Source organism: Pseudomonas sp. HMSC063H08 (assembly GCF_001813645.1).
Lineage (GTDB): Bacteria > Pseudomonadota > Gammaproteobacteria > Pseudomonadales > Pseudomonadaceae > Pseudomonas > Pseudomonas aeruginosa.
In genome coordinates, this window is record NZ_KV813561.1 from 7483 (window position 1) to 61887 (window position 54405).

General features: G+C 67.4%; 54 protein-coding genes (1 of these 54 only partly in view). 28 read left to right on the forward strand and 26 right to left on the reverse strand.

Features of this window, described 5'->3' with window-relative positions; genetic code table 11:
* From HMPREF2924_RS25105 to HMPREF2924_RS25115, 3 genes are all read left to right on the forward strand, one after another.
* On the forward strand, positions 1-836 hold an 836-nt coding region (locus HMPREF2924_RS25105), incomplete at its 5' end, for a TOBE domain-containing protein (RefSeq protein WP_049330595.1).
* Positions 837-862: 26 nt separating this feature from the next.
* Positions 863-1744: an ABC transporter permease subunit gene (locus tag HMPREF2924_RS25110; RefSeq protein WP_003121722.1), complete on the forward strand. Its 882-nt coding sequence runs from the start codon at positions 863-865 to the stop codon at positions 1742-1744.
* On the forward strand, positions 1741-2610 hold the full coding sequence (locus HMPREF2924_RS25115) for an ABC transporter permease subunit (protein ID WP_003084307.1): 870 nt from the start codon (positions 1741-1743) through the stop codon (positions 2608-2610). The genes HMPREF2924_RS25110 and HMPREF2924_RS25115 overlap by 4 nt, the downstream gene beginning before the upstream one ends.
* 177 nt (positions 2611-2787) lie before the next feature.
* Here the strand turns inward: HMPREF2924_RS25115 and hacB are convergent, their stop codons facing one another.
* Positions 2788-5175: an N-acylhomoserine lactone acylase HacB gene (hacB, locus tag HMPREF2924_RS25120; RefSeq protein ID WP_003128864.1), complete on the reverse strand. Its 2388-nt coding sequence runs from the start codon at positions 5173-5175 to the stop codon at positions 2788-2790.
* Between the two features lie 110 nt (positions 5176-5285).
* Between hacB and HMPREF2924_RS25125 the strand changes: the two genes are divergently transcribed.
* Entirely contained in the window at positions 5286-6338 is a 1053-nt protein-coding gene (locus HMPREF2924_RS25125) for an AraC family transcriptional regulator (RefSeq protein ID WP_003128865.1), read from the forward strand.
* Here HMPREF2924_RS25125 and HMPREF2924_RS25130 read toward each other — a convergent pair.
* Positions 6317-6820, reverse strand: coding sequence for a hypothetical protein (locus HMPREF2924_RS25130; protein ID WP_023094485.1), 504 nt, complete (start codon positions 6818-6820; stop codon positions 6317-6319). The genes HMPREF2924_RS25125 and HMPREF2924_RS25130 overlap by 22 nt on opposite strands.
* A 104-nt stretch (positions 6821-6924) precedes the next feature.
* Positions 6925-7536 (reverse strand): DUF6436 domain-containing protein, encoded by a 612-nt coding sequence (locus HMPREF2924_RS25135; RefSeq protein WP_003118762.1) that lies wholly within the window; start codon positions 7534-7536, stop codon positions 6925-6927.
* A gap of 76 nt (positions 7537-7612) precedes the next feature.
* On the opposite strand from HMPREF2924_RS25135, the gene HMPREF2924_RS25140 reads away from it, so the two are divergent.
* On the forward strand, positions 7613-8554 hold the full coding sequence (locus tag HMPREF2924_RS25140; RefSeq protein WP_003084318.1) for a phospholipase BipL: 942 nt from the start codon (positions 7613-7615) through the stop codon (positions 8552-8554).
* Between the two features lie 19 nt (positions 8555-8573).
* Here HMPREF2924_RS25140 and HMPREF2924_RS25145 read toward each other — a convergent pair whose 3' ends face one another.
* The gene (locus tag HMPREF2924_RS25145; protein WP_003084320.1) at positions 8574-9326 is read right to left on the reverse strand and encodes a hypothetical protein; all 753 of its coding nucleotides are present in this window, start codon (positions 9324-9326) and stop codon (positions 8574-8576) included.
* A 48-nt stretch (positions 9327-9374) separates the two neighbouring features.
* On the opposite strand from HMPREF2924_RS25145, the gene HMPREF2924_RS25150 reads away from it, so the two are divergent.
* Positions 9375-10073 (forward strand): 2OG-Fe(II) oxygenase, encoded by a 699-nt coding sequence (locus tag HMPREF2924_RS25150; RefSeq protein WP_003128868.1) that lies wholly within the window; start codon positions 9375-9377, stop codon positions 10071-10073.
* A gap of 21 nt (positions 10074-10094) precedes the next feature.
* Here HMPREF2924_RS25150 and HMPREF2924_RS25155 read toward each other — a convergent pair whose 3' ends face one another.
* Positions 10095-10649, reverse strand: coding sequence for a DUF6160 family protein (locus HMPREF2924_RS25155; protein WP_003084327.1), 555 nt, complete (start codon positions 10647-10649; stop codon positions 10095-10097).
* Between the two features lie 265 nt (positions 10650-10914).
* On the opposite strand from HMPREF2924_RS25155, the gene HMPREF2924_RS25160 reads away from it, so the two are divergent.
* Positions 10915-11409 carry a 2-thiouracil desulfurase family protein gene (locus tag HMPREF2924_RS25160; protein ID WP_003084333.1) on the forward strand — a complete coding sequence of 165 codons (495 nt, stop codon included), beginning with the start codon at positions 10915-10917 and terminating at the stop codon, positions 11407-11409.
* A gap of 4 nt (positions 11410-11413) precedes the next feature.
* On the opposite strand, the gene HMPREF2924_RS25165 is transcribed toward HMPREF2924_RS25160, so the two are convergent.
* A complete protein-coding gene (locus tag HMPREF2924_RS25165; RefSeq protein ID WP_003084339.1) occupies positions 11414-12106 on the reverse strand; it encodes an amino acid ABC transporter permease in 693 nt (230 codons plus the stop codon).
* 71 nt (positions 12107-12177) lie between these two features.
* Positions 12178-12948, reverse strand: a complete 771-nt coding sequence (locus HMPREF2924_RS25170) for a cystine ABC transporter substrate-binding protein (RefSeq protein ID WP_003084341.1) — start codon at positions 12946-12948, stop codon at positions 12178-12180.
* Between the two features lie 292 nt (positions 12949-13240).
* Between HMPREF2924_RS25170 and HMPREF2924_RS25175 the strand changes: the two genes are divergently transcribed.
* Complete coding sequence (locus HMPREF2924_RS25175) at positions 13241-13678, forward strand: DUF4399 domain-containing protein (protein WP_003084345.1); 438 nt, start codon at positions 13241-13243, stop codon at positions 13676-13678.
* A gap of 55 nt (positions 13679-13733) precedes the next feature.
* On the opposite strand, the gene serA is transcribed toward HMPREF2924_RS25175, so the two are convergent.
* Positions 13734-14963: a phosphoglycerate dehydrogenase gene (gene serA / locus HMPREF2924_RS25180; RefSeq protein WP_003084348.1), complete on the reverse strand. Its 1230-nt coding sequence runs from the start codon at positions 14961-14963 to the stop codon at positions 13734-13736.
* A gap of 203 nt (positions 14964-15166) precedes the next feature.
* Between serA and HMPREF2924_RS25185 the strand changes: the two genes are divergently transcribed.
* From HMPREF2924_RS25185 to HMPREF2924_RS25200, 4 genes are all read left to right on the forward strand, one after another.
* Positions 15167-16561, forward strand: a complete 1395-nt coding sequence (locus tag HMPREF2924_RS25185) for an FAD-binding oxidoreductase (RefSeq protein ID WP_003084351.1) — start codon at positions 15167-15169, stop codon at positions 16559-16561.
* Positions 16562-16652: 91 nt separating this feature from the next.
* Positions 16653-17318 (forward strand): fumarylacetoacetate hydrolase family protein, encoded by a 666-nt coding sequence (locus HMPREF2924_RS25190; protein ID WP_003084353.1) that lies wholly within the window; start codon positions 16653-16655, stop codon positions 17316-17318.
* Between the two features lie 98 nt (positions 17319-17416).
* Positions 17417-18406, forward strand: coding sequence for an SdiA-regulated domain-containing protein (locus HMPREF2924_RS25195; RefSeq protein WP_003128872.1), 990 nt, complete (start codon positions 17417-17419; stop codon positions 18404-18406).
* Positions 18407-18489: 83 nt separating this feature from the next.
* Complete coding sequence (locus HMPREF2924_RS25200; RefSeq protein ID WP_003084357.1) at positions 18490-18840, forward strand: NirD/YgiW/YdeI family stress tolerance protein; 351 nt, start codon at positions 18490-18492, stop codon at positions 18838-18840.
* 80 nt (positions 18841-18920) lie between these two features.
* Here the strand turns inward: HMPREF2924_RS25200 and aphB are convergent, their stop codons facing one another.
* The 6 genes from aphB to HMPREF2924_RS25230 all read right to left on the reverse strand — a co-directional run bounded on the left by aphB (position 18921) and on the right by HMPREF2924_RS25230 (position 25637).
* Positions 18921-19955, reverse strand: coding sequence for an acetylpolyamine amidohydrolase AphB (gene aphB / locus HMPREF2924_RS25205; protein WP_003110574.1), 1035 nt, complete (start codon positions 19953-19955; stop codon positions 18921-18923).
* A 15-nt stretch (positions 19956-19970) separates the two neighbouring features.
* Positions 19971-21365: an APC family permease gene (locus HMPREF2924_RS25210; protein ID WP_003128875.1), complete on the reverse strand. Its 1395-nt coding sequence runs from the start codon at positions 21363-21365 to the stop codon at positions 19971-19973.
* Positions 21366-21785: 420 nt separating this feature from the next.
* Positions 21786-22829, reverse strand: coding sequence for an ABC transporter substrate-binding protein (locus tag HMPREF2924_RS25215; RefSeq protein WP_003084365.1), 1044 nt, complete (start codon positions 22827-22829; stop codon positions 21786-21788).
* Between the two features lie 47 nt (positions 22830-22876).
* Positions 22877-23665, reverse strand: coding sequence for an ABC transporter permease (locus tag HMPREF2924_RS25220; protein WP_003128877.1), 789 nt, complete (start codon positions 23663-23665; stop codon positions 22877-22879).
* Complete coding sequence (locus tag HMPREF2924_RS25225; RefSeq protein ID WP_003112953.1) at positions 23662-24591, reverse strand: ABC transporter permease; 930 nt, start codon at positions 24589-24591, stop codon at positions 23662-23664. The genes HMPREF2924_RS25220 and HMPREF2924_RS25225 overlap by 4 nt, the downstream gene beginning before the upstream one ends.
* Positions 24588-25637: an ABC transporter ATP-binding protein gene (locus HMPREF2924_RS25230; protein ID WP_003110578.1), complete on the reverse strand. Its 1050-nt coding sequence runs from the start codon at positions 25635-25637 to the stop codon at positions 24588-24590. The genes HMPREF2924_RS25225 and HMPREF2924_RS25230 overlap by 4 nt, the downstream gene beginning before the upstream one ends.
* Positions 25638-25964: 327 nt before the next feature.
* Between HMPREF2924_RS25230 and HMPREF2924_RS25235 the strand changes: the two genes are divergently transcribed.
* Positions 25965-26930, forward strand: a complete 966-nt coding sequence (locus HMPREF2924_RS25235; protein ID WP_004364984.1) for an SdiA-regulated domain-containing protein — start codon at positions 25965-25967, stop codon at positions 26928-26930.
* A 38-nt stretch (positions 26931-26968) separates the two neighbouring features.
* Here HMPREF2924_RS25235 and HMPREF2924_RS25240 read toward each other — a convergent pair whose 3' ends face one another.
* A complete protein-coding gene (locus HMPREF2924_RS25240) occupies positions 26969-28912 on the reverse strand; it encodes an autotransporter outer membrane beta-barrel domain-containing protein (RefSeq protein WP_003128891.1) in 1944 nt (647 codons plus the stop codon).
* Positions 28913-29201: 289 nt separating this feature from the next.
* On the opposite strand from HMPREF2924_RS25240, the gene HMPREF2924_RS36810 reads away from it, so the two are divergent.
* Entirely contained in the window at positions 29202-29927 is a 726-nt protein-coding gene (locus tag HMPREF2924_RS36810) for a CatB-related O-acetyltransferase (RefSeq protein WP_003084381.1), read from the forward strand.
* Positions 29928-29969: 42 nt separating this feature from the next.
* On the opposite strand, the gene HMPREF2924_RS25250 is transcribed toward HMPREF2924_RS36810, so the two are convergent.
* Together HMPREF2924_RS25250 and rpiA are read right to left on the reverse strand one after the other, a co-directional pair.
* Positions 29970-30302 carry a YegP family protein gene (locus HMPREF2924_RS25250; RefSeq protein WP_003110581.1) on the reverse strand — a complete coding sequence of 111 codons (333 nt, stop codon included), beginning with the start codon at positions 30300-30302 and terminating at the stop codon, positions 29970-29972.
* A 122-nt stretch (positions 30303-30424) separates the two neighbouring features.
* On the reverse strand, positions 30425-31096 hold the full coding sequence (rpiA, locus tag HMPREF2924_RS25255; protein ID WP_003128892.1) for a ribose-5-phosphate isomerase RpiA: 672 nt from the start codon (positions 31094-31096) through the stop codon (positions 30425-30427).
* Between the two features lie 234 nt (positions 31097-31330).
* Between rpiA and ilvA the strand changes: the two genes are divergently transcribed.
* The 4 genes from ilvA to HMPREF2924_RS25275 all read left to right on the forward strand — a co-directional run bounded on the left by ilvA (position 31331) and on the right by HMPREF2924_RS25275 (position 35242).
* A complete protein-coding gene (gene ilvA / locus HMPREF2924_RS25260) occupies positions 31331-32869 on the forward strand; it encodes a threonine ammonia-lyase, biosynthetic (protein WP_017001827.1) in 1539 nt (512 codons plus the stop codon).
* Positions 32870-32988: 119 nt separating this feature from the next.
* Positions 32989-33456 carry a DUF2269 domain-containing protein gene (locus tag HMPREF2924_RS25265; RefSeq protein WP_003112958.1) on the forward strand — a complete coding sequence of 156 codons (468 nt, stop codon included), beginning with the start codon at positions 32989-32991 and terminating at the stop codon, positions 33454-33456.
* A gap of 50 nt (positions 33457-33506) precedes the next feature.
* Entirely contained in the window at positions 33507-34778 is a 1272-nt protein-coding gene (locus HMPREF2924_RS25270; RefSeq protein WP_003084391.1) for an SDR family oxidoreductase, read from the forward strand.
* Positions 34775-35242 carry a DUF2269 family protein gene (locus HMPREF2924_RS25275; protein WP_003084393.1) on the forward strand — a complete coding sequence of 156 codons (468 nt, stop codon included), beginning with the start codon at positions 34775-34777 and terminating at the stop codon, positions 35240-35242. Before HMPREF2924_RS25270 ends, HMPREF2924_RS25275 begins: the two co-directional genes overlap by 4 nt.
* On the opposite strand, the gene HMPREF2924_RS25280 is transcribed toward HMPREF2924_RS25275, so the two are convergent.
* Both HMPREF2924_RS25280 and HMPREF2924_RS25285 read right to left on the reverse strand, forming a co-directional pair.
* A complete protein-coding gene (locus tag HMPREF2924_RS25280; protein ID WP_003128895.1) occupies positions 35215-36456 on the reverse strand; it encodes an MFS transporter in 1242 nt (413 codons plus the stop codon). The genes HMPREF2924_RS25275 and HMPREF2924_RS25280 overlap by 28 nt on opposite strands.
* A gap of 49 nt (positions 36457-36505) precedes the next feature.
* Positions 36506-37159, reverse strand: a complete 654-nt coding sequence (locus tag HMPREF2924_RS25285) for a histidinol-phosphatase (RefSeq protein ID WP_003084397.1) — start codon at positions 37157-37159, stop codon at positions 36506-36508.
* A gap of 203 nt (positions 37160-37362) precedes the next feature.
* On the opposite strand from HMPREF2924_RS25285, the gene HMPREF2924_RS25290 reads away from it, so the two are divergent.
* From HMPREF2924_RS25290 to HMPREF2924_RS25300, 3 genes are all read left to right on the forward strand, one after another.
* Positions 37363-37842, forward strand: a complete 480-nt coding sequence (locus tag HMPREF2924_RS25290) for an RNA pyrophosphohydrolase (protein ID WP_003084400.1) — start codon at positions 37363-37365, stop codon at positions 37840-37842.
* A gap of 22 nt (positions 37843-37864) precedes the next feature.
* Entirely contained in the window at positions 37865-40144 is a 2280-nt protein-coding gene (ptsP, locus tag HMPREF2924_RS25295) for a phosphoenolpyruvate--protein phosphotransferase (protein ID WP_003084404.1), read from the forward strand.
* A gap of 118 nt (positions 40145-40262) precedes the next feature.
* Positions 40263-41300: a sensor domain-containing diguanylate cyclase gene (locus HMPREF2924_RS25300; protein WP_003084406.1), complete on the forward strand. Its 1038-nt coding sequence runs from the start codon at positions 40263-40265 to the stop codon at positions 41298-41300.
* A gap of 3 nt (positions 41301-41303) precedes the next feature.
* Here HMPREF2924_RS25300 and HMPREF2924_RS25305 read toward each other — a convergent pair whose 3' ends face one another.
* A complete protein-coding gene (locus HMPREF2924_RS25305) occupies positions 41304-42059 on the reverse strand; it encodes an NRDE family protein (protein ID WP_003084407.1) in 756 nt (251 codons plus the stop codon).
* 121 nt (positions 42060-42180) lie between these two features.
* Here HMPREF2924_RS25305 and HMPREF2924_RS25310 point away from each other — a divergent pair, with 121 nt between their 5' ends.
* From HMPREF2924_RS25310 to HMPREF2924_RS25320, 3 genes are all read left to right on the forward strand, one after another.
* Complete coding sequence (locus HMPREF2924_RS25310) at positions 42181-42984, forward strand: sulfite exporter TauE/SafE family protein (protein ID WP_003128899.1); 804 nt, start codon at positions 42181-42183, stop codon at positions 42982-42984.
* Positions 42985-42993: 9 nt separating this feature from the next.
* On the forward strand, positions 42994-43794 hold the full coding sequence (gene lgt / locus HMPREF2924_RS25315) for a prolipoprotein diacylglyceryl transferase (protein WP_003128900.1): 801 nt from the start codon (positions 42994-42996) through the stop codon (positions 43792-43794).
* 205 nt (positions 43795-43999) lie between these two features.
* On the forward strand, positions 44000-44794 hold the full coding sequence (locus HMPREF2924_RS25320; protein ID WP_003110588.1) for a thymidylate synthase: 795 nt from the start codon (positions 44000-44002) through the stop codon (positions 44792-44794).
* A 26-nt stretch (positions 44795-44820) separates the two neighbouring features.
* On the opposite strand, the gene HMPREF2924_RS25325 is transcribed toward HMPREF2924_RS25320, so the two are convergent.
* Genes HMPREF2924_RS25325 through HMPREF2924_RS25335 form a run of 3 tightly spaced genes read right to left on the reverse strand, consistent with a single transcriptional unit; the run spans position 44821 to position 48410 of the window.
* Complete coding sequence (locus tag HMPREF2924_RS25325) at positions 44821-45618, reverse strand: FkbM family methyltransferase (RefSeq protein WP_003112965.1); 798 nt, start codon at positions 45616-45618, stop codon at positions 44821-44823.
* A gap of 34 nt (positions 45619-45652) precedes the next feature.
* A complete protein-coding gene (locus HMPREF2924_RS25330; RefSeq protein WP_003110589.1) occupies positions 45653-47032 on the reverse strand; it encodes a GTPase/DUF3482 domain-containing protein in 1380 nt (459 codons plus the stop codon).
* Positions 47025-48410, reverse strand: a complete 1386-nt coding sequence (locus HMPREF2924_RS25335; RefSeq protein WP_023094489.1) for a DUF2868 domain-containing protein — start codon at positions 48408-48410, stop codon at positions 47025-47027. The genes HMPREF2924_RS25330 and HMPREF2924_RS25335 overlap by 8 nt, the downstream gene beginning before the upstream one ends.
* Positions 48411-48601: 191 nt before the next feature.
* On the opposite strand from HMPREF2924_RS25335, the gene HMPREF2924_RS25340 reads away from it, so the two are divergent.
* On the forward strand, positions 48602-48964 hold the full coding sequence (locus HMPREF2924_RS25340) for a hypothetical protein (RefSeq protein ID WP_003084423.1): 363 nt from the start codon (positions 48602-48604) through the stop codon (positions 48962-48964).
* 36 nt (positions 48965-49000) lie between these two features.
* Here HMPREF2924_RS25340 and HMPREF2924_RS25345 read toward each other — a convergent pair whose 3' ends face one another.
* Complete coding sequence (locus HMPREF2924_RS25345; protein ID WP_070700712.1) at positions 49001-50152, reverse strand: glycerophosphodiester phosphodiesterase; 1152 nt, start codon at positions 50150-50152, stop codon at positions 49001-49003.
* A 209-nt stretch (positions 50153-50361) separates the two neighbouring features.
* Here HMPREF2924_RS25345 and HMPREF2924_RS25350 point away from each other — a divergent pair, with 209 nt between their 5' ends.
* From HMPREF2924_RS25350 to HMPREF2924_RS25360, 3 genes are all read left to right on the forward strand, one after another.
* Positions 50362-51456: a hypothetical protein gene (locus HMPREF2924_RS25350; RefSeq protein WP_003128916.1), complete on the forward strand. Its 1095-nt coding sequence runs from the start codon at positions 50362-50364 to the stop codon at positions 51454-51456.
* Positions 51453-52493 carry a hypothetical protein gene (locus HMPREF2924_RS25355; RefSeq protein WP_012613491.1) on the forward strand — a complete coding sequence of 347 codons (1041 nt, stop codon included), beginning with the start codon at positions 51453-51455 and terminating at the stop codon, positions 52491-52493. Before HMPREF2924_RS25350 ends, HMPREF2924_RS25355 begins: the two co-directional genes overlap by 4 nt.
* Positions 52494-52563: 70 nt before the next feature.
* The gene (locus HMPREF2924_RS25360) at positions 52564-53070 is read left to right on the forward strand and encodes a dihydrofolate reductase (RefSeq protein ID WP_003084430.1); all 507 of its coding nucleotides are present in this window, start codon (positions 52564-52566) and stop codon (positions 53068-53070) included.
* Between the two features lie 15 nt (positions 53071-53085).
* Here HMPREF2924_RS25360 and HMPREF2924_RS25365 read toward each other — a convergent pair whose 3' ends face one another.
* Together HMPREF2924_RS25365 and HMPREF2924_RS25370 are read right to left on the reverse strand one after the other, a co-directional pair.
* A complete protein-coding gene (locus HMPREF2924_RS25365; RefSeq protein WP_003102894.1) occupies positions 53086-53559 on the reverse strand; it encodes a metallophosphoesterase family protein in 474 nt (157 codons plus the stop codon).
* A 138-nt stretch (positions 53560-53697) separates the two neighbouring features.
* Positions 53698-54405, reverse strand: the 3' portion of a protein-coding gene (locus tag HMPREF2924_RS25370; protein WP_003084433.1) for a nucleobase:cation symporter-2 family protein. The gene runs 678 nt beyond the window's last position; only the last 708 of its 1386 coding nucleotides appear in the window; its start codon lies off the right edge, out of view; the stop codon is at positions 53698-53700.

The window sequence follows — 54405 nt, forward strand, 5'->3', positions numbered from 1 at the left end:
CGCACATGAGCGTGGCGCAGAACATCGCCTTCGGCCTCAAGCAGGACGGCCTGCCCAAGGCCGAGATCGACGAGCGCGTGGCCGAGATGCTCAAGCTGGTGCACATGACCCAGTACGCCAAGCGCAAGCCGCACCAGCTCTCCGGCGGCCAGCGCCAGCGGGTGGCCCTGGCCCGTTCGCTGGCCAAGCGGCCGAAGCTGCTGCTGCTCGACGAGCCGATGGGCGCGCTGGACAAGAAGCTGCGCTCGCAGATGCAACTGGAACTGGTGGAGATCATCGAGCGCGTCGGCGTGACCTGCGTGATGGTGACCCACGACCAGGAAGAGGCCATGACCATGGCCCAGCGCATCGCCATCATGCACCTGGGCTGCATCGAGCAGATCGGCAGCCCGATGGACATCTACGAGACCCCGGCGAGCCGCCTGGTCTGCGAGTTCATCGGCAACGTCAACCTGTTCGACGGCGTGCTGGTGGAGGACGTGCAGGACCATGCGGTGATCGCCTGCCCGCAGCTGGAGAACCCGATCTACATCGGCCACGGCATCAGCACCCGCGCCGAGGACAAGCGCATCACCTACGCGCTGCGGCCGGAGAAAGTGATGATCAGCGCGCAGAAGCCGGACAACCTGGAACACGCCGGGCACAACTGGGCCCAGGGCACCGTCTACGACATCGCCTACCTTGGCGGCCACTCGGTGTACTACATCAAGCTGGCCTCCGGGATGATCGTCCAGGCCTTCATGGCCAACGCCGAGCGCCACGTCGCCCGGCCGACCTGGGACCAGTCGGTGTACATCAGCTGGTACGACGACAGCGGCGTGGTACTGCAGTCATGAAATTCGCCAACAGCCTGAAAAAGCGCATGCCCACCGGGCGGCATGCGGTCATCGGGGTGCCGTTCCTGTGGCTCTTCCTGTTCTTCCTGCTGCCCTTCGCCATCGTGCTGAAGATCAGCCTGGCGGAAGCGGACGTGGCCATCCCGCCCTACACCGAGATCTTCGCCTACGCGGACCAGCAGTTGCAGGTGCTCCTCAACCTCGGCAACTACCTGATGCTGACCGATGACCCGCTCTACATCGATGCCTACCTCGGCTCGCTGAAGATGGCCTTCATCAGTACCCTGATCTGCCTGCTGGTGGGCTACCCGATGGCCTACGCCATCGCCCGCTCCAGCCAGTCCTCGCAGACCGTCCTGCTGCTGCTGATCATGATGCCGACCTGGACGGCGATCCTGATCCGGGTCTATGCCTGGATGGGCATCCTTTCCAACAACGGCCTGCTCAACAGCGTACTGATGGGGCTGGGGCTCATCAGCGAGCCGCTGACCATCCTCAACACCAACATCGCGGTGTACATCGGCATCGTCTATTCCTACCTGCCGTTCATGATCCTGCCGCTCTACGCCAACCTGGTGAAGCACGACCCGAGCCTGCTGGAGGCCGCTTCCGACCTGGGCGCGCGTAACTTCACCAGCTTCTGGAAGATCACCGTGCCGCTGTCGAAGAACGGCATCATCGCCGGCTGTATGCTGGTGTTCATCCCGGCGGTGGGCGAGTTCGTCATCCCGGAACTGCTCGGCGGCCCCGAGACCCTGATGATCGGCAAGGTGCTCTGGCAGGAGTTCTTCAACAACCGCGACTGGCCGGTGGCGTCCGCCCTGGCGGTGGTGATGCTGGCGATCCTGATCATCCCGATCATCCTGTTCAACAAGAACCAGGCCAAAGAACTGGAGGGCAAGGTATGAAGCGCTGGAATTTCTCCAACGTCATGCTGATCGTCGGCCTGCTCTTCATCTACCTGCCGATGCTGATCCTGGTGATCTATTCGTTCAACGCCTCCAAGCTGGTGACGGTGTGGGGCGGCTGGTCGGTGAAGTGGTACGTCGGCCTGCTGGACAACACCCAACTGGTCAGTTCGGTCGGACGCTCCCTGGAGATCGCCTTCTATACGGCATTCTCCTCGGTGCTCCTCGGCACCCTGGCGGCCTTCGTCCTCACCCGCATCCCGCGCTTCCGCGGTCGTACGCTGTTCGGCGGCATGGTCACCGCGCCGCTGGTGATGCCGGAAGTGATCACCGGTCTGTCGCTGCTGCTGTTGTTCGTGGCCATGGCGCAACTGATCGGCTGGCCGCAGGAACGGGGTATCGTGACCATCTGGATCGCCCACACCAGCTTCTGCTCGTCCTACGTGGCGGTGGTGGTGTCGGCGCGCCTGCGTGAACTCGACCTGTCGATCGAGGAAGCGGCGATGGACCTGGGCGCCAAGCCCTGGAAGGTGTTCCTGCTGATCACCATCCCGATGATCGCGCCCTCGCTGGCGGCGGGCGGCATGATGTCCTTCGCCCTGTCGCTGGACGACCTGGTACTGGCCAGCTTCGTCTCCGGACCCGGCTCGACCACCTTGCCGATGGAAGTGTTCTCGGCGGTACGCCTGGGCGTGAAGCCGGAGATCAACGCGGTGGCCAGCCTGATCCTGCTGAGCGTTTCGCTGTTCACCTTCTTCGCCTGGTACTTCACCCGCCAGGCCGAGGAGCGGCGTCGCCGGGCGATCCAGCAGGCGATGGAAGAGACCGCGACCGACTGGCAGAAAGGCTCGCCGACCCCGGCCTGAGCCCTCCGCCGAAAAGAAAAGGCCACCTGCGGGTGGCCTTTTTCATTGGCGCGTCGGTGGCAGGAAATGCCTGGCTACGCTCCGTAGGGCGACGCCCGAGGCGTTATCCGCCGATACCCCGTTGTATCCGGCGGACAACCACCATGCGGCTACTCGCCCGACCCCACGCCGGCCGGCTCAGCGCTTCGGTTCCAGCACCAGCACGCCCTTGCTGTTAGCCTTCACCTCGTTTTCCTCGTAGTGCTGCGGCAGGTAGTGGCCCTCGATGTAGGCCTCGGCCTGGTCGTCGTAGTGGCCGTCGAAGGGCACGCCGCTCTGCCCGACCGGGTTGATGCCGAGGCTGTGGGTCGGGTCGGCGAAGTCCACCAGGCGCCGGGTCGATGGACCGTAGGTGACCGCCCAGGGGGCCGGGCCGATCTTCGCCGACAGATTGTTCGGTACCTCGTGGGTGCCGGGGGCGGCGAACGGACCGACGTTGAGAAGGCGCTTGAGCAGCGCTTGCTGGCCCAGGGCGTGCTCGTGGGTCAGGGTATGCGCCTTGCCCCACAGCCAGCCGGACGGGTCGTTGCCGAGGGTGCCGCGCAGATGCGCGAGGGAGGCGTTCCAGGCGGCCCTGACGATATCCGCGCGGGTTTCCCGGCGTTCTGTGCGGCGGTCGTCCCACCAGGGCGAGTCGGCGTCGCCAGCCAGCCGAGGCAGCGCGCTGTCGATGGCGCGGGTGGCGATCAGGCTGTCGAAGAAGGCATCGCCCAGTTCGTCGTGCAAGGCGCCCTCGGCAATCTGGAACAGCAACTGGTTGAACAGCGTGGCGGCGGTCGAGTCGACCGGGTAGTCGCCCTTCCAGGCCGCCAGTTGCTCGACCAGGCGCTTGCCTTCGGCGTCGTCGACCACCTCGCGCAGGACCGGCAGCAAGGGTGCGAGCAGGCGCGGCGCGTAGCCGGTGCGATTGCCGAGTTGCAGCGCGCGGCTGTTGTCCAGGTTCCATTTGGTGCCGCGGTCGGCCAGTTGGGTATCCAGCCACTGGCCGCGGTCCGCCAGGTTGTAGTAGCCGGGAATCGGCCGGCCATTGGCCGGGACCGGCTGGAAGTTGGCGGAGACGATGTAGCCGCGCGCCGGGTTTTCCTCCTGCGGGTTGTCGGCGAACGGATAGAAGCCGGACTTGTCCGCCTCGCCCTTGCTGCCGTCGAGGATGAAGCTCGGGTTCACTCCCTCCGGCCGCTTCGGCAGGGCCGCCGAGGCCCACCAGCCGATATCGCCGGCGGCATTGGCCCAGACCAGGTTGAGTCCTGGCGAATGGATCTTCGAGGCCGCCGCGCGGGCCTTGGCCAGGGTATCGGCGCGATTCAGCTGGTAGAAGGCGTCGAGCACCGGGTTCTCGGTCTCGAGGAACGCCCACCACATGGCGATCGGGGTCTTGCCGGAGCTGGCGCCGAGCGCGTCGTTGACGATCGGACCGTGGGGCGAGCGGCGCAGGGTGAGCTTCACCGGCGCAGCGCCCTTGACCGCGATTTCCTGCTCCTCGCTCTGCAGGTCGACCCATTCGCCCTGGTACCAGACCTGGTTGGGGTTGTCCGGGTTGACCTTCTCGGCGACCAGGTCGAGGTCGTCGTTCTGGAACATCGTCAGGCTCCAGCCGAACGCACGGTTGTGGCCCAGCGAGGCGAAGGGGTTGAGCGCCTGGTGGTGGCCATAGAGTTCGAAGCCGGGCGCGCTCAGCTGGGCCTCGTACCATACCGCCGGCGCGGCGAAGCGGATATGCGGGTCGCCGGCCAGCAGGGGCTTGCCGCTGGCGGTGCGGCTGCCGGCGACGACCCAGGCGTTGCTGCCCTCGAACTGCGGCAGGCCGGCGTCCTCCAGGGCCTGCTGGCTGAGACGGGCGAGGGCGCCGAGGTTCTTCCAGTCGCCGGCGCCCAGTGCGCCGGAGGGCGTCAGCACGCCCTGCGGATGCCAGTCGAGATCGAAGATGCGCAGGTAGTCGCTGCCCAGTTCGTCGCGGATGTAGGTCAGCACCGGCTCGGTGCGGAAGGCGGCGGCGAAGCTGTAGGCCATGTAGCCGGCGATGCTCAGGGTATCTTCGGGGGTGAAGGGACGCCTGGGTATGCCCAGCAGATCGAATTCGAGCGGCGCCGGGTTGTTTTCCTGGAACTGGTTGACCCCGTCCAGGTAGGCCTCCAGCACTTTCCAGGGCTGCGACTGCTTGTCCTGGCGGGCGCTGTATTCGGCGGCGTGGTCGCGGATGCGCAGGGTGCGGAACAGACGGTCGGTATCCACCAGCTTGGGTCCGAGCACTTCGGCCAGCTCGCCGCGCGCCAGGCGCCGCAGCATTTCCATCTGGAACAGGCGGTCCTGGGCGTGCACGTAGCCGAGGGCGCGGTAGAGGTCGGTCTGGTTCTGCGCATACAGGTGCGGAACCCCGCGCTCGTCGTAGCGCACGTCGACCGGCGCCTGCAGGTGGGCCAGGGCGAGCGAGCCGTTGCGGAGCGGCTGCTTGGCATGGAGGTACCAGGCGCCGCCGGCAGCCGCGGCGGCGACCGCCACGGCGATCACGGTCAGGGTGCGTTTCATCGATCCTTTCTCCTTGTTGTAGTGCCGAGCATTCTGCGGATGCCGCCGGCCCGCGGCATTGACCGAATGCTCGGACCCTGGAAGTCTTTGGTCAATCGCGAGGAGCCGCCATGCAGGACGACCCGTCTACCAGCCCCCTGACCCATTCCGCCACGCTGCGGCGTCTGTTGTATGAAGCCCTGGACGCCCTCGGGCTCGACCCCACCCGCGTCTACCGCAGCGTCTACCGGCGTATCCCGCTGCCGCCGCCGACCCTGGGCGGCCGCCTGGTGCATGACAACGCCCCGTTGTTCTGGACCGAGCTGGCGGCGGTGACCGGCGATGCCGACATCGGCCTGCACCTGGGCGAGGCAATGAAGCCGCGCCTGCTCGATGTGGTCGGCTACCTGCTGCTGTCCGCGCGCGACCTGGAGGAGGCGCTGCGCAGCTTCGTGCGTTTCCAGCACATTCTCTCCGGCGGTTTCGCCGCGCGCCTCGAGGTCGAAGGGGAAACGGCAAGGCTGATCCTCGACATCAACTACCTGGGCTATGCCTCGCTGCGTCAGCAGATCGAATGCCTGATGCTGCTGTTCCTCAAGCTGCTGGCGCTGATCAGCGACGACGAGTTCGTCGCCGAGCGCATCGAGTTCCGCCACCGAGCCCCGCCACGGCTGGGCGAACACCGCCGGTTGTTCGGCAGGCTGCCGCTGTTCTCGCGGCCGCACGATGCCCTGGTGTTTTCCGCCGCCTTGCTGCGGCGTCCTTCGCGCAACGCCAATCCGGACATGCATGGCGTGCTGACCCGCCACGCGGAAGAACAGACCCGCGAACTCAGCGAGAACCGCTTGCTCAATCGCGTGCGCTACCTGATCGAGCTGCGCCTCGGGGAGGGCTATGGCTTGCGCCAGTGCGCGGCGGAGCTGGGCCTTGGCAGCGGTGCCTTGCAGCGTGCGCTGGCCGCTGGGGGAGCGAGTTTCCGGCAGGTTCGCGATGAGGTTCGCCGGCAGCGGGCGAGCGAGATGCTGTTGGCCGGTCGCGCCATCCGCGAGGTGGCCAAGGCTTGCGGGTTCGCCGAGCTGTCGCCGTTCTACCGGGCCTTTCGCCGCTGGCACGCCGCGTCCCCGGAGCAATACAGGGCGCGGCTGGCGAAGCGGGAAGAGGGTTACTCGACCAGCGGTACCTGACGGCCGATCTCCAGGGTGGCGATGGCGTCGAGCTGGATCTCGATCTGCAGGAAGCGCATGGCGCGCTTGGGCGAGACGTTCTTGGCGATGCGCTTGACGTACTTGTCGCGCAGTTCCAGACGGTCCTCCTGGAGGTCGTCGACACGCTCGATCAGCGTGCTCGCCTGGTCGTCGCTGACGTTGCCGCTGTTGTAGGCCTGGGCGTAGTCGAGCAGGAGCCTGAGGGTTTCCTTGCTGAGCTTGTCCGACTCGGTGCGGTAGGTGTTGTAGATTGGCCAGAACTTCTCGCCTTCCTGGTCGGTGAGGTTCATGTTGGCCTCGACGATGCGCTTGCGCTTGTAGTCGACGTCGGCCAGGTCGTTCTGGATCTGCGCCTGGTGCTCCTTCATCAGTTCCTTGCTGCTGGGCTGAGGGTCGTTCTGGGCGGCCATCAGCGGCAGGCTGACGAGGGCGAGCAGGGCGAGGGTGGGACGTAGGGACATGCAGCGACTCCTTGGTTCGGCAACGGCCCCTCGTGGGCCGACCCGGGCAGTGTAGCCGCTACGCCTTCCGGCGCCCCCTCCGGAAGGCCCGGTGTTGAGCCAGGTCAGCCTTTTTCCGGGGTCCAGGGGCAGTAGCAACCCACGGCGAGGGTATGGGTGGCATCCACCGGACGTCCCTGCAGCAGCGCTTCGAGGATCGGTTCGATGAAGCTGTTGCTGGAGGTGCATACCGCGCCCTCGCTATAGGGGCCGAAGTAGGCCAGGCGGCCGTCGCGGTCCCAGATCGCCACGGCCGGGCTGGCCGGCAACTGCTCGGAACCGGGCAGACCGGCGAGGGGGCGCAGGGCGGCCAGGTTGTCCGGCAGGCGGCCCTGGCTGCCAGGCTTCTGCAGGACATGGAACTCCACGCCCTTGCCGGCGAAGCGTTCGATCAGCTCGCCGAGGTGCTGCTGGTTGCCGACGTTGCAGGGGCAGGCCGGGTCCCAGAAATGCACCAGGCGGATCGCCCCCGGCCCGGCCAGCTCGGCCGGCAGGCGCAGGCTGTCGCCGGAGAACAGGGTGGTCTGCTCGCTGAACGGGCGGATGTAGCGGATCTCGAACCACCAGTAGGCGGCGAGCAGGCCGCCGGCCCAGAGCAGGCCGACCAGGCTGACGAGGAGCGTCTTGCGGCGGGGAGTCATGGCATTCACACGGAAAACGGGTGCCAAGCTTGCCATGTGTTCGCGCGCAGCTGAATATCCCTGGGTTTCGCCCGTGGCCCGGCCACGAATAGATTGCAGCCCGGAACCGCCGATGTCAGAAGCCTTCAACCCCGATTACCTGCGCCAGCACCTGCGACCCTTGGCCGCGGCCGAGGCGGACGCCGCCGTCCTCGCCTACCAGGCCTACTACGGCCTGGACCTGCGCTCCCGCCATCCGCGCCTGCAAGCGCGGCTCGGCAGCATGGCGGTCGACGGGCGCCGCCTGGCGGTGCAGGCCTGGCTGCTGCCGGAGGCGCGCGGCAGCCTGTTGCTGATGCATGGCTATTACGACCACATGGGACTGTATCGGCACGTAGTCGACTGGGCGCTGGGCATGGGCTTCTCGGTGCTCGCCTGCGACCTGCCGGGGCATGGCCTGTCCGAAGGCGAGCGGGCCAGCATCCGCGACTTCGCCGAATACCAGGCGGTGTTCAAGGGCCTGCTGGGCCAGGCTGCCGAACTCGACCTGGCGGCGCCCTGGCACCTCTGCGGACAAAGCACTGGTGGGGCGATCCTGCTGGACTACCTGCTGCACGGCGGCGAACGTCCCGAGCTGGGCGAGACGATTCTCCTGGCGCCGCTGGTGCGCCCGCGCGCCTGGGGCTGGTCGAAGCTCAGCTACCGCCTGCTGAGCCCCTTCGTCGACTCGATCCCGCGGCGCTTCTCGGAGAACTCCAGCGATCCGCAGTTCCTCGACTTCCTCCGCGAGCACGATCCGTTGCAGCCACGCACCCTGCCGACCGCCTGGGTCGGCGCGCTGACCCGCTGGGTGCCGCGCATCGAGCGGGCGCCTCGGCGTGCCCTGAGCCCCCTGGTGGTGCAGGGCGAGTCCGACGAGACGGTGGACTGGCGCCATGGCCTGAAGGTGCTGCGGGAGAAATTCGACGAGCCGCGGATACTGTTGCTGGAAGAGGCGCGCCATCACCTGGCGAACGAAAGCGAGGGGCTGCGGCGGCGCTATTTCGATTTCCTGAGCGACGCGCTGGGGGCCTGAGTTCCAGGCCCCGCGGCGATCAGGGGGCGACCGCCTGGTCCACCGCCAGGCCGGCTTTCAGCGCGGCCAGGGCCGCCTGGTAGTAGCTGCGGCCGGCCGGCGACTCGGCGAAGTTCACGTACTGGGTGAGTTCCGCGTCGGAGAGATCGCGGTAGACATACAGCAGGGTGTTCTCCAGGTCCGCGCCGATCTGCTGCACCAGGCGCTGGCGCTGGCCTTCCAGCAACTGGCCGGTCTGTCCGCCGCCAAGCAGGCCGGGGAGGCCCGGAAGCATCTGGCTGAGGCTGTCGGCGGCGACCCCGGCCAGGGCCAGGCTGACTTCCGCACCGGCCTCTCGGGCCGGAAGGACCTGGGCCAGGCGCTTGACCAGGGCCCGGCGTGGCTCGCTGGCGGTCTGCCGCGGCAGGCCGTTGCTGTGCTGGAGCAACTGGTCGCGGCGGGTGGCGAGCACCTCGGCGGCGACCACCTTGCGTCCCAGCGGCGACTCGAAGAAATTCAGCGGGCTGGCGCTGTCCGGCAGGTTCTCGCGCAGGCCGTTGAGGGCGCGCTGGTCGACTTCGGCCGGGGCGAAGCGGCGATTGCTGTTGTCCACCAGGGTCTGGTAGAGCGCGGGTGGCAGCTTGTCCTGGTAGCGCTTCTGCGCCGCGTCCAGGGCATCGCTGAAATGCGCGCGCTGGTCGGGCCAGCCAGCGGCCTGGTACAGGCGTTGATAAGGGTCGGCCAGGGCGGGCAGACCAACCAGCAGTAAAGCGAAGGCGAGCAAAGCGCGCATTGATACTCCTTTGGCGGCGAAAGCCTCGTCGTTCGGGTGGTGCCGTCCATGGGGCGCTATTGTCGACATGCGGCGGACCGCTTGTCGAGACACCGGGGCGGCACGCTACAATGGACAATGCACATCAACGTCAATCATCCACTCCTGCATCGCATCGTCGATGAACTGGTCGACCAGGGCTGGTCGCACCAGAGCATCTTCATGCCTGAGCGTCTGACCACCAGATTGGCCGAAGAGTGCCGCACCCGTGCGGTCGCGGGCGACCTGACCCCGGCGGCGATCGGCCGCGGCGACGGCCAGGTGATCCGCGAAGGCATCCGCGGCGACCTCACGCAATGGCTGGAGCCCGGAGAATCCGTGGCCTGCGACGAATACCTGGGGGTGATGGACAGCTTGCGCCAGGCGCTCAACGCCTCGCTGTTTCTCGGCCTCGAGGATTTCGAGTGCCACTTCGCGCTGTACCCGCCGGGCGCCTATTACCAGAAGCATGTCGATCGTTTCCGCGACGACGACGCACGCACCGTCTCCGCGGTTCTCTACCTCAACGATGCCTGGTTGCCCGAGCATGGCGGCGCGCTGCGCCTGCACCTGCCGCAGCGGCAGGTGGACATCCAGCCGACGGGCGGTAGCCTGGTGGTGTTCATGTCCGCCGGCACCGAGCACGAAGTCCTGCCCGCCAGCCGCGACCGGCTGTCGCTGACCGGCTGGTTCCGCCGGCGCAACGAATCCCTCCTGCAACTTTCCTGAACCCTCGGCGGGGTCGCCGCCTCAGTGACCCCAGACCTTGATCGTGCCGCGCAGGTCGGTGATGTCGCGCAGTTCGATGCGGCCGATCGAGTTGTCGCCGATGTACAGGTCGCTGGCCACCCGCAGGCGGATGCGCTGCGCCGGCAGGCCGCTGGCGATCAACTGGTCGTTGATGGTGGCGAGGTCCGGCAGGCTGATCGCCAGTTGCTGCCCGCCGCCGCTACCGGTGGTCACGTCCAGTGCCAGGGTCGGCTGCTCGACGCCGAAGATCGGCAGGCTCAGGCCGAGCTGGGCGGCGCCCAGGGGGATGTTGCCGCCGCGCCCGTCCGGGCAGTCGCCGGCCTTCACGCAGCCGTTGTCGATCACCAGGTTGCGCAGCGAGAGGCTGCCGCCGTCGTCCACCCAGGCGACCCTGGCCGCGCCGGCGCGTAGGTCCAGGCGCAGGCTGATGCCGGCCTGGCCGGTGACCTGGCTGAGACTGTCGTTGTCCAGGGCCTCCATGGCCGCCTGGCTGGCAGCGCTGGCGAGCAGCGCGGGGGCCAGGAAAAACGGTAGAAGCGAGCGGGTCGGGAGCATGACGGGCGGGTCCTTCGCGGTTGCGCGGGAAGCCAGTCTGCTCGGGGCGGCGGAGGTTCGCCATGGGCCGCCCGCAGTTCTATCCTAAGGATCGGCAAGAAATAGCCCTGGTCCCCGCCATACGGGCGCTGGCGCGCTACCGCGAGGCCTAACTCCGGTTGGGTCGAGGGCGGGTTTCCCCGGTGCTTCCCGGCTACTGTTACCGGGCGTGACCATCGGTGAGCGGCAGGCTACTCTGTGTGCCTGTCAAAGGGGTGGAGCATCCATGCAGAAGGTTCTGGTCAGCCGTTGCCTGCTGGGCCACCTGGTGCGCTACGACGGTGGCAGCCATGGCCCGTTCGACCTGCTCTCGCGCTGGCATGCGCAGGGGCGGATCGTCGCCCTTTGCCCGGAGGTCGCCGGCGGCCTGCCGACGCCCCGCCCGCCAGCGGAGATCCCCGGCGGCCAGGGCGGCGAAGTGCTGGACCGGCTGAACCGGGTCTTCACCGTCGACGGCGAGGATGTCAGCGAAGCATTCCTGCTGGGGGCGGAGGCGGCAGTGGAGCTGGTCCGCCGCCATGACATCCGGATGGCCGTGCTCAAGGCGCGCAGTCCTTCCTGCGGCAACCTGGAGAACTACGACGGCCGCTTCAACGGCAGCCGGGTCGCCGGCGAGGGCGTCACCGCGGCCGCCCTCAAGCGCATGGGCGTGCTGGTCTTCAACGAAGACGAGCTGGACCGCGCCGCGGTCTGCCTGGCCGGCCTCGACGCCGGCGGCTGAACGCTCAGCGCCGCAGCGGCGCGGTCAGGCGGTTCTCCAGGGCTTTCTGCACACGCTCGAAGAGCGCCGAAAGCAGCCAGTAGATCCCGGCGGCGGCGAGATAGAGCGGCAGCGGCTGGAAGGTCTCGGCGATGACCTCCTTGGTCGCCAGCATCAGCTCGGTCACGGTGATCACGGAGATCAGCGAAGTGTCCTTGATCAGGCTGATCAGGCTGTTCGACAGGCTCGGCACCGCCAGGCGCAGGGCCTGCGGGGTGATGATGTTCCACAGGGTCTGGCCCCAGGTCAGGCCGACCGAGAGCCCGGCTTCCCATTGTCCCTTGTCGATGCCGAGGATCGCCCCGCGCATGGACTCCGAGAGATAGGCCGCGACATTCAGGGTCAGCGCCAGGATGCCCGCGGTGACCGGGGTGAACTCGATGCCGACGCTCGGCAGCCCGTAGTACAGGACGAAGATCTGCACCAGCAGTGGCGTCCCGCGGAAGGCGCTGACGTAGACCGCGGCGATCTGCGAGACCACCGGCACCTTGGTCACCCGGACCACCGCGACGCTGAAGCCGAGGATCAGGCCCAGGACCATCGATACCGCGGCGAACAGCACGGTATACATCGCGCCCTGGAGCAGGAAGGGCCAGGCCATCCCGAGCAGCTCGACCAGGTTGGCGAGCCATTCGAGCAATTTCTGCAGCGAATTCATTCAACACTCCATCGACAAACACGACGGCCGCGTCTCTCGGGCGCGGCCGCTTCCCCCGTTCGGGCGGGAACTCACTTCGGCGGCTGGCTGACGTCCAGGCCGAACCACTTTTCCGAGAGCTTGGCGAAGCGGCCGTCGGCCTTGATCTTCTCCAGCGCCGCATTCAGCGCCTCGCCGAACTTCGGATTGTTCTTCCGGTAGGGAATCGCCATGTTCGCCACCGGTCCCACCGCCGCGCCGGGCTTGACCGGCAGCTTGGCCTCGCGGATGGCGAAGGGGATCAGCAGGCGGTCGTTGAGCGCCGCGTCGATGCGTTTGCTGGCCAGGTCCTGCAGGTATTCCGGGGCGCCCGGATAGGTGCGCACGTTGACGCCGGCCACCGACTTCGCCAGGTCGGCGTAGTTGGTGCCCTGGCCGACGCCGAGCTTGAGGCCCTTGAGGTCTTCCAGCGACCTGAACTGGCGGGTGTCGTCGGCGCGCACGATCAACTGGGCGCTGGAGATAGTGTACGGCTCGCTGAAGTCGAAGACCTTGCGCCGCTGCTCGTTCACCGAGACCTGGTTCAGCGCGATGTCGTACTTGCCGCTCTGCAGGCCGGCGAGGATGCCGCTCCATTCGGTGGTGACGAATTCCGGCTTGACCTCCAGCTCGGCGGCCAGCAGTTCGCCCAGTTCGGTCTCGAAGCCGGTGAGCTTGCCGCCCTGCTTGAAGTTGAACGGCGGATAGGTGCCCTCCAGGGCGATGCGCAGGGCGCCGCGCTGGTGGACGTCGTCGAGCAGTTCGGCATGGGCCAGCGGGGCGGCCAGGGATACCAGCATCAGCAGGCGGGGCAGAAATCGCATGTAGTACTCCTCGGGTGGGAATGAACGTCGGTCGGGCCTATGCTGTTCGTTCAGCTTAGCCGGGCCCGCGTCCTGGACAATCGCGAACCTACTGGGTTGCATGCGGTCTTTCCAGGGGTTGCGGGCATTGACCCGGATTATGTGCGCGAGCGCCGCTCTAACACGGGCTTCGCAGTGGAAATCGCTGTGCCAGCGATGCCTTTCCCTGATTCGGAAGGCACGAAGAGTGCCGGGGAAATTCCGTCCAGTGGCGTTTCCCGGGTGCTAACGGAAGTGAAAACAGGAGACTCCCATGAGAGTGACATTGCCTTGCCTCGGTCTAGCCGCCCTGATGTTCGGCGCATCCGCCAGCCTGATGGCTGCCGACCTGCCCCGGACGAAGGCGCCCGAAGGGGCGAAAGTGTATTTCATCACGCCGGCCGATGGTGCAACCGTCGACAAGACCTTCACCGTGAAATTCGGCCTGAAAGGCATGGGCGTGGCGCCGGCCGGCGTCGACATGCCGGATACCGGCCACCATCACCTGTTGGTGGACCTGAAGGAGCAGCCGGCGATGAACCTGCCGCTGCCGATGACCGACAACATCCGCCACTTCGGCAAGGGCCAGACCGAAACCGAGATCACCCTGCCGCCGGGCAAGCACACCCTGCAACTGCTGGTGGGCGACAAGAACCACGTGCCGCTGGAGCCGACCGTGGAGTCGGAGAAGATCACCGTTACCGTCAAGTGACGGAAACGAAAAAGGAGGCCGCTGGGCCTCCTTTTCCTTTCCGCCGGGCGCTGTCTTAGAACAGCACGCGGCTACGGATGGTGCCGTTGACCTGCTGGAGTTTCTCCAGGGCCAGGTCGGAGTACTCGGCATCGACGTCGATCACCACGTAGCCGACCTTATCGTTGGTTTGCAGGTATTGGCCGGAAACGTTGATGCCGTTGTCGGCGAAGACCTTGTTGATCTCGCTCATCACGCCGGGGATGTTGGCGTGGATGTGCAGCAGGCGGTGCTTGCCCGGGTGCGACGGCAGGGCCACTTCGGGGAAGTTGACCGAGGACACCGAGGTGCCGTTGTCGCTGTACTTGACCAGCTTCTCCGCCACTTCCAGGCCGATGTTGGCCTGTGCCTCGGCGGTGGAGCCGCCGATGTGCGGGGTCAGGATCACCCGGTCCAGGCCACGCAGCGGGCTGGCGAATTCCTCGTCGTTGGATTTCGGCTCGACCGGGAACACGTCGATGGCGGCGCCGATCAGGTGCTCATCCTTGATCGCGGCGGCCAGGTGGTCCAGCTCGACCACGGTGCCGCGCGCGGCGTTGATCAGGATGCCGCCCTTCTTCATCGCGCGGATTTCCTTCTCGCCGATCATCCACTGGGTGGAGGGCAGTTCGGGAACGTGCAGCGAGACGATGTCGGACATGCCCAGCAGCTCGTGCAGGCTGCCGATCTGCACCGCGTTGCCCAGCGGCAGCTTGGTCACGGTGTCGTAGAAGAACACCTGCATGCCCAGGGCCTCGGCGAGTACCGAGAGCTGGGTGCCGATCGAACCGTAGCCGACGATGCCGAGCTTCTTGCCACGGATCTCGAAGGAGTTCGCCGCGCTCTTGATCCAGCCGCCGCGATGGCAGGAAGCGTTCTTTTCCGGGATGCCGCGCAGCAGCAGGATCGCCTCGGCCAGTACCAGCTCAGCCACAGAGCGGGTGTTCGAGTAGGGCGCGTTGAACACGGCGATACCGCGTTCGCGAGCGGCGTTGAGGTCGACCTGGTTGGTGCCGATGCAGAAGCAGCCGACCGCGATCAGTTTCTTCGCGCAGTCGAAGACCTCTTCGGTCAGCTGGGTGCGGGAGCGAATGCCGATGAAGTGCGCATCGGCGATCCTTTCCTTCAGCTCATCGCCGGAAAGCGCGGTCTTGAGGTACTCGATGTTGGTGTAGCCGGCGGCCTTCAGCGTGTCCACGGCGTTCTGGTGGACACCTTCGAGAAGAAGGAACTTGATCTTGCTCTTGTCGAGAGAGGTCTTGCTCATCTGCGTAAACCTGTTGTCCCGGAGGAAGTGGCTGGAAAGCGAACTGCGCGAAGCGGGTCCGGCCGGCGCTGGCCGGCACCCGCAACTCGGCGCCCAGAGGCACTAAGCGCGGGGGGCGTATGCTAGCATGTTCTCCCTTTTCCTTGCCCGGTTGCGACCTGAGTTGTTCTCAGGGCGACCATGAATCATTTGAGAGTTCCCGAATGACCCGCGAAGCCCTGATCGAATCGCTCAAGCCCCTGGTCGAGCCTGGCAAGCTGCTCGACGACGCCGCCTCCCTGGACGCCTACGGCAAGGACTGGACCAAGCATTTCGCCCCTGCGCCGCTGGCCATCGTGTTCCCCAAGAGCGTCGAGCAGGTCCAGGCGATCGTCCGCTGGGCCAACCAGCACAAGGTCGGTCTGGTCCCGTCGGGCGGCCGTACCGGGCTCTCCGCCGCGGCCGTGGCGGCCAACGGCGAAGTCGTGGTGGCCTTCGACTACATGAACCGGATCCTCGACTTCAATGCCTTCGACCGCACCGTGGTCTGCCAGCCCGGCGTGGTTACCAAGCAACTGCAGACCTTCGCCGAGGAAAACGGCCTGTACTACCCGGTTGACTTCGCTTCTTCCGGTTCCAGCCAGATCGGCGGCAATATCGGCACCAATGCCGGCGGGATCAAGGTCATTCGCTACGGCATGACCCGTAACTGGGTGGCCGGGATGAAGGTCGTCACCGGCAAGGGCGACCTGCTCGAGCTGAACAAGGACCTGATCAAGAACGCCACCGGCTACGATATGCGCCAGCTGTTCATCGGCGCCGAAGGCACCCTGGGCTTCGTGGTCGAGGCGACTATGCGCCTGGAGCGCACGCCGAAGAACCTCACCGCTATGGTCCTCGGCACGCCCGACTTCGACTCGATCATGCCGGTGCTGCATGCCTTCCAGAGCAAGCTCGACCTGACCGCCTTCGAGTTCTTCTCCGACAAGGCCCTGGCCAAGGTCCTGGCCCGTGGCGACGTACCGCGGGCGTTCGAGACCGACTGCCCGTTCTACGCCCTGCTGGAGTTCGAGGCGACCACCGAGGAAGTCGCCAACGAGGCGCTGGCCACCTTCGAGCACTGCGTCGAGCAGGGCTGGGTGCTGGACGGGGTGATGAGCCAGAGCGAGCAGCAGTTGCAGAACCTGTGGAAGCTGCGCGAGTACATCTCCGAGACCATCTCCCACTGGACGCCGTACAAGAACGACATCTCGGTCACGGTTTCCCGGGTGCCCGCCTTCCTCAAGGACATCGACGCCATCGTCGAGGCCAACTACCCGGACTTCGAGGTGGTGTGGTTCGGCCACATCGGCGACGGCAACCTGCACCTGAACATCCTCAAGCCGGAAAACCTCGGCAAGGACGAGTTCTTCGCCAGGTGCGCGACCGTCAACAAGTGGGTGTTCGAGACCGTCGAGAAGTACAACGGCTCGATTTCCGCCGAGCATGGCGTGGGCATGACCAAGCGCGACTACTTGACCTACACCCGCTCGGAAACCGAAATTGCCTATATGAAGGCACTGAAGGCGGTGTTCGACCCCAACGGGATCATGAATCCCGGCAAGATCTTCGCCGAGTAGCAGGTTTCGCAACGCAGAGGGCCGGTCATCCGGCCCTTCTCGTCTGTGGCGGGCGCCACGGATGCCTTTCCACCCGTTCAGGAGTCGGTAAATGAGTTACCAGCATCAATATATCGACGGCACCCCGATCCACTTCCCCCTGGGCAAGCTGGTCTGCGTCGGGCGCAACTACGCCGAGCACGCCAAGGAACTGAACAACCCGGTTCCCACCGAGCCGCTGCTGTTCATCAAGCCCGGCTCCTGCGTGGTGCCGGTGAGCGGCGGGCTGAGCCTGCCGCAGGAGCGCGGCTCGGTACACTACGAGGCGGAAATCGCCGTGCTGATCGGCAAGCCGCTGTCGCGCAAGCCGAGCCGCGAGGAGGTCCTCGACGCGATCTCCGGCTATGCGCCGGCGCTGGACCTGACCTTGCGCGAGGTCCAGGCGAAGCTGAAGGAAAAGGGCCTGCCCTGGGAGCTGGCAAAGAGCTTCGATGGCGCCGGCGTGCTGTCGCCGTTCGTGAACGCCGACCAGTTCCCCGACCCGACCGACATCGGCATCCGCCTGACCATCAACGGCGAGGTACGCCAGGACGGCAACAGCCGCGACATGCTCAATCCGATCGTGCCGCTGATCCAGCACATCGCCGGGCATTTCTCGCTACAGGCCGGCGATGTGGTGCTGACCGGCACGCCGTCCGGGGTCGGGCCGCTGAACAGCGGCGACGAGTTGCTGCTCGAATTGCCGGGCGCCAGCCGTTTCGAGACCCGCGTGCTCTGAACCGCTGCGGCCGCCGGGGGCGGCCGACCTCCCTAGCGCCGGCAGCGGAAGCGACTGTCGGTCGGCTGGCCGACGCTTCGATTGACAGGCCGGGGGCAATGCCCTTTCATGGCGACGCCCAAGAAAACACCTGGCCAAACAGTCGAGCCTCGCCCATGTCCCTTGCCTCCAAGCTTCCCCGTTTCCGCTGGCTGCTGCCGGCGTTCGTCGTGCTCGTCGGCGTGGTGCTGACCATCGTCATGCATTGGGACGATCGCGCCGGCCTGTGGTGGAAGGAAAGCCAGGCCAGCCAGCAGCAGCGCGACGAAAGCATCTGGCTGCCGGGCTATCGGGTGGTGATCGACGCCAAGCCGTTGCAGGGCCTGGAAGAGGACGAAACCTCGGACCTGGCCTACAACCCGGCAACCAGGACCCTGTTCACCGTTACCGGCAAGCGGCCGCTGCTGGTGGAGCTGTCGCTCACCGGCGACGTGCTGCGCACCATCCCGCTGCTCGGCCTGAGCAATCCCGAAGGCGTGGCGGTGCTGGAGAACGGCAACGTCGCAGTGACCGACGAGCGCCGCAATACCCTGACCATCTTCCATGTCGACCCGCAGACCGCCGAGCTGAGCACCAAGAGCCTGGCCGAATTCCCGCTGGGCAATATCGGCAAGAAGAACAAGGGCTTCGAGGGCATTGCCTGGGATCCGCGCCAGCAGCGTCTGTTGCTGAGCAAGGAGCGCGATCCGATGACCCTGTTCAGCTGGAAGAGCGACGGCGGGCCGAGCCTGAGCGGGGCGATGACCGCGCTGCCGAGCGACGACCTGTACATGCGCAACGTCTCGGCGCTCAGCGTCGACCCGCGTACCGGCCATACCCTGGTGCTGTCGGCCGAATCGCATCTGCTGCTGGAGCTGGACGAGAAGGGCGAGCCGGTCAGCTTCATCAGCCTGCTCGGCGGCTTCAACGGCCTGGACAGCAAGATCCCGCGCGCCGAAGGGGTGGCCATCGACGACGAGGGCACCATCTACATGGTCAGCGAGCCGAACCTGTTCTACGTGTTCCGCAAGAAGAGCGGCGAGCGCCTGGCCACCAGCGATGCCGATTAAGCTTCGCTTAAGCGCCGATTAAGCCTGGTTTCAGCAAGGCTTCGTAGCCTGGACCCATCGAAACCAACTACGAGGCGTTACCCATGAAACTTCGTCACCTGCCCCTCATCGCTGCCATCGGCCTGTTCTCCACCGTCACCCTGGCCGCTGGCTATACCGGCCCGGGCGCTACCCCGACCACCACCACGGTGAAGGCCGCGCTGGAAGCTGCCGACGACACCCCGGTGGTCCTTCAGGGCACCATCGTCAAGCGCATCAAGGGCGACATCTACGAGTTCCGCGACGCCACCGGCAGCATGAAGGTCGAGATCGACGACGAAGACTTCCCGCCGATGGAAATCAACGACAAGACCCGGGTCAAGCTGACCGGCGAAGTCGACCGCGACCTGGTCGGCCGCGAGATCGACGTCGAGTTCGTCGAAGTGATCAAGTAAGGCCCTGAATCGAAACGGCCCGCCTCTCTTCCGGGAGGCGGGCCGTTTCGCGTTCCGACCGGGCGAAGTTGCGGGCGGGCTTACCGGTGAACCCCTTCGAAACCCTGTAGCACGTTCACCGCGTTGATCCCGATTTCCTCCACCGCGTAGCCTCCCTCCATCACGAACAGCGTGGCCAGGCCGAGCTTGCCGATGGCTTCGCCCATGCGCAGGTAGTCGGGGCTGTCCAGGCGGAACTGGGAAATCGGGTCCTCCTTGAAGGTATCCACCCCCAGGGAAACGATCAGGACGTCCGCCGCATAGGCCTGGATCTGCCGGATCGCCGCCTGCAGCGCCTGGCTCCAGGTCGCCCAGTCGCTGCCGGCCGCCAGTGGGTAGTTGAAGTTGTAGCCGGTGCCGACGCCGTTGCCCTTCTCGTCGGCGTAGCCGAGGAAATAGGGGTATTCGAAGCGCGGATCGCCGTGGATCGAGGTGAACAGCACATCGGCGCGGTCGTAGAAGATGTCCTGGGTGCCGTTGCCATGGTGGTAGTCGACGTCGAGGATCGCCACCCGCCCGGCGCCCCGGTCGAGGAAGGCCTGGGCGGCGATGGCGGCATTGTTGAAGAAGCAATAGCCGCCCATGTAGTCGGCCGCGGCGTGGTGGCCCGGCGGGCGACAGAGCGAAAATACCGAGCGCGCGCCGTTGGCGAGTTCGGACTGGCCGCTGAGGGCGACGTTGGCCGAACTGGTGATCGCCTGCCAGGTCCCGGCGGTGATCGGCGCGCCGGCGTCGAAGGAGTAGTAGCCGAGGCGACCGTCGATGTTGTCCGGCTCCGTCTGCCGCAGGCGCCGGGTCGGCCAGGCGATCGGCAGCATGTCGTGGCTGCGGCCGGTGGCCAGCCAGTCCTGCCAGGCGTTCTGCAGGAAACGCACGAAACCCTCGCTGTGCACCCGGCGGATCGGTTCCAGGCCGAAGTCGCGCGGTGCGCGGACTTCGCCGAGGCCGACGGCCTTCACGCGGTCGAGGACCATGTCGGCGCGGCTGGGTTTTTCGAAGCAGGGGGTGAACTGGCCGCCGATCAGTTCGTGCCGGCCGTGGTGCAGGCGATGGTCGTCGCTGTAGATGGTCAGCATGTCGGGCTCCCGGGCTCAGTTCTGTTCGGAGAAGGTCACGGTCGGCGCCTTGCGGCGGAAACCGCCGGTATGCAACGCCAGGTAGGCGAGGCCGGCGGCGAACCAGGTCAGGCCGATCACCAGGGTCAGCGCCGAGAGGCTGGTCCACAGCCACAGGGTCAGGCCCAGGCCGATGGCCGGCACCAGCCCGTAGCGCAGCAGGTCGCGCGGGGCGCGGCGGCCGTCGAGCAGCAGGTAGCTGCGGATCACCGCCAGGTTCACCGCGGAGAACGCCACCAGCGCGCCGAAGCTGATCATCGAGGCCAGGGTGGTGAGGTCGATGACCACCGCCAGCAGGGAAATCACCGAGACCACCAGGATCGCGATCACTGGCGTCTTGAAGCGCTCCGAGAGGCTGCCGAACACGCGCCGCGGCAGGATGCCGTCGCGGCCCATGCTGTAGAGGATGCGCGACACCGAGGCCTGCGAGGCCAGCGCCGAGCCGGCGGCGCCGGCGACGTAGGCGGCGGTGAAGAAGCTGGCGAGGAACTTGCCGCCGGCCGCCAGCATCACTTCGTTGGCCGCCGACTCGGCGTCCTGGAATACGCTGCCGGGGAACACCAGTTGGCTGAAGACCGCCAGCACGGTGAACAGCAGGCCGGCGCCGACCGTGGTGATGACGATGGCGCGCGGGATGTCGCGTTGCGGATCGCGGGTTTCCTCGGCCAGGGTCGAGACCGCGTCGAAGCCGAGGAACGACAGGCACAGCACCGCCGCGCCGGCCATCAACGGGGCGAAGCCCGGCTGGCTGCCGTCGCCGACGAAGGGCAGGCTCAGGTCCAGCGAGGGGATGCCGGCCAGGTGCTTGACCGCCATGGCGACGAACACCACGGCGAAGACGAACTGGGCGCCGACGATCACGTTGCTCATGCCGGCCACCGAGCTGATGCCGATCACGTTGAGCACGGTGACCAGGCCGATCGCCGCGAGCACGAAGACCCAGGCCGGCACCATCGGGAAGGCGATGTTGAGGAACAGGCCGATGAGCAGGTAGTTGATCATCGGCAGGAACAGGTAGTCGAGCAGCAGCGACCAGCCGGCGAGGAAGCCGACGCAGGGGCCGAAGCTGAGGCTGGTATAGGAATAGGCCGAGCCGGCGATGGGATATTTCTTCACCATGAAGCTGTAGGCAAAGGCGGTGAAGAGCATCGCCGCCAGGGTGATCAGGTAGGCGCTGGCGGTGCGACCGCCGGTGATCTCGGTGACTACCCCGTAGGTGGTGAACATGGTCAGCGGAACCATGTAGACCAGCCCGAAGAAGACCAGGGCGGGAAGCCCGAGGATGCGCCGCAGGCCGGTGCCCTGGGCGCTGTGGACGTACTCGGGGCGCTTGCCGCCGATGAGGATGCCGTTGTTGCGTTGGCTGGCCATGTTCCGCTCCTCGCGAAATGCCGTATCGATCCCGCAGGCGGCCGCGTGGGCGGACCTTTCCTGCGCCGGGTGAATGGACGGGCTAGTGGAAAACCGCTGGGGTTTCCGCCGGGTCGGTGGAAATGGCAGTGACGAGAGGGCGCGCGGCGTGTGCGGGCACGGGCGTTGGGGCGTCGATAGTGTTCATGGCGTTCTCAGGAAGCGTTCTTGTTGGATTTCTAGCTCGCGGTCGCGAGGTTCCCTTGGGCTCTGCCGGCGCCGTTTCCGCGGCTCCGGGCGACCCCTCGAGGAGGGCGCGGTTCGACTCTAGCAATCCGGTTTCGCCGGGGAGAACCCTGTAGACGGTCAAAAAGGGATCGAAATGGCCAAGCTGGCTGGCCGGCCAGCGCTGGCGCGAGCTGGCCGCCAGCGCCGTGTCGATCATTTCTTAAGCTTGGTCCAGACCTTGCTGCGCAGCGCCAGGGCTTTCGGCGAGCAGAGCTTGAATGGCTTCAGGCGGTCGAGCTTGTCCTGCGGGGTGTTGATCGCCGGGTCGTCGAACAGCGCCTTCTCCATGAATTTCTCCGAGCCGACGATGGCGTTGTTGTACTTGGCGAAGTTGGAGGCGGCGGCGATGTTCTCCGGGCGCATCATCCAGTCGATGAAGACGTGGGCTTCCTTGACGTTGCTGGCGTCGCGCGGAATCGCGAAGTTGTCGATGAACAGCCGGATGCCTTCCTTCGGATAGACGTATTCGAGGCTGGCGCGTTGGGCGTGGGCGCGGTGGAAGGCGCCGTTCCACTGCTGGTGCATGGCGACCTCGCCGGCGGCCATGCGCTCGATGGTGCCGTCGCTGTTGTACATGGCCAGCGCCGGCTTTTGCCTGAGCAGCAGGTCGAGGACCTTCTGCGCTTCCCTGGCGTCCTCGGTGCATTCGTCGATGCCGAGGTAGTAGGTGGCGGGAATGAACAGTTCCTCGATGGAGTTCAGAGCCACCACCTTGCCTTTCAGCTCGGCTGGTGGTTCGAAGAACGGCTTCCAGCTTTCTTCCAGCCTGCCGCCCGGCACCTTCGCCGTATCGTAGCTGTAGCCGGTGGTGCCCCAGAGATAGGGAATGCTGTAGTCGTGGCCGGGATCGAAGCCAAGGGTCCGGAAGTTTTCCTTCAGGTTGCCCAGGCTCGGCAACTGGCTCTTGTCGAGCTTTTGCAGCAGCCCCTCCTTGACGAATATTTCTATGAAACTGTCCGACGGCACCACCACGTCGTAGGCGCCGCCTCCGGCCTTGAGCTTGGCCAGCAGCGTCTCGTTGCTGTCGTAGGCGTCGAGGGTGGCCTTGATCCCGGTGTCCTTCTCGAACTTCTTCAGCAACTCCGGCGGGTAGTAGTCCGACCAGTTGGCGAAGTGCAGGGTGCCTTCGGCGCGAGCCTGGCCGCCCAGGGCTAGGCCGGCGGCGAAGAGCAGGGTGAGCGGTGTGCGGTAGGTCATGATGGACTCCTGGCGATCTTCTGTTTTTTCTTCGTGGAGGCAGATTCTCAGCGGCGGCGTTGGCCGAGGTAGTACGACAGGGCGACGAAGGCGATGGAAATCATGAGGATGATCGATGAAATCGCATTGATCTTCGGGGATATGCCCATGCGGATGGAGCTGAAGATGTACACCGGCAGGGTGGTTGCGCCGGCGCCGGCGACGAAATAGGTGATGACGAAATCGTCCATCGAGATGATGAACGCGAGCATCGCCCCGGACAGCACGCCGGGCATCAGCAGCGGCAGGGTGATTTTCCAGAAGGCCTTCCACGGCGAGGCGTAGAGGTCGGCGGCGGCCTCCGCCAGGCGCGGGTCCAGGCCCTCCAGGCGGGCGCGGATCGGCAGGTAGGCGAAGGGGATGCAGAACACGATGTGGGCGATGAGGATGGTGAACAACGACAGCTTCAGGCCGATGAAGGAGAAGAACATCAGGGTCGCCACCGCGGTGACGATCTCCGGCACCAGCAACGGCAGGCCGAGCACGCCGTTCATCAGGGTCTGTCCGCGGAAGGCGCGACCGCGCATGCCCAGCGCGGCGAGGGTGGCCAGGACGGTCGAGGCCAGGGTGGCGAGGGTGGCGACGATCAGCGAGTTCTTCGCCGCGCGGAGGATTTCCGGATCGTTGGCCACCACCGCGTACCATTTCAGGCTGAAGCTCTCCCAGAGCGTCGCCGACTGGCCGCTGTTGAAGCTGAGCACTACCAGCACCAGGATCGGGATGTAGAGGAAGGCGAAGAACAGCCAGGCGGCCTGGCGCACTCCGCTGAAGGTCCAGAGTGGATTGCGGCCGTTCATGGCTGGCCTCCGCCGGCGTTGGCCCGGAAGCGCAGGTTGTAGATCAGCATCGCTAGCAGGACGAAGGCCAGCAGGGCGAACGAAAGGGCGGCGCCGAACGGCCAGTTGTGCGCGGTACCGAATTGCAGCTGGATCAGGTTGCCGATCATCAGCGCCTTACCGCCGCCGAGCAATTCCGGAATGATGTAGCTGCCCAGGGCCGGGATGAATACCAGGATGCAGCCGGCGACTATCCCCGGCATCGCCAGCGGCACGATCACCCGCCGCAGCGCTTTCCAGCGGTTGGCGCCGAGGTCGAATGCCGCCTCCACCAGGCGCCAGTCCATCTTTTCCAGGCTGCTGTAGATCGGCAGCACCATGAACGGCAGGTAGGTATAAAGGAGGCCGATGATCACCGCGTTGTCGGTATAGAGCAGCCCCAGCCCGGTGTCGGTCAGGCCGATGCCTTGCAGGCCGGCGTCCACCAGCCCGCCGTTGCGCAGCAGCAGGATCCAGGCGTAGACCCGCACCAGCAGGTTGGTCCAGAACGGCACGGTGACCAGGAACAGCAGCAGGTTGCGCCGACGTTCCGGTTGCAACGCCAGGTACAGCGCGGTGGGGAAGCCGAGCGCCAGGCAGCCGAGGGTGGTCAGCAGCGACAGCCAGAACGAGCGCTGGAAGATGCCCAGGTAGTCGGCGTTGAACACCAGGCTGTCGTCCAGGTCGCGTTCCCAGAGGAAATTGAGGTAGGCCTCCAGGCTGTGCTGGCCCCATTTCACTCCGCCGTAGTCGCCGGATTGCTGGATCGACACGGCGAACATGATGCCCAGCGGGATCACCAGGAACAGCACCAGCATCAGCATCGCCGGGCTGCTCAGCAGCAGGCGCCGACGCAGCTGCCGGCGTTCGGCCGACTGTTGCGCGGTAGGTCGCCCGGCGGTGCTCATTCGGCGAGCACCCGGATGGCGGCGGCGGGAATCCGCACCCGCACCTTCGCCCCCGGACTGTGCGGGCAGCGTGCGCCGTCGCGGTTCTGCTGGCGCACGCGGAAGCCCGGCTGGCCGGCCACGTTCAGGTGGTAGACGGTATCGGTGCCGACATAGACGATGTTTTCCAGCACGCCTTCCAACTGGCCGTCGGCGGCCAGTTCGGTGCGCTCCGGGCGGATCGCCAGGGTCACCGCGCCGCTGCCCGGGGTCGTCGCGGCCAGCCGCTGGCCGTCCGCCAGGCGCACGCCGTCGGCGTCGGCCTGGCCCTCGAGGAAGTTGGTTTCGCCGATGAAGTCGGCGACCGCCCGGTTCAGCGGCGCCTCGTAGATGTCGCTGGGCGTGCCGACCTGCAACACCTTGCCCTTGCTCATCACCGCGATGCGGTCGGACATGGTCAGCGCTTCCTCCTGGTCGTGGGTGACGAAGATGAAGGTGATCCCGGTCTCGTGCTGCAGGCGCTTCAGCTCGATCTGCATTTCCTTGCGCAGCTTCAGGTCCAGCGCCGACAGCGACTCGTCGAGCAGCAGCACCTTGGGCCGGCTGGCCAGCGCGCGGGCCAGGGCGATGCGTTGCTGCTGGCCACCGGACAACTGGTCGGCGCGGCGCTTGCCGACCTCCGGCAGCTTCACCAGCTCGAGCATGCGGCTCACGGTGGCGTCGATCTCGCTGCGCGGGCGGCCCTGCATCTCCAGGCCGAAGCCGATGTTGTCGGCGACGCTCATGTGCGGGAACAGCGCATAACTCTGGAACACCGTGTTGACCGGGCGGCGGAACGGCGGCAGGCCTTCCATGCGTTCGCCATAGAGGCGGATGCTGCCGGAGCTGGGTTGTTCGAAACCGGCGATGAGGCGGAGGAGGGTGGTCTTGCCGCAGCCGGAAGGGCCGAGGAGGGTGAAGAATTCGTTGGCGTGGATATCCAGGGACACATCGTCAAGGGCCTTCAGGCCTTGGCCGGGGGTACCGAATTCCATGCAGATCCGCTCGATGGCTATCGCGCTGGTCATGCTGAATTCCATGCAGTCAAGCAGTTGTTATTGTTGAGGTTTTGCGGTTTCTGGGGCCCGCTTCACCTGCTGCGGTTCGATAATGACCGGGGCGCCGCGGGCGCAGAACGATAGATGCGGCCAATAAGGGATCGAACAGGCCAATCTGGTGGCGCTGGAAGAAGACTGCGGATGCTCTCTTGTCGTCTCTTTCGGACAGGAAACTCGGACCTGTCCGAGTCGCCCGGGCGGCTGGCTGACTTTAAGCTTGGCTTCAGCCTGGAGCCGTAGCTTGCGTAGGAAAGGTCGGGCGCAGCCCGTTTCCATACAGCGTACAGGCTCTATGCTATGACTATCCACGCCCAAACTCCCGAGCCGTTTTCAATGTCCCGAGCTTTTACGCCTCGCCGTCTGCTGCTGGCCGTCCTGCTGGTCGCGCTGACCGCGCTGGTCCTTCTCGGCCAGAGCTTCCGCGTCTTCGACCGGGCCTGGTTCGCTGTCCAGGAGTGGCGTCACGCCGATGCCTGGAAAGAGCGCTCGATATGGCTGCCGGACTACCGCGTGCGGATCGAGGCGCAGCCCATCGAGGGGTTGAACGACGACGTTTCCGCGCTGACCTTCGATCCCGACCGGCGCACCCTGTTCACCGTGACCAACCAGCCGGCGCAGATCATCGAGCTGTCCTTGCAGGGCAAGGTACTGCGGACCATCCCGCTGACCGGCTTCGGCGACGCCGAGGCCATCGAGTACATCAGCCGCGGTGTCTACGTGATCACCGACGAGCGCCAGCAACGCCTGGTCAAGGTGCGCCTGGAGGACGATACGCGCTTCATCGACGCTGCCGATGCCCAGCAGCTTTCGCTGGGTATCGGCCTCAACGGCAACAAGGGTTTCGAGGGGCTGGCCTACGACGCCGAGGGCAAGCGCCTGTTCGTCGCCAAGGAGCGCGACCCGGTGCGCATCTACGAGATCCACGGTTTCCCTCACACCCAGGCGGACAAACCGTTCGCCGTGCACGTGGTGGACGACCCCGGGCGCGACAAGCGCCTGTTCGTCCGCGACCTGTCCAGCCTACAGTTCGACGAGGGCACCGGGCACCTGCTGGCGTTGTCCGACGAGTCGCGTCTGGTAGTCGAGCTGGACACCGACGGCGAGCCGGTCAGCACCCTGTCGCTGCTGCGCGGCATGCACGGCCTGAAGCGCAGCGTGCCGCAGGCCGAGGGCGTGGCGATGGACGACCGTGGCGTGCTCTACCTGGTCAGCGAGCCGAACCTGTTCTACGTGTTCAGCAAGGACGAGCCGGCGCAGCCCTGACGCGGATGCGGGGACGGCAGGAGCGTCCCCTGGCCCGCTCAGAACTGCCAGTTCACCCCGAGCGAATAGCCCGCCTGGTTGCCTTCGCTGTGGGCGAAGCGGCTGTTGGCTTCGGCGAAGACCCCGAGCTGCTCGGTGATCGCCAGTTGCGCGCCAAGCTGGGCGCGGCCGAAATCCTTGTCCACGCCGCCCATGTCGGCGACCCGGACACGCCCGTCGCCGCGGCTGGTCAGGTCCATGTCCTCCAGGCGTCCGTCCGCCAGCTCGCGGACCCAGCGCAGGCTGGCGTAGGGTTGCAGGCGCATTCTCGCGCCCAGCGCCAGCTCGCCGCGCAGGCGCCAGCCGAGACTCGCCTCCAGCGAGTCGTAGTCCTGCTTCTCGTAGCCGAGTGCGGTACGCAGGGCCTCGTCCTCGCGGAAGTCGTCGATGCGGTAGCGCATGTAGTCGAGACCGGCCAGCGGCCCGCTCCGCAGTTCGCCGAAGCTGAAGTCATAGCCGCCTTCCAGCCGGGCGCCCCAGGGCCAGGCCGAGGTGTCGCCCGACAGACGCTGGTCGAGCAGCACCGGCCCGCCGGCGGCCTGGAGGTAGACCGAACGCTTGCTGTCGTAGCGGGTATGCCCGAGGTTCAGCTCGCCGGCCAGCCATTCCGGACCGCCGTCGTTGTACAGGCCGAACAGGCCGAGCTGCCAGGTGTCGCCCTCGATGCGCCCGCCATGGTCCAGCTTGTCGCGGCTGCGCTGGAAGGCCAGGCTGCCGCCGAGGGTCAGGGCCTCGCTGTAGCGGTAGTCGCCGAGCAGATGCACGCCGGCGCGCCTGGACTCCGGATCGCCAGGCATGTCGAAACCGCTGTCCGGCGAGACCTCGCCCTCCGCGCCCACCTCGCCGTCGAAGCTGCCTACCGGCCGGTTGCTGCCGAGCAGGGTCAGCCAGCGGCGGTCGTGCAGGCGGGTCAGTGCCTGGTGCTGGCGCTGCAACTGGTCTTCCATCTGCCGCGCCAGGGCGCCGCCGGAGGCGGTGGAGGCCAGCAGGTCGGCGTTGGTCAGCTCCAGCACCAGGCGCGTCAGCAGGCGGGAAAAGTCGCGCATGCGTTGCTCGATGCGCTCCTGGCCGAGGGCGTTGGTCAGTACTTCCTTGTTGTCCTCGGCCGGGTCGTGCCAGGTTGAGCCGCCGGGAATCGCCGGGTTGTCGGTCTGCTCGTAGCCGTCCAGGTCGCCCAGTTCCCAGTTGGTCGCCTCGATGAACAACACCGGGATGTCCATCCCGTTGAAGCTTTCGCCGTCGCTGCAGCAGCCGGTACCCGCCGGGTATTCGGCGTTCAGGCCGGGGTTGGTGAACAGCGGGATGTCCAGCTCGCGGGCGATGCGCAGGATCTGTTCGCGGTAGGCGCCGAGGGCCGGGTTGGACACGCTGTTGGAGCCGGCATGGGCGTACATCTTGTCGCCGGTGACCAGGCTGTCGAGGTTGATCATTCCCAGCAGGTTGGCGCGCTGGCTGGCGTCGAGGGACTCGACGTAGGCACGCGAACCGCGCAGGCCTTCCTCCTCGGCGCCGAAACCGACCACCTCGAGGCCGTTCTCCAGGGCGATGCCGCCGAGGTTGCGGGCGATCTCGGTGAGCACCGCCGCGCCCGAGGCGTTATCGTCCAGGCCCTGCAGGGTCGGGCGACCGTAGTAGGTGTCGTAGTGCGCGCCGAGTACCAGGAACTTCCCGCTGCTGCCGGGCGCCGAGGCGATGACGTTCTGCGAACTGCGGTTGCCGGCCCAGGTGAAGTCCTGGCGACTGGTCTGGTAGCCGAAGCCCAGGCGCGACTGCATCAGTTCGCTGGCACCGGCGAAGCTGGCGGTGCCGCGATAGCGGCCCGGGTAGTCGGTGATCAGGCGCTCCAGGGTCTCCCCGGCGTATTCCCCGTATTGGTAGGCGTTGGCACCCAACGACAGCGCAGCACATCCCAGGCCTACAGCGACAGCTAATGGTTTGAACACGGCACTTTCCTCTGTGTCGGTACGATGGTGCATCGAATGATGCTCGCGCCGCGGAAAGCAGGATGCGGACCGTTTCATGTCCCTGGAGCACGAATTGACGCCTGGGCGACCTGCGGTGTCGCCAGGTTGTAAGAAGCGTCGCTCCTGGCGATGGGCAGGAAGCTTCGTGCTGGACGTAGTGTTACCGGCGATGGCCGCTACTGGGGCGTGACTTCCCGTTTCGGGGCTTGGTAACCGCGAGCGGTCGATTTACAGTGCTCGCCCTGCCGATCTCCTGGATACCCGTCGCATGAACATTTTCCGCGAAGCCCTGCTCAACCGTCGCCTGAAGAAGGCCCTGGCACGTCACGGTTGCCGCATGGCCAGCGGGGTCGAGACGCTGCGCGACGGCACGCAGGTGACGCTGGAGCCGAACGTGAAGCTGGGCAAGGCGAAGATCCACTCGCCAGCACTGGAGGTCGGCGCCTATACCGACGTGGTCAGCGGCTGCGAGTTCTTGGAGGTGGCCAGCATCGGCCGCTTCTGCTCGATCGCCACCGGGGTGGTGATCGGCCAGCCGCGCCGCTCGCATCCAATGCACTGGCTGAGCACCCACGCCTTCACCGCCAATCCGAAGCTGTTGCGCAAGCCGTTGCAGCCCGAGCGCGAAGCGACCCCGGCGCGGATCGGCCACGATGTATGGATCGGGCGCGACGCGCTGATCCTCGATGGGGTGGAGATCGGCACCGGCGCGGTGATCGGCGCGCAATCGCTGGTCAATCGCGACGTGCCGCCCTACGCGGTGGTGGCGGGTTCGCCGGCGCGGGTGCTCCGCTATCGCTTCGCGCCGGAGCTGATCGAGCGACTGCTGGCGAGTCGCTGGTGGGAGTTGCCGCTGGACGTGCTCGGCGAATTGCCGCTGGACGATCCGCAGGCCTGCGTCGAGGCGCTGGAGCGTCGGCCGCCGCAGGCGCGCCAGGAGGCGCGGCGCTTGCGCATCCGGCACAAGCCGTTCGCCATCGAATGGCTGTCCTGAGGCCCGCAGCCGCCGCCGGCGTCGACGGCGGCCAGGGCTGGATCAGCTTTCGTCGCTGAGGCCGGCTTCCGGCGCTGCGCGCTTCACCGACTGCACGCCGGCTTCGGCGTTGGCCTGGCTGGCATAGAGCTGGCTCTGGCCGACGACCTGGCCATTGGTGGCCTTGAGCACGAAGTGGAACTTGCCGTTGTTGGCCGGCTTGACCTCGAAGGCACCGTCGCGCTGGGAGTTCTTGCGCACCGACTCGATGCCGCCGAGCGCCGAGTCCTTGGCCTTGTACAGTTCGCTGGTGAGAATGATCTCGCCGTTGGCGGCATGCAGGTTGAAGTGGAACTGGCCGTCTTTCGCTTTCTTCAGATGGAATTTGGCTGCCATGTCTAGCTCCTTGTTCACGGGGTGCGGCGGATCGCAACGGACCAGCCGTCTGCTGAGACACAGCGTAGCCGCTTTTGTTGCAGTGTCGCCCCGCACCGGTCATCGGCCTGGGGCGAGCGGGCTCAGGCTTTGAGGGTCTTGACGCCGTCGGCGGTGCCGAGCAGCAGCAGGTCGGCCGGGCGGGCGGCGAACAGGCCGTTGGTGACCACGCCGACGATGGCGTTGATCTTCTCTTCCAGTTCCACCGGGCTGTTGATGCGCAGGTTGTGCACGTCGAGGATGATATTGCCGTTGTCGGTCAGCACGCCTTCGCGGTAGACCGGATCGCCGCCGAGCTTCACCAGTTGGCGGGCGACGTGGCTGCGAGCCATCGGGATGACCTCCACCGGCAGCGGGAACTGGCCGAGGATGGGTACCAGCTTGCTGGCATCGGCGATGCAGATGAAGGTCTTGGCCACCGCGGCGACGATCTTCTCGCGGGTCAGCGCGGCACCGCCGCCCTTGATCAGCTCCAGGCGCTCGTTGCTTTCGTCGGCGCCGTCGACGTAGAACTCCAGCTCGCTGACCGTGTTCAGCTCGTAGACCGGGATGCCATGTTCCTTCAGGCGCTTGGCGGTGGCCTCCGAACTGGCCACTGCGCCGTCGAACTCGGCCTTGTGGCGGGCCAGGGCATCGATGAAGAAGTTGGCGGTGGAGCCTGTGCCGACGCCGACGATGCTCTTGCTGTCGAGGTGCGGAAGAATGTGGTCGACGGCGGCCTGTGCCACTGCCTGCTTGAGCTGATCCTGGTTCATCCCGGGTGCCTGTCTGGTTGCCTGGCCGGCCGTCCCGGCGGCGCAGGCGGAGGGTGCGCGCGGCCGGGGCGGCCCGGCGGGTTTCCGGCACGTCCTGTGCCGCTGCGATACGAAGGGACGAATTATAGCGGCCTGGCGTCCTCCGGTCTTGCCCCGGATGACCGGCAGTCGCGGTGTTTTCCTGCGGCACGCCGGTAGTCCGCCCGGCGGGCCTGGAGTAGACTCCGGGCTTCCGTGAAGTCCGCCGAACCGCCTCCGATGCTCGAACAATACGTCAAGAAGATCCTCACCTCGCGCGTCTATGACGTCGCGGTGGAAACGCCCCTGCAACCCGCCCGCCAGTTGTCCGAACGCCTCGGCAACCAGGTCCTGCTCAAGCGCGAGGACCTGCAGCCGGTGTTTTCCTTCAAGATCCGCGGCGCCTACAACAAGGTCGCGCAGCTCACCGAGGAGGAGAAGGCCCGCGGGGTGATCGCCGCCTCGGCCGGCAACCACGCCCAGGGCCTGGCCCTGGCGGCCAAGCGGCAGGGGATCAGGGCGGTCATCGTGATGCCCAAGACCACCCCCGAGATCAAGGTCCAGGCGGTGCGCGCCCACGGCGCCAAGGCGGTGCTGCACGGCGACGCCTTCCCCGAGGCGCTGGCCCACGCGCTGAAGCTGGTCGACGAGAAGGGCTACACCTTCGTCCATCCCTACGACGATCCGGACACCATCGCCGGCCAGGGCACCGTGGCCATGGAGATCCTCCGCCAGCAGCCCGGCCGCCTCGATGCGATCTTCGTCCCGGTGGGCGGTGGCGGATTGGTCGCCGGCATCGCCGCCTACGTCAAGTACCTGCGTCCGGAGATCAAGGTGATCGGCGTCGAGCCGGACGAGTCGAACTGCCTGCAGGCGGCCATGGCCGCCGGCGAGCGGGTGGTGCTGGGCCAGGTCGGGCTGTTCGCCGACGGCGTGGCGGTGGCACAGATCGGCCAGCACACCTTCGACATCTGCAAGGACCACGTCGACGAAGTGATCACCGTCAGCACCGACGAGATCTGTGCGGCGATCAAGGACATCTACGACGACACCCGCTCGATCACCGAGCCGGCCGGCGCGCTGGCGGTGGCCGGGATCAAGAAGTACGTTGAGCGCGAGCGCGCCGAGGGGCAGACCCTGGTGGCGATCGACTCCGGCGCCAACGTCAACTTCGATCGCCTGCGGCATGTCGCCGAACGCGCCGAACTGGGCGAGCGCCGCGAAGCGATCATCGCGGTGACCATTCCCGAGCGGCCGGGCAGCTTCAAGGCCTTCTGCGAGGCGGTCGGCAAGCGCCAGATCACCGAGTTCAACTATCGCTACCACAGCGGCAGCGAGGCGCACATCTTCGTCGGCGTGCAGACCCACCCGGAGAACGACCCGCGCGAGGCGCTGGTGGCCTATCTGCGCGAGAAGGGCTTCCCGGTCCTCGACCTGACCGACAACGAACTGGCCAAGCTGCACATCCGCCACATGGTTGGCGGCCATGCAGTGAAAGTCAGCGACGAGATGGTGTTCCGCTTCGAATTCCCCGAGCGGCCCGGCGCGCTGTTCAACTTCCTCACCAAGCTCGGCGGGCGCTGGAACATCTCGATGTTCCACTACCGCAACCATGGCGCGGCCGACGGCCGGGTGGTGGCCGGGTTGCAGGTGCCGGAAGACGAGCGCCACCTGATCCCGCAGACCCTGGAGGCGATCGGCTATCCGTACTGGGACGAGACCGCCAACCCGGCCTACCAGCTGTTCCTCGGCTGACCCGCGGCGGCTCGCCGACACGGGCTGCTAAGCTTCACGGGCAGGTGATCTCCTTCCTCGGGAACTGAGCCCGCCCCCGGCGCCTCAAACGGGCCGGGAACACGGACAAGGATGCGCTGATGGAACATTTTCTCCAGATCAAGATTCTCCACGGAGTCGCCACCGTGCTGCTCTTCGGCGGCCTGCTCGGCCTGGCGTTCTACGCCTGGCGCAGCTGGCGGACGGGCGACGCGGCGCGGGTCGCGCGCGGTTTCAAGCGGGTCCGCCTGATCGGCTGGCCGCTGCTGGGGCTCAGCCTGCTGGCCCTGCCGGTCAGCGGCTGGTGGCTGGTGCACCTGGCCGGCTGGCCGTTGGGCCAGAGCTGGCTGCTGTTCGGCGCCTGCCTCTATCTGCTCGGCTGCATCTTCTGGCTGGTCCTCGCCGGCCGCCTGGCGCGGGTCCAGCACCAGGCCGGCGCCGCCGAGACGGCGGGGGCCGCGCTGGGCGAGCAGACCCTGCGCGAGATCAAGGTGGGCCTGGTCATGGCCCTGCTCGGTGCGGCCAGCTTCATCGCGGTGGCGGTACTGATGGTCAGCAAGCCGCTCTGAAACGCCAACGAAATGGACTTCACCGGCCTTCGCCGGTTCTGTAGGAACGCATGCGTATTCTGCTGGTAGGCGCGGGAGGTTTCGTCGGGCGGCACCTGCTCCCGGCGCTGCTCGCCGCCGGACACGAACTGCTCCTCACCGCGCGCCGCCCGCCGGTCGATGCGCCTGCCGGCGTACGCTGGCTGGCGCTCGACCTGGAGCGGCTTGCGGAAAGGCCGGACAGCTTCGCCTGGCCCGCCGGGGTCGACCTGCTGATCAACGCCGCCGGCACCATGAGCCTCGACGAGGCGAGCATGGCTCGCGTCCAGGACAGCGGCGCGCGAGCACTCTTCGACCTCGCTGCGGCCCATGGGGCGAAGGTCCTGCAGATTTCCGCGCTGGGCGCCGGTGCGCACCCGGACGTGGCCTTCCTCGCCAGCAAGGCGGCGGCCGACCGCCACCTGCTGGAACTGGGCATCCCGGCGCTGGTGCTGCGCCCGTCCCTGCTGCTGGGGCCGGGCGGCGCCAGCAGCGCCTGGCTGGAACGCCTGTCGCCGCTACCGCTGATTCCCTTGCTGGACAATCGCGCGCGCCTGCAACCGCTGCATGTCGAGGACCTGGTCGGCGCGGTGCTGGCCTTGCTGCGCTGCTGGCCGGAGCGGGCGCAGGTGATTCCGCTGGTGGGCCCGCAGGCGCTGACCCAGGGCGAGCTGCTGGACGAGCTGCGCCGCGCCCAGGGTTGGCCGCGCGGCCGCTATGTGGTGCCGCCCGCGGCGCTTCTCGATGCGTTGGGCGGGCTTGGCCGGCGTGCTGGCTGGCGGACACTGAGTCCATCGATGCTGAAGCTGGTGCGCCACGACAACCTGGCCGACCCGGCACTCCTCGATGAGGCCTGCGGCTATCGTTGCGCGCCGCTGGCCAGTCGGCTGCTCGGCTGGCCGCAGGCGGCACGCAGCCTGGCGGCTCTGATGCGGCCGCTGATGCTGGCGGCCCTGGTGCTGATCTGGCTGGGTACCCTGGTCGCCTGCCTGGGGCCGGGTTACGGCTGGGGCCTGCGGATCCTCGGCGAGGCCGGCATCCACGGCTGGCCGGCGAGCCTGGCGGTGATCGCCGGGGCCCTGCTCGACGGCGCGCTCGGCGTCGGCCTGCTGCTCCGCCGCTGGCGTCGGCGCGCGCTGCTGGCGCAGTTCTGGCTGATGCTTGGCTACAGCCTGGCGATCAGCCTGATCCTGCCGCATTACTGGTACGACCCCTACATGGCGGTCGGCAAGAACATCGTGCTGATGGTGGCCACGCTCTGGCTGCTGGGCGACGAACCTCGAGCCAGGGAGGCCCGTGGATGAACCTTTACCTGCTGCTGAAGACCCTGCATATCCTTTCCTCGACCATTCTTTTCGGCACCGGCCTGGGGTCGGCCTACTACGCCCTGCGTGCCTGGCGCAGCGGGCAGTTGCCGGTGATCGCAGTGACCTTCCGCCACCTGGTCACCGCCGACTGGCTGTTCATCGCCACCACCGCGGTGTTCCAGCCGCTCAGCGGCCTGGCCATGGTGCATGTCGCCGGCTGGTCGCTGGCCCAGGGCTGGTTGCTGTGGAGCCTGGGCCTCTACGTGTTCGCCGGGCTCTGCTGGCTACCGGTGGTGTGGTTGCAGATCCGCGTACGCGACATGGCCGAGGCGGCCTTGCGCGAGGCGCGGCCCATCGAACCGCTGGCGTACCGCTACATGAACGCCTGGTTCATCCTCGGCTGGCCGGCCTTCATCGCCTTCATGGTCATCTTCTACCTGATGGTCAACAAGCCGGTCTGAGAGTCCGCTCGGCGCAACCAGAGCAACGCCAGGACCAGGAACGCCAGGGAGCCGCCCCAGTACAACCAGGCGAAGCCGCCGGGCCGCTCCAGCAGGAGGAAGGCCAGGGCCGGGCCCAGCGCGGCACCGAGGTCCTGGACGATGGAGTAGCGGGTCATGAAGCCGACCACGTCGCCGGCGCGGGCGACGTCGGTGGCGAGGGCGTCGGTCAGGGTGGTGAGGGCGGTGGCGACCAGCATCACCAGCAGGGCGATGGCCAGCCAGGCGAGAATGGGCAGCCTGCTGGAAAGCAGGCCGAAGCCCATTGCGCCGACCAGTAGCGCAGCCACGTAGAAGCGCCGACGCCCGCGCGGGCCATCCGACCAGGCGCCGAAGCGCCCGGCCAGCCAGGGCTCCCAGGACCAGCGCAGGGCCTGGATGATCCCGGAGAGGCCGGCGGCGCTGAGCGCCAGGCCGAGCAGGCTGACCTCGGTGCCGAAGCTGCGGGCGATCAGCGCGCTCAGGGTGGCGGCGAGCACGCCCTGGATCAGGAGCGCGGTGGCGAAGCCGCTGAGGATCACCAGGCCGCGCGGCGGCGGGCGCCTGGCGACGCTGGTGGATGCCGTTGCGGCGGAGGTCCGCGCATGTCCGGCGGGATTCTCCGGCAGGTCGAAACCCTTCGCCAGCAGCGGCAGGCCGAGCAGTGCCAGGATCGCGAAGGACAGCGCCAGCGCCGGCAGGCCGAGGACCGGCACCAGCAGCCCGCCGAGCAGCATGCCGACCAGGCTGCCCAGGCGGTAGAGGCCGTTGTACAGGCCCATGGCGCGGCCGCGCTGGTGGTCGGCGGCGCAGTAGACCACCGCCGAGAGCCCGCCGATGCGGAAGAACGACCAGCCGATCCCCCACAGTCCGCGCAGCAGCACCCAGGCCAGGAAACCGCTGGCCAGGCCGTAGCCGGCGGTGCTCAACACGCCGATGACGACCGCCAGGAGCAGGCCGGTCTTCAGTGCCAGGTGCTTGTACAGGCGGCCGATCAGCGGATTGAAGGGCAGGCGGATCAGGCGGTTGATCGACAGCAGCACGCCGACCTGCCAGAGCGCCTCCAGGCCGACCTCGTGCCAGTAGATCGGCAGGGCGATATAAAGCATCGAATCGCCGGCCAGGCATAGCGCGGTGACCAGGGCGACGATCACGACCGGCCGCAGCGAGCCGGGAGTGGGGGCGGTGTGGGGCATCCTGGGTCCGCCGTGGCGCCGCCCGTCGGACGGCGCACTTGTCAGTGGGTCAACGCAGGGAAATGATCGGCCAGCCGCGTTTTTCCGCCTCGGCGCGCAGGCGCGGATCGGGGTCGACGGCCACCGGCCGGCTGACCTTCTCCAGCAGCGGCAGGTCGTTCAGCGAGTCGCTATAGAAGCTGGCGCCTTCCAGGTTCAGGCCGTTCTCGTCGAGCCAGCGTTGCAGGCGAACCACCTTGCCGCCCTGGAAGCAGGGCACGTCGAAGGTCTGCCCGGTGTAGCGGCCGTCGCGCATCTCGCACTCGGTGGCAATCAGGGTCTCCACCCCGAGTCGTTCGGCGATCGGACCGGTGACGAAGCGGTTGGTGGCGGTGATGATCACCAGCCGGTCGCCGGCGGCGCGGTGCTCGGCGAGCAGCGCCTCGCCCTTGGCCAGCACGATCGGCTCGATCACTTCCTGCATGAATTGGCGGTGCCAGGTTTCCAGCTGGGCCATCTCGGTGCGACCGAGGATCGCCTGGGTGAAGGCCTGGTAGGCAAGGACGTCGAGCTTGCCGGCCACGTAGTCGGCATAGAAGGCGTCGTTGCGCGCCTGGTATTCGGCGGCGTCGACCAGGCCGCGCTGGCACAGCCATTCGCCCCAGCTATGGTCGCTGTCGCCGGCGAGCAGGGTGTTGTCGAGATCGAAAAGGGCCAGACGCACGGGGTGACTCCATCGGTTGGCGGGTGGCGGGAGGGCCGCGAGAGCCTTTTGCGAAGGCTCCCACCGGGCCTTGGGAAAACCCCTAGCCTACCGGCTTTTGCCGGCCCTGTATCCTCCCCGCACGAGTCGCAAAGCCGCGCGTTGCCGCTATCACAAGCTTTATGGAACAATGCGGGCACATGCGATTTCGAGGATGTCCCAGCGTGATCGATTCCGATGGTTTTCGCCCGAATGTCGGCATCATTCTCGCCAACGAGGCGGGGCAGGTGCTGTGGGCGCGGCGTATCAATCAGGAAGCCTGGCAGTTCCCGCAGGGAGGCATCAATGATCGCGAAACGCCGGAAGAGGCGCTGTATCGCGAATTGAACGAAGAAGTCGGGCTGGAGGCCGGGGACGTGCGCATCCTGGCCTGCACCCGCGGCTGGCTGCGCTACCGTTTGCCGCAGCGCCTGGTGCGGACCCACAGCCAGCCGCTGTGCATCGGCCAGAAGCAGAAATGGTTCCTGCTGCGGCTGATGTCCGACGAGGCGCGCGTGCGCATGGATATCACCAGCAAGCCCGAGTTCGACGGCTGGCGCTGGGTGAGTTACTGGTACCCCCTGGGACAGGTGGTGACCTTCAAGCGCGAGGTCTACCGCCGCGCCCTGAAGGAACTGGCCCCGCGCCTTCTGGCGCGGGACTGAACACGGAGACAAGGCCCCGAGCATGCTCAACACGCTGCGCAAGATCGTCCAGGAAGTGAACTCCGCCAAGGATCTGAAGGCGGCGCTGGGCATCATCGTGCAGCGGGTCAAGGAAGCCATGGGTACCCAGGTCTGCTCGGTGTACCTGCTCGACACCGAGACCCAGCGTTTCGTCCTGATGGCCACCGAAGGCCTCAACAAGCGTTCCATCGGCAAGGTCAGCATGGCCCCCAGCGAAGGCCTGGTCGGCCTGGTCGGCACCCGCGAGGAGCCGCTCAACCTGGAGAACGCCGCCGCCCACCCGCGCTACCGCTATTTCGCCGAGACCGGCGAGGAGCGCTACGCGTCGTTCCTCGGCGCGCCGATCATCCACCATCGGCGGGTGATGGGGGTGCTGGTGGTGCAGCAGAAGGAGCGCCGCCAGTTCGACGAAGGCGAGGAGGCCTTCCTCGTCACCATGAGCGCTCAGCTCGCCGGGGTCATCGCGCATGCCGAGGCGACCGGTTCGATCCGCGGCCTGGGCAAGCTCGGCAAGGGCATCCAGGAAGCCAAGTTCGTCGGCGTGCCCGGCGCCCCCGGGGTCGGGGTGGGCAAGGCGGTGGTGGTGTTGCCGCCGGCCGACCTGGAAGTGGTGCCGGACAAGCAGGTCGACGACATCGACGCCGAGATCGCCCTGTTCAAGCAGGCCCTGGAGGGCGTTCGCGCCGACATGCGCGCGCTGTCGAGCAAGCTCGCCAGCCAGTTGCGCAAGGAAGAACGCGCGCTGTTCGACGTCTACCTGATGATGCTCGACGATGCCTCCATCGGCAACGAGGTCAAGCGCATCATCCGTACCGGCCAGTGGGCCCAGGGCGCCCTGCGCCAGGTGGTGATGGAGCACGTGCAGCGCTTCGAGCTGATGGACGACGCCTATCTCCGCGAGCGCGCCTCCGACGTCAAGGACATCGGTCGCCGCCTGCTCGCCTACCTCCAGGAAGAACGCAAGCAGAACCTGACCTACCCGGAACAGACCATCATCGTCAGCGAGGAGCTGTCGCCGGCGATGCTCGGCGAGGTGCCGGAAGGGCGCCTGGTCGGCCTGGTCTCGGTGCTCGGCTCGGGCAACTCGCACGTGGCGATCCTCGCCCGTGCCATGGGCATCCCCACGGTGATGGGGGCGGTCGACCTGCCGTACTCCAAGGTCGACGGCATCGACCTGATCGTCGATGGCTACCACGGCGAGGTCTACACCAACCCCTCCGCCGAGCTGGTGCGCCAGTACAGCGACGTGGTCGCCGAGGAGCGCGAGCTGAGCAAGGGCCTGGCGGCCCTGCGCGAGCTGCCCTGCGAGACCCTCGACGGCCACCGCATGCCGCTCTGGGTCAACACCGGCCTGCTCGCCGATGTCGCCCGCGCCCAGGAGCGTGGCGCCGAGGGCGTGGGCCTGTACCGCACCGAAGTGCCGTTCATGATCAACGACCGCTTCCCCAGCGAGAAGGAACAGCTGGCGATCTACCGCGAGCAGCTCAGTGCCTTCCACCCGCTGCCGGTGACCATGCGCACCCTGGATATCGGCGGCGACAAGGCGCTGTCCTACTTCCCGATCAAGGAAGACAACCCGTTCCTCGGCTGGCGCGGCATCCGCGTCACCCTCGACCACCCGGAGATCTTCCTGGTCCAGACCCGCGCCATGCTCAAGGCCAGCGAAGGACTGGACAACCTGCGCATCCTGCTGCCGATGATCTCCGGCACCCACGAGCTGGAAGAGGCCCTGCACCTGATCCACCGCGCCTGGGGCGAGGTGCGCGACGAGGGCGTGGACATCGCCATGCCGCCCATCGGCATGATGGTCGAGATTCCCGCCGCCGTGTACCAGACCCGCGAGTTGGCCCGCCAGGTCGACTTCCTTTCGGTCGGTTCGAACGACCTGACCCAGTACCTGCTGGCGGTCGACCGCAACAATCCGCGGGTCGCCGACCTCTACGACTACCTGCATCCGGCCGTGCTGCATGCGTTGAAGAAGGTGGTCGACGATGCCCACCTGGAAGGCAAGCCGGTGAGCATCTGCGGCGAGATGGCCGGCGATCCCGCGGCTGCCGTGCTGCTGATGGCGATGGGCTTCGACAGCCTGTCGATGAACGCCACCAACCTGCCCAAGGTGAAGTGGCTGCTGCGCCAGATCACCCTGGACAAGGCCCGGGACCTGCTCGGCCAGTTGCTCACCTTCGACAACCCGCAGGTCATCCACAGCTCGCTGCACCTGGCGTTGCGCAACCTCGGCCTGGGTCGCGTGATCAACCCGGCGGCTACCGTCCAGCCCTGATTTCCCGCGCGCCGGACGCTTCGTCGTGCGGCGCTTACGCTTTCCCCGCAAGCGTATAGACTGCCTGCCATTCGGTAGAGGCCACTGGCCAGTCGAACGTGCGAGGGATTGCCGCAAAATGGACGAACGGGCGTCGAAGCCGCCAGGTCTTCTTCCGCTGTCACGCGAAGACCTTGAGAAAACCCTGCGATATGCCCTGGAGATCGTCAGCGACGGGATCTGGGACTGGAACATCGCGACCAACCAGGTCAGCCGCAGCGCCGGCTGGTACCTGATGCTCGGCTATCCGCCGCATAGCCTGCCGGAGAGCGTGGAGACCTGGAAGAACATCATCCATCCCGAGGACTATCCGCGGGTGATGGCCAGCTTCCAGGCCTACCTCGACGGCGAAAGCCCGGAATACTGCGAGGAATACCGCTGCCGCACCTACAGCGGGGATTACCTGTGGATCAGCGATCGCGGGCGTTTCGTCGAGTTCGACGAGCGCGGCGAGCCACGGCGGATGATCGGTGCGCACCACGAGATCCATCAGCGCAAGCTGGTCGAGCTGGAGTTGCAGCAGCGCAACGAGGAACTGTTCGACTGGAACCGGCGTCTCGAGGACCTGGTGGCCGAGCGCACCGAGGCGCTGCACCGGGTCAACCAGGCGCTGGCCTCGAAGATGGCCGAGGCCCAGCGCCTGAGCGAAATCGATCCGCTCACCGAGCTGTACAACCGGCGCAAGTTCGAGCAGTGCCTGCACCATGAATGGATGCGCCGGCAGCGCCATGGACGCGCGACGGCACTGGTGATGATCGATGTCGATCACTTCAAGCGGATCAACGACCTGTTCGGCCACTCCACCGGCGATCGCGTGCTGGTCGCCTTCGGCCGCCTGGTCGCCAGCGAGCTGCGCGAGGTCGACGTGCTGGCGCGCTGGGGCGGCGAGGAGTTCATCCTGCTGCTTCCGGAAACCGGCCTGGAGGCCGCGGCGGCCTTGGCCGAACGCCTGCGCCAGCGGGTTCGCTCGCAGTCCTTCGAGATGGGCGAGCGGTTGACCGCCAGCTTCGGCGTCGGCGTGCTGAACGATGGCGAGACCCTCGACCTGCTGCTGTGCCGGGTGGACGACGCCCTCTATCGGGCCAAGCAGCGTCGCGATTGCGTGGCCTGTTGCTGAAGGTCAGCCTGGCGGCAGCACCAGGCTGACCTCGCCGAGCCGGGCGCCGGACGGCCCGAAGCTGCGCTCGATCATCTCCCGCGTGCCGTCGGCGTGTACCCGTACGACGCTGCTGGCGCGAGTGCCGTAGCTCGGGCTGGCGATGAACACGCTGGAGAGCAGACGTTCCGTGGCCAGACCCACGCCGGTATCCGGCAACTGGCTGTCGGCGGCCGGCGCTGCGTCGGCCAGCAGCTCCAGCAGGGCCTGCGGATGCGGCTCGGCAAGCCGCTCGGCGAGGGCGGCGCGAGCCTTGAGCAGCTTCGGCCAGGGCGTATCGAGGGCCGCGTTGGACAGCCCGTAGACCCCCGCCGGCAGCAGGCGCGGTGGCCCTACGCGGGGGTTGTAGTGCCAGAGCTGATGGCGATCGCCAATGAGCAGGTTGAAGCCGGAATAGTCCGCAGCGCGCCCGGCGACCTGCGCCAGGTAGTCGGCCGGGTTGCCGCCGCCGCGCAGGAAGTCCGCCACCAGTTCGCCACGGGAGCGCTTGCCGAGAGCCTGCGACGGATCGCGGACGTTGGTCAGGGCGGCGAAACGGCCGGCCGGGCCGAGCCCCAGCCAGGTGCCGCCGGCCTCCAGGTCGCGTCCGGCGAATACCCCCTCGGCGTCCTCCCAGGCCGCCAGCGGCAGGCTCGGGCGGGCATAGAACTCGTCACGGTTGGCGGCGACCAGCAGCGGCAGGGCGTGCCCCGGTTGCCAGGCGAAGACGATCAGGCACATGCGCGATCCTTGGAATGGGCTGGCCGTCAGGCTAAAGGCATCCGCCATCGCCGTTCAAGCACGACGCCTGCCGCGCGGCGCGCAATTCCGTTACCATGCCGGCTTTCCAACGGGGGCGTGCATGGAGTTTCTCCTCTATATCGTGCTGGGCGCCTGTGCCGGCGTGCTGGCCGGACTGTTCGGCGTCGGTGGCGGCCTGATCATCGTCCCGGCGCTGGTCTTCAGCTTCACCGCGCACGGTTTCGGCGGCGACGTCCTGACCCAGATGGCGGTCGGCACCTCCCTGGCGACCATCGTCTTCACTTCGATCAATTCCATTCTCGAACACCATCGGCGCGGCGCGGTGCGCTGGCCGGTGTTCGCCTGGATGACCCTCGGCATCCTCATCGGCAGTGCCCTCGGCGCGCTGACCGCGGCGCAGATCAAGGGGCTGCTGTTGCAGAAGATAATCGGGGTGTTCGCCATCCTGGTCGCTTTGCAGATGGTTCTCGATCTCAAGCCAAAGGGTAGCCGCGAGGTGCCCGGCAAGGGCGGCCTGACCCTGGCCGGCGCGGTGATCGGCTGGGCCTCGGCGATCTTCGGCATCGGCGGCGGTTCGCTGACCGTGCCTTTCCTCAGTTGGCGCAGCGTGCCGATGCAGCAGGCGGTGGCGACTTCCTCGGCCTGCGGCCTACCTATCGCCATTTCCGGCGCCCTGTCGTTCATCGCGGTCGGCTGGCACAACCCGCAGTTGCCGGAGTGGAGCCTGGGCTACGTCTATCTGCCGGCGTTGGTCGGCATCGCTGCCACCAGTATGCTGTTCGCCCGCTTCGGCGCGCGCCTGGCGCATCGTTTGTCGCCGCGTGTACTCAAGCGACTGTTCGCCCTGCTGCTGTTCAGCGTGGGCATAAGTTTCCTGACCCCCGATCTCGCTTTTCTGTCGTAGGAGTTATCGATGCTGACGTATCCCCAGATCGATCCGGTTGCGCTGGCCATCGGCCCGCTGAAGATCCACTGGTACGGGCTGATGTACCTGATCGGGATCGGCGGCGCCTGGCTGCTGGCGTCGCGCCGGATGAAGCGCTTCGACCCGACCTGGACCAAGGAGCGCCTTTCCGACCTGGTCTTCTGGGTCGCCTGCGGCGTGATCCTCGGTGGCCGCCTGGGCTACGTGCTGTTCTACAACCTGGACGAGTACATCGCCAACCCGACGCTGATCTTCGAGGTCTGGAAAGGCGGCATGTCCTTCCATGGCGGTCTGCTCGGCGTGATGCTGGCGGTCTGGTGGTTCGGCAAGCGCCATGGCAAGAGCTTCTTCCAGCTGATGGACTTCATCGCCCCGCTGGTGCCCATCGGCCTGGGCGCCGGGCGCATCGGCAACTTCATCAACTCGGAGCTGTGGGGCAAGGTCAGCGATGTGCCCTGGGCCATGGTCTTCCCCAACGGCGGCCCGCTGCCGCGGCATCCCTCGCAGCTGTACCAGTTCGCCCTGGAAGGCGTGGCGCTGTTCGTCATCCTCTGGCTGTTCACCCGCAAGCCACGGCCGACCGCCTCGGTCTCCGGCCTGTTCGTGCTGTGCTACGGGATCTTCCGCTTCGTCGTCGAATTCGTCCGCGTGCCGGATGCCCAGCTCGGCTACCTCGCCTGGGGTTGGCTGACCATGGGCCAGGTGCTCTGCGTACCGATGGTGCTGGCCGGCATTGCCCTGATGGTCTGGGCCTACCGCCGCGACGCGGCGCAGCCGAAGACGGCCTGAGCCGCTTTTCGTGCCCGGGGCGGATAACGTCGCAGGCGTCATCCGCTCCGGGCAGCCGGCTTTCCGCGCCAGGGCGTGCATGGCTTGCGCCGGTCGCGCCGAACTGGCGATGCAGGCTCCGTCGCCGTAGACTTGGCCATCCTTCTGTCATCCCTCGGTGGGAGCCGCCACGTCGGCGCCGCACCGATATCGATCCGAGCCTCCGATGAAACAGTACCTCGACCTGATGCGCCACGTGCGCGAGCACGGCACCTTCAAGAGCGACCGCACCGGCACCGGCACCTATAGCGTGTTCGGCCACCAGATGCGCTTCGATCTGGCCGCGGGCTTCCCCCTGGTGACCACCAAGAAGTGCCATCTCAAGTCGATCGTCCACGAGCTGCTGTGGTTCCTCAAGGGCTCCACCAATATCGCCTACCTCAAGGAGCACGGCGTCTCGATCTGGGACGAGTGGGCCGACGAGAACGGCGACCTCGGCCCGGTGTATGGCTACCAGTGGCGCTCCTGGCCGGCGCCGGACGGCCGCCACATCGACCAGATCGCCAACCTGATGGCGATGCTGAAGAAGAATCCGGACTCGCGCCGGCTGATCGTCTCCGCCTGGAACCCGGCGCTGATCGACGAGATGGCCCTGCCGCCCTGCCACGCGCTGTTCCAGTTCTACGTCGCCGACGGCAAGCTCAGCTGCCAGCTCTACCAGCGTTCGGCGGACATCTTCCTCGGCGTACCCTTCAACATCGCCAGCTATGCCCTGCTGACCCTGATGGTGGCGCAGGTCGCCGGCCTGCAGCCGGGCGAGTTCATCTGGACCGGCGGCGATTGCCACCTGTACGCCAACCACCTGGAGCAGGCCGACCTGCAGTTGACCCGCGAGCCGCTGCCGTTGCCGAGCATGAAGCTGAATCCCGAGGTGAAGGATCTGTTCGACTTCCGCTTCGAGGACTTCGAGCTGGTCGGCTACGAGGCCCATCCGCACATCAAGGCACCGGTCGCGGTCTGACCCTTCGGCGGAGCCGTCGGCTCCGCTCAACCGAACAGGCGGCGGTACCAGGGAAGCGCGCGCCAGTCCCGCAAAGCCCGCTCCGCATCTTCTGCGCGTTGCAGCGCCTGCTCCAGGGCCTGCTCCAGCGGTGCGACCGGATGGCTCATGGCGTGGCCATGGCAGAGCTGGAAGTCGTCCAGCAGGTTCGGCGGTAGCGCGAAGGCGCCTTCCAGGCGGGCCTGTTCCTCCGCCAGGTAATAGCCGTTAAGGCCGTCGAAGTGGACGAAACGGTAGCCCGCGGCGAGCAGCGGCGCTTTCCACTCGGGGTCGTGGTCGAACGGAGTTTCCGCGAGGATCAGCCACGGGCGCCAGCGGTTCAGGTCGAGGCCGCGGAGCACCGCGCCTTCCAGCCCTTCGACGTCGATCTTGAGGAAGTGGATCGGCCCTTCGACATGGGCCGCGCAGATCGCGTCCAGGGTGCTGACCTTCACTTCGCGCGGAGTGGCCGTGCAGCCCTCGGCCTGGCGCTGGCGGGCTAGCTCGGGGTCCAGGGTGGAGAGACCCGAGGCGGCCATCTCGTAGAGCGTGGCGCGGCCTTCGCGCTCGCCAATGGCGAGGTTCAGGTTGAGGTCTTCCGGCCGTTCCCGCTCCAGCTCGCGGTGCAGGTGGGGCAGCGGTTCGATGTTGATGCCGCGCCAGCCGCGCTCGTAGAACGCCAGGGTGACCGAGTCGATCCGCGGGTGGTTGGCGCCGACGTCGATGTAGAACCCCCTGGGGAAGAGTTTCAGGGCCCGCCAGAGTCGGACGTCTTCCAGGTTCTGCGCGTAGGAAACGAAGGGCATGGGCCTACCTCTTGGGCGATCGTCGCCCAGTCTGTCATTCCCCGCGTCCGCTCTCCAGCAATTCGGCCAGCGCGTCGATCTGTTCCTGGCGGTCGCTGCCGCCCACCCGCCTGCCGTTCAGCGACGACCACTCCGGATGCGCGCGCGCCTTGCGCAGTGCTTCCGGCAGCTTGCCTTCGCGCCACTGCTTGTCCTCCGGGGTCTCCAGGCGGATCGCCTCGATCGCCGCGTGGCCGCGCGTTTGCAGGGCTGCCAGGAGCTGCCGTTGGCGCAGCGCAAGCAAGCGCAGCACGGCGTCGTTGACGGTCAGCTCGCGGGCGCCCTTGAGCTTGCCGAGCAGGCGCGAACCGTAGTGCCCGACGGTCTGCCAGGCGCCGCCAGCGAGGGCGCCGAGGGCGGCGGCGGCGCCAAGGGTGACGCCGCCCACCAGCAGGTCGATGCCGGCGCCGGCCGCGGCACCGGCCGCAACCCCGCCGCCGAGGCGGATACCGAGTTGGCGCAGGGTCTCCGGATTGAACAGATCGTCGCCCCAGCGGCCGTCGAGCAGCGGCAGGTCGGCGGCGCGGGCGTCGTCCCTGGCGAAGGCGTAGAGCCGCAGCAACGCTTCCACGCAGGCCTGCTCGCGCTTGCGCACCTGCTGGTGCAGGTCGCGGGTGGCTTCCTGCACGGCGCTTTCGCCGCCGGGCACCAGGCGCCGGCAGGCGGCGACGTCGACCAGCAATTCGGCGATCAGCCGTTGCCCGGCGCGCAGGCGCGCGGCGGCCTGGGTCTCATGGTCGGCGATCAGCCGGTCGAGTTGCGGCCGGGCGCGCTCCAGCAGCAGCGCCAGGCTCTCGTAGAGGCGCCGTTCGCCGTCCAGCGGCGGCGCCACGCTGTCGAAACGCACCAGGGCGTGCAGGCCCAGGCGAGCGAGGGCGGTGCGCCACTCCTCCTCGCGATGCTGCGGGCTGGCGACGAAGTTCAGCACCGGCAGCAGCGGCCGGCCGCAGCCGGCAAGCACCGCCAGTTCGTCGCGATACTTGGCCAGCACCGGTTCGCGGGCGTCGATCACGTAGAGCCCGGCATCGGAGGCGAGCAACTGGCGGACCACCTTGGCTTCCTGTTCGAAACGCCCGCGCGCTTCGTTGCTGTCCAGCAACCGCGCCATGCGTTCCGGGCCATCGAGACGCTCGCCGGGGCGCTCCAGGGCGTCCAGGTAGTCGAGCAGGGCGATGGCGTCTTCCAGGCCGGGCGTGTCGTAGAGTTCCAGCAGCGCTTCGCCGTCCACCGACAGCCTGGCGCCCTCGACGTGGCGGGTGGTGCTGGGGCGATGGGAGACTTCGCCGAATCCGCGGTCGCGAGTCAGGGTGCGCAGCAGCGAGGTCTTGCCGGTATTGGTGTGGCCGACCACGGCCAGGATCAGCGGCTCAGTCATGGCCGGTCTCCAGCCAGGCCAGCGGCGAGGTCTCGCCGTGCGGCAGTTGCAGGCGCTCCAGGGCGGCGTGCCAGTCGCCCAGGCGGTCGCTGTCGAGCGCTTCGCCGGGCGGAGCCTGGAGCAGCCAGATGCGGGTGCTGGCGGCGCAGCGGGCGAGTTCGCCGAGCAGTGTCAGGGTGCCACGGTCCGGCGAGCGACGCGGGTCGCAGGCGATGGCCAGGCGCGCCGGCGGGTAGCGGGTCAGTTGTTCGAGCAGGCGACGGCGCTGCTGGCCGTCGTCGAGGATGCCGGCGTCGGCGACGCCTTCGGCGAGCTTCGGCGGCCAGGGCCGGCGATCGTCCAGCTCCACCGCCACCAGCACCGCTCCGGCGGCTTCCTGGCCGGACTGGCCGCCCTGCGGCTCCGGCAGCCAGTCCGGCGCAGCGTCGCTGACGCCGAGGCGTTCGCTGGCCGGCATCAAGCGTTCGCGCAGCAGGCTGTAGCCTGGGTCGTCGAGGTCCAGGTCGAGGTCGGCCAGGCCGCGTTTCCAGCGCCACAGGCAGAACAGACCGAGCAGCGCGCGCGGCAGGACCCCATAGACCAGCAGTACGCCTACCAGCCAGCCGGCCCAGGCGTGCCGTGCGGCTTCGCTGGCCAGGACGGCGTCGCCGCTGGCGCGGATCAGCTCGGCGTCCGGCAACGGGAAGCCAAGCAACGCCGGCAGGGCGCCGAGCGCCTGGGTAAGGGTGATGAAGGTATCGCTGCCGAGAATGGTGGTTTCCCAGACGAAACCGTAGCGGCGGGTCGCCAGCAGGCCGAGGAGCATGGCCAGCGCGGTCAGCAGGCCGAGCAGCCAGAGCCCGTGGACCAGCGCGCCGAGGCCCCAGCGAGCCAGCCGGCGCCGGCCGAGCAGGACCAATAGCGCCGGCGCCAGGTGCGCGGCGCGAGCATCGCGCGCCAGCTTGCCGCTGAGCCACAGCCAGAGCCGGCCGAGCGCGCCCGCGGCCTCGCCGCCGGCGAGCAGGCCGAGGGCCCAGCCGAGCAGGGTCAGCAGGTGCAGGCCGAGGAGGCTGGCCAGCGCCCAGAACACGTTGACCGGGCGCTGGCCGTCGCCGAGCGCGGCGAAGGCCAGTCCGGCGCCGCTGGCCAGGGCCAGCACCAGCAGCAGGGCCAGCGCCAGCCGCGAACCCTGGCGCCAGGTCCGCTGGGCGTCGAGCAGGCCCTCGCGGCGGCCCAGCCAGTGGGCGCGGGTGAGAATACGGCGCGGCAGGGAACCGCCCTGGGCCAGCGCCTGGCGAAGCGCCTCGCTGTCTTCCAGCGGACCGGCCTGCTCCTCGCGCAGGCGAACGGCCTCGGTCAGCCAGAGGGCGTCGAGGCCGGGATGCGTCGTGTGACTCAAGTCACCTCCTGTGTCGATTTCCCTGCCGAGCGTGAATCGTGCCCGGCCAACGGCGTCTGATCAGCGCCAAACATAGCAAAAAGCGCCCCGGCGGCTCATGCTGGCTTGCCAGCCGGGTGGCGGCGGGGTGTGGGATTTTGACTGGCGCCGTGGCGAAAGCGTTCGGCGCCGGTAGCGAGAGGAACACTGAGATGAAGGTAGTACGCCGATACCCCCTGGCGCTGTTGCTGGGGATGGCGGGCGCGCTGGCCGACGAGTTGCCCGATGGCTCCTTGCTGCAACGCTATGGCGTGCAGGCCGACCAGTTGCCGACCCTGGCGGCGGATCCGCCGTCGCGCAAGGAGGAGAAGGAAACGCCGTCGCGCTTCCGGGTGGAGCCGGAGCAGCCCTTGGTGACCTTTGGCGTCAAGGACCACAAGGGCGTGGAACCCACCGGCAACCCGTCGATCGACGCCATGCACGAGCGCGATCGGCGGATCTGCCGGAACATCAGGCGGCAGGCGCTGGAGAAGGGCAAGGCACAGCCCTTCGACGGCTACATCGAGTGTCCATGAGGCCGGCGCCCGCGTACGAGCGCCGGTCGGGCCGCGTCAGCGCTGCTCGCGCAGGCGCACGGCGACGTCCGGCTGGTCGCTGAACAGGCCGTCGATGCCGGCGTCGAGGTAGGCCCTGATCTCGCCGGCCAGGTCGCCGCGCGACTGTGGGTTGCCGTCGGCGCTGCGGAACTCCGCCGGAAGGAAGCTGTTTTCCGCGCGGAAGGTGTAGGGATGCACCTTCAGCCCGGCGGCGTGGGCGTCGCCGACGAAGCGGGTCGGCTGGCCGAGGTTGCCGTTGGCATCGCGGGGAATCACGTAGCTCTTGTCCGGACCGACCCCGTAGGCGTAGCGCGCCACCTGGCGCAGGTCCTTGGCGGTGGCCATCTCGGCGTAGGTCAGGCTGCCGCCGCTGGCCTGCTGGTCGTAGGGCTGGCCGCTGCCGTAGAGCTGGACCAGGCGGATGCCGGTGAGGCGCTTGAGTTCCTTCAGGTTGTTCACCTCGAAGGACTGGATGAATACCGGCGCGCGCGGACCGAGGTAGCCGTTGCGGTGCAGGGTCTTCACCAGCGGGCGTTCCATGGCCAGGCCGAGGCGCTGGAAGTGGGTGCCGTGCTTGATCTCGGGGTACAGGCCGATGGTGCGTTGCTGGCTGATTTGCAGGCTTTTCACCAGGTCGATGATCTCCTGCAGGGTGGGGATCTCGAAGGTGCCGTCCAGGCGCGCATTGCCCGGGCGGATCGTGGGGATGCGCTCGATGGCGCGCAGGGTCTTCAGTTCGGCGAGGGTGAAGTCTTCGCTGAACCAACCGGTGAGTTCCACTCCGTCGACTTTCTGCGTGCGCTTGCGGTCGGCGAATTCCGGGTGCTGGGCGACATCGGTGGTCAGGCCCAGCTCGTTGTCGTGGCGGGCGACCAGCTTGCCGTCGCGGGTCATCACCAGGTCCGGCTCGACGTAGTCGGCGCCCATCACCACCGCCAGGGCGTAGGCGCCCAGGGTGTGTTCCGGTACGTAACCGCTGGCGCCCCGGTGGGCGATGACCAGCGGCGAGCGTTCGTGGCCGGCCGGGTGGCGGACGGAGGCCTGGCCCTGGGCCCAGTCGATGGCGCGTTGTACGTTGCCGGTGTCGGCGTGGGCGGCGCTGGCCAGGCCAGCGGCGAGCATCAGGCAGGCGGCGCCGAGGTGGCGGCGCAGGAAGGCTGGTTGCATGACGGGTCCTCGTCGGCGATTCGGGAGTGTTCCAGTCCAGCAGAGTGACGCAGCCAGGTGATACTTCTTTGCCCGTTTCGCGACATTCCCGTGACAATCGCCGCCAGCGTGACGACGTCGGCGTTTTCCCGGCCAATCCAACGAAAGGGGCGGACGGCCGGGGCAGGGTATAGGGTGACGGCGCTCGCATAACAATAAGAGGATCGGTGATGGCTTCCGCGCAACCTGCCTCCGCGTTTCCCTGCCTGTCGTTGCAACTGGCCTGCCTGTTGCTGGGCGCCTGGCTGGCCTTCGATGCCCACGGTGGCGGCCAGGCCGTGGCGCCGCCGGCCCGTGTCGAAGCGCGTGTGCCGACGGCCGCTACCGATGACTGGGGGCGCCAGCCGGACAGCCTGATGAGCGCCGTGCCGCCGCGTACGCTGGAGGCGAGCGTCGGCGCCCGCGGCTCGGGATCGGCGAGTTCGCGACTGTGGATCGCCGATACCGACTTCCGCCTGCACGACGACATCGGTTTCTTCATCCAGCGCATGCTGATCCGCATGGAACCGACTCGTCCCGGCGCGCCCTTGTCGCTCGACGATCCGACGGCGATGGTGGCGCGGATCCAGGCCGGCGAGATATTCGTCAGCGACGCCACCCTGGCGACCCTGCTCAACCAGGACCTCGCCGCGTCCCGCGCGGCCGTGCGCAACCTCAGGATGAACACCCGCAAGGACGGCCAGGAAGTGCGTGGCGAGTTGTTGCGCAAGGGGCGCTGGCGGCCGCTGCGGATGCTCACCGAGATCGAGCTGAGCGGTCCGCTGGAGGTGACCCTGGTACCCCGGCGGATCTTCGTCGACGGGGTCGAGGTCACTTCGTCGCTGGCGGCGGCCTCGATCGAGATGTCCGAGGTGCTGAAGCTGAAGACCCGGCACATGGAGCTGGTCGGCAACCGCATCCGCGTCGACCTCGACGGTTTGTTCCCGCCGCCGCGCCTGGACTTCCGCGTCAGTCGCCTGGCCCTGGCCGACGGCGGCATGCAACTCGCCCTCGGCGACTCCCTGGCCGACCTGCAATGGCCGGCATTACGGGCGCCGGACAGCTACATGTTCATCGAGGGCGGCGATATCAAGATGGCGCGCACCGTGCTGGTCAAGGCCTACGCCCTGTTCACCAGCCTCAGCCCGGGGCAGCCGCTGCTGTTCAATCTCTACGACTACCGGCGGCAACTGCAGAACGGTGTGATCCGCCTGCGCGAGGACGGCATGGTGCAGATCGCCGTGTCGCCAGTGAAGGCGCCGGCGCCGCTGGAGGCACGGCTGTGAGCCGGCGTCCGTGGGGCGTGCTGCTTGGCTGGTGCCTGTTGGCGGCCAGCGCGGTCCAGGCCGAAAGCGCCATCGACCGGCAGCAACGCGAACTGGCCCTGCTGCGCGAGGGCTGGTACCGGCAGGTCCCGCCGGCGCCGGTGCCGCTGCCCATGCGTACGGCCGGGCCGGCGGATTCCGGCCAGGATGGCGTCGGCATACTGCTGCGCAACGTGGACATGTACCTGCGCGGCAACATCGGTTTCCACGTGCCCGAGGTGAAGGGCTGGCTGGTGCCGAACCGGGCCGGCCAGCCGGTGGACTTCGACCGCCCGCAGGACATGCATTTCCAGGTGATGGAGGGTGAGGTGCTGCTCAGCCCGCGGCAGCTGGCCAACCTGTTCAACGAGCACATCCTCGCCTACGACGGGACCATGTTGAAGGACTTCCGCATGAGCAGTGCGGCGGGACGCCTGGAGGTGGAGGGGCGGGTGCGTCCGCTCGGCGTAGGGCCCTGGCTGCCGCTGCGGCTGGGCGGCGGCGTGGAGGTGGACGCGGCCAGCGGCGCGCTGGTCTATCGGCCCGACCAGTTGAAGGTGATAGGTCTGCCGCTGTACGGGGCGATGAGCCTGGTCGGCCTGCCGATGTCGGCGCTGGTCAGCCTCGATCGGCCGGGGGCGAGCCTGGTCGGCAGCGCCATGCGCCTGGACTACCGCAAGGTCTTCCCGCTGCTGGGCATCGATGGCCACGTACAGGAGGCCTGGCTCGACGACCAGGGGCTGCACCTGCGTTTCTCCCAGGCGCCCGGCCAGCCGTCGCCGGTGTTCAGCCCGCCGGCCGCGGCGGGCCCATCCTTCCTCTGGCTACAGTCCGGCGACCTGAAGATCTTCGAAATCCTCATCACCTACGCCCAGGTGCTGCTGAAGACCGAGACCCCGGACCAGGTGCTGACCTTCAACCTGCAGGACTACCGCAAGGTGCTGGCGACCGGCACCACCCAGGTCAACGAGGATGGCACCTTCTTCATGCAGGTGCCGCCGTATGCCAATCCCTTGTAGGCCGGGCCTGGAGTCCGCCGGCGCGAGTGTTTATCCTCGCGCCTTTGTCCTTCCACGATGAGGTAACCCCATGGCACGACCGCTGGCGATGATCGCCGCCCTTGGCGAGAACCGCGCGATCGGCATCGACAACCGCCTGCCCTGGCGCCTGCCGGCCGACCTCAAGCATTTCAAGGCGATGACCCTCGGCAAGCCGGTGATCATGGGGCGCAAGACCTGGGACTCGCTGGGTCGGCCGCTGCCGGGCCGGCTAAACCTGGTGGTCAGCCGCCAGGCCGGCCTGGCACTGGAGGGTGCGGAAGTGTTCGCCAGCCTGGACGCCGCGCTGGCGCGCGCCGAGGCGTGGGCGCAGGCGGAGGACGCCGACGAACTGATGCTGATCGGCGGCGCCCAGCTCTATGCCGAGGCCTTGCCGCGCGCCGCGCGTCTCTACCTGACCCGGGTTGGCCTGGCGCCGGAGGGCGACGCCTTTTTCCCCGAGATCGATGGCGCGGCCTGGCGCCTGGCGTCGAGCATCGAACACGCCGCGGCTGACGATGCGCCTGCCTACGCCTTCGAGGTATGGGAGCGCCGCTGACGGTTCCAGGCGGGGTCAGAGGGTGATCAGCTCCGCCTCGATCTTCTTCCCCGCCACTTCCAGCACGCCGATCCCGATCGGCAAGCTGAAGCGCCGCGGTCCGGCGCTGCCCGGGTTGAGGTAGAGCACGCCGTCGCGCTCTTCCTTCAGCGGCTTGTGCGAATGTCCGGCGACCACCACGTCGATGCCTTCGGCGGCCGGGTCGAGGTCGAGTCGCTTGAGGTCGTGCAGTACGTAGAGGGTCAGCCGGCCGATCTTCAGCAGCAGGCGCTCGGGGATGTCCGCCGCCCAGTCCTGGGTGTCGTTGTTGCCGCGCACCACCGAGAGCGGCGCCAGGCGTTCCAGCTCGGCGAGGATTTCCGGCTTGCCGATGTCGCCGGCATGGATCAACTGGTCGCAGCCGCGCAACCGTTCCAGCGCCTCGGGCCGGAGCAGGCCATGGGTGTCGGCGATCAGGCCGATGCGCAACGGGCGGCGGGACTGGGGCATGGGCGCGGGTCCGGGTTGCGGGACGGAAGAGGGTGGCCGACGGGCATGGCCATGCCGTCGATCATACCCAACCATTGGCCGGGTACGAAAACCCTTCGGCGAAAACCGCGACGCCACCCGGAGGTGGCGCCGCGCCTATCAGTGTGCGGCCTTCTGGACCGGGCTTTCCGGCAGGAACCAGTTCAGCAGCAGGGCGCAGATGCCGCCGGTGGCGACCCCGGATTCCAGCACGTTGCGCAGCGCCGCGGGCATGTGCGCGAGGAACTCCGGCACCTGCGAAACGCCCAGGCCGAGGGCCAGGGACACGGCGATGATCAGCAGGGCGCGGCGGTCCAGTTGGATGCCGGCGAGGATGTTGATGCCCGAAGCGGCCACCGCGCCGAACATCACCATCGCCGCGCCGCCCAGTACCGGTTCCGGCACCGCCTGGATGACCCCGGCGACGCTCGGGAACAGGCCGAGCAGGACCAGCATGGCGGCGATCCACAGGCCGACGTAGCGGCTGGCCACGCCGGTGAGCTGGATCACCCCGTTGTTCTGGGCGAACACCGAGCTGGGGAAGGTATTGAAGATACCGGCGAGGAACGAGTTGGCGCCGTTGACCAGCACGCCGCCCTTGATCCGCTGCATCCACAGCGGGCCTTCCACCGGTTGCTTCGACACCTTGCTGGTGGCGGTGACGTCGCCGATGGCTTCCAGGGAGGTGACCAGGTAGATCACCAGCATCGGGATGAACAGCGGCCAGGAGAAGTCCAGGCCGAAGTGCAGCGGGGTCGGTACCTGGAACAGCTCGGCCTGGTGCATGCCGGTGAAGTCCAGGCGGCCGAGGTAGCCGGCCAGCGCGTA

Coding starts and splice junctions, on each gene's coding strand:
- HMPREF2924_RS25110 (WP_003121722.1), top strand. CDS start 863: ATGCCCACCGGGCGGCATGCGGTCATCGGGGTGCCGTTCCTGTGGCTC.
- HMPREF2924_RS25115 (WP_003084307.1), top strand. CDS start 1,741: ATGAAGCGCTGGAATTTCTCCAACGTCATGCTGATCGTCGGCCTGCTC.
- hacB (WP_003128864.1), bottom strand. CDS start 5,175: ATGAAACGCACCCTGACCGTGATCGCCGTGGCGGTCGCCGCCGCGGCT.
- HMPREF2924_RS25125 (WP_003128865.1), top strand. CDS start 5,286: ATGCAGGACGACCCGTCTACCAGCCCCCTGACCCATTCCGCCACGCTG.
- HMPREF2924_RS25130 (WP_023094485.1), bottom strand. CDS start 6,820: ATGTCCCTACGTCCCACCCTCGCCCTGCTCGCCCTCGTCAGCCTGCCG.
- HMPREF2924_RS25135 (WP_003118762.1), bottom strand. CDS start 7,536: ATGGCAAGCTTGGCACCCGTTTTCCGTGTGAATGCCATGACTCCCCGC.
- HMPREF2924_RS25140 (WP_003084318.1), top strand. CDS start 7,613: ATGTCAGAAGCCTTCAACCCCGATTACCTGCGCCAGCACCTGCGACCC.
- HMPREF2924_RS25145 (WP_003084320.1), bottom strand. CDS start 9,326: ATGCGCGCTTTGCTCGCCTTCGCTTTACTGCTGGTTGGTCTGCCCGCC.
- HMPREF2924_RS25150 (WP_003128868.1), top strand. CDS start 9,375: ATGGGGCGCTATTGTCGACATGCGGCGGACCGCTTGTCGAGACACCGG.
- HMPREF2924_RS25155 (WP_003084327.1), bottom strand. CDS start 10,649: ATGCTCCCGACCCGCTCGCTTCTACCGTTTTTCCTGGCCCCCGCGCTG.
- HMPREF2924_RS25160 (WP_003084333.1), top strand. CDS start 10,915: ATGCAGAAGGTTCTGGTCAGCCGTTGCCTGCTGGGCCACCTGGTGCGC.
- HMPREF2924_RS25165 (WP_003084339.1), bottom strand. CDS start 12,106: ATGAATTCGCTGCAGAAATTGCTCGAATGGCTCGCCAACCTGGTCGAG.
- HMPREF2924_RS25170 (WP_003084341.1), bottom strand. CDS start 12,948: ATGCGATTTCTGCCCCGCCTGCTGATGCTGGTATCCCTGGCCGCCCCG.
- HMPREF2924_RS25175 (WP_003084345.1), top strand. CDS start 13,241: ATGAGAGTGACATTGCCTTGCCTCGGTCTAGCCGCCCTGATGTTCGGC.
- serA (WP_003084348.1), bottom strand. CDS start 14,963: ATGAGCAAGACCTCTCTCGACAAGAGCAAGATCAAGTTCCTTCTTCTC.
- HMPREF2924_RS25185 (WP_003084351.1), top strand. CDS start 15,167: ATGACCCGCGAAGCCCTGATCGAATCGCTCAAGCCCCTGGTCGAGCCT.
- HMPREF2924_RS25190 (WP_003084353.1), top strand. CDS start 16,653: ATGAGTTACCAGCATCAATATATCGACGGCACCCCGATCCACTTCCCC.
- HMPREF2924_RS25195 (WP_003128872.1), top strand. CDS start 17,417: ATGCCCTTTCATGGCGACGCCCAAGAAAACACCTGGCCAAACAGTCGA.
- HMPREF2924_RS25200 (WP_003084357.1), top strand. CDS start 18,490: ATGAAACTTCGTCACCTGCCCCTCATCGCTGCCATCGGCCTGTTCTCC.
- aphB (WP_003110574.1), bottom strand. CDS start 19,955: ATGCTGACCATCTACAGCGACGACCATCGCCTGCACCACGGCCGGCAC.
- HMPREF2924_RS25210 (WP_003128875.1), bottom strand. CDS start 21,365: ATGGCCAGCCAACGCAACAACGGCATCCTCATCGGCGGCAAGCGCCCC.
- HMPREF2924_RS25215 (WP_003084365.1), bottom strand. CDS start 22,829: ATGACCTACCGCACACCGCTCACCCTGCTCTTCGCCGCCGGCCTAGCC.
- HMPREF2924_RS25220 (WP_003128877.1), bottom strand. CDS start 23,665: ATGAACGGCCGCAATCCACTCTGGACCTTCAGCGGAGTGCGCCAGGCC.
- HMPREF2924_RS25225 (WP_003112953.1), bottom strand. CDS start 24,591: ATGAGCACCGCCGGGCGACCTACCGCGCAACAGTCGGCCGAACGCCGG.
- HMPREF2924_RS25230 (WP_003110578.1), bottom strand. CDS start 25,637: ATGACCAGCGCGATAGCCATCGAGCGGATCTGCATGGAATTCGGTACC.
- HMPREF2924_RS25235 (WP_004364984.1), top strand. CDS start 25,965: ATGACTATCCACGCCCAAACTCCCGAGCCGTTTTCAATGTCCCGAGCT.
- HMPREF2924_RS36810 (WP_003084381.1), top strand. CDS start 29,202: ATGAACATTTTCCGCGAAGCCCTGCTCAACCGTCGCCTGAAGAAGGCC.
- HMPREF2924_RS25250 (WP_003110581.1), bottom strand. CDS start 30,302: ATGGCAGCCAAATTCCATCTGAAGAAAGCGAAAGACGGCCAGTTCCAC.
- rpiA (WP_003128892.1), bottom strand. CDS start 31,096: ATGAACCAGGATCAGCTCAAGCAGGCAGTGGCACAGGCCGCCGTCGAC.
- HMPREF2924_RS25265 (WP_003112958.1), top strand. CDS start 32,989: ATGGAACATTTTCTCCAGATCAAGATTCTCCACGGAGTCGCCACCGTG.
- HMPREF2924_RS25270 (WP_003084391.1), top strand. CDS start 33,507: ATGCGTATTCTGCTGGTAGGCGCGGGAGGTTTCGTCGGGCGGCACCTG.
- HMPREF2924_RS25275 (WP_003084393.1), top strand. CDS start 34,775: ATGAACCTTTACCTGCTGCTGAAGACCCTGCATATCCTTTCCTCGACC.
- HMPREF2924_RS25280 (WP_003128895.1), bottom strand. CDS start 36,456: ATGCCCCACACCGCCCCCACTCCCGGCTCGCTGCGGCCGGTCGTGATC.
- ptsP (WP_003084404.1), top strand. CDS start 37,865: ATGCTCAACACGCTGCGCAAGATCGTCCAGGAAGTGAACTCCGCCAAG.
- HMPREF2924_RS25300 (WP_003084406.1), top strand. CDS start 40,263: ATGGACGAACGGGCGTCGAAGCCGCCAGGTCTTCTTCCGCTGTCACGC.
- HMPREF2924_RS25305 (WP_003084407.1), bottom strand. CDS start 42,059: ATGTGCCTGATCGTCTTCGCCTGGCAACCGGGGCACGCCCTGCCGCTG.
- HMPREF2924_RS25310 (WP_003128899.1), top strand. CDS start 42,181: ATGGAGTTTCTCCTCTATATCGTGCTGGGCGCCTGTGCCGGCGTGCTG.
- lgt (WP_003128900.1), top strand. CDS start 42,994: ATGCTGACGTATCCCCAGATCGATCCGGTTGCGCTGGCCATCGGCCCG.
- HMPREF2924_RS25320 (WP_003110588.1), top strand. CDS start 44,000: ATGAAACAGTACCTCGACCTGATGCGCCACGTGCGCGAGCACGGCACC.
- HMPREF2924_RS25325 (WP_003112965.1), bottom strand. CDS start 45,618: ATGCCCTTCGTTTCCTACGCGCAGAACCTGGAAGACGTCCGACTCTGG.
- HMPREF2924_RS25330 (WP_003110589.1), bottom strand. CDS start 47,032: ATGACTGAGCCGCTGATCCTGGCCGTGGTCGGCCACACCAATACCGGC.
- HMPREF2924_RS25340 (WP_003084423.1), top strand. CDS start 48,602: ATGAAGGTAGTACGCCGATACCCCCTGGCGCTGTTGCTGGGGATGGCG.
- HMPREF2924_RS25345 (WP_070700712.1), bottom strand. CDS start 50,152: ATGCAACCAGCCTTCCTGCGCCGCCACCTCGGCGCCGCCTGCCTGATG.
- HMPREF2924_RS25350 (WP_003128916.1), top strand. CDS start 50,362: ATGGCTTCCGCGCAACCTGCCTCCGCGTTTCCCTGCCTGTCGTTGCAA.
- HMPREF2924_RS25360 (WP_003084430.1), top strand. CDS start 52,564: ATGGCACGACCGCTGGCGATGATCGCCGCCCTTGGCGAGAACCGCGCG.
- HMPREF2924_RS25365 (WP_003102894.1), bottom strand. CDS start 53,559: ATGCCCCAGTCCCGCCGCCCGTTGCGCATCGGCCTGATCGCCGACACC.